54 protein-coding genes (1 of these 54 running past the window's edge) are annotated in these 56,508 nt (G+C 54.1%); 25 read left to right on the top strand and 29 right to left on the bottom strand.

From position 1 onward, the window contains the following. Nucleotides 1-602 carry the 3' portion of a UTP--glucose-1-phosphate uridylyltransferase GalU gene (gene galU, locus PMI41_RS10870; protein ID WP_008124652.1) on the top strand. Its footprint begins 301 nt before the window's first position, so only the last 602 of its 903 coding nucleotides appear in the window; its start codon lies off the left edge, out of view; it ends in the stop codon at nt 600-602. 253 nt (nt 603-855) lie between these two features. On the opposite strand, the gene PMI41_RS10865 is transcribed toward galU, so the two are convergent. Next, nucleotides 856-2,655, bottom strand: coding sequence for an outer membrane beta-barrel protein (locus PMI41_RS10865; protein WP_157179353.1), 1,800 nt, complete (start codon nt 2,653-2,655; stop codon nt 856-858). Nucleotides 2,656-2,812: 157 nt separating this feature from the next. Between PMI41_RS10865 and PMI41_RS10860 the strand changes: the two genes are divergently transcribed. Next, entirely contained in the window at nt 2,813-3,808 is a 996-nt protein-coding gene (locus PMI41_RS10860) for a KpsF/GutQ family sugar-phosphate isomerase (protein ID WP_008124648.1), read from the top strand. Nucleotides 3,809-3,897: 89 nt separating this feature from the next. Here the strand turns inward: PMI41_RS10860 and PMI41_RS10855 are convergent, their stop codons facing one another. The 5 genes from PMI41_RS10855 to hemH form a co-directional block, all read right to left on the bottom strand. Continuing rightward, on the bottom strand, nt 3,898-4,356 hold the full coding sequence (locus PMI41_RS10855) for an NfeD family protein (protein ID WP_008124645.1): 459 nt from the start codon (nt 4,354-4,356) through the stop codon (nt 3,898-3,900). A 14-nt stretch (nt 4,357-4,370) separates the two neighbouring features. Further along, on the bottom strand, nt 4,371-5,366 hold the full coding sequence (locus tag PMI41_RS10850; protein ID WP_008124643.1) for an SPFH domain-containing protein: 996 nt from the start codon (nt 5,364-5,366) through the stop codon (nt 4,371-4,373). A gap of 23 nt (nt 5,367-5,389) precedes the next feature. Beyond that, nucleotides 5,390-5,719, bottom strand: coding sequence for a type II toxin-antitoxin system RelE/ParE family toxin (locus tag PMI41_RS10845; protein WP_008124641.1), 330 nt, complete (start codon nt 5,717-5,719; stop codon nt 5,390-5,392). A gap of 3 nt (nt 5,720-5,722) precedes the next feature. Further along, nucleotides 5,723-5,992: a ribbon-helix-helix domain-containing protein gene (locus PMI41_RS10840; RefSeq protein WP_008124639.1), complete on the bottom strand. Its 270-nt coding sequence runs from the start codon at nt 5,990-5,992 to the stop codon at nt 5,723-5,725. A gap of 70 nt (nt 5,993-6,062) precedes the next feature. Next, on the bottom strand, nt 6,063-7,091 hold the full coding sequence (hemH, locus tag PMI41_RS10835; RefSeq protein ID WP_040854527.1) for a ferrochelatase: 1,029 nt from the start codon (nt 7,089-7,091) through the stop codon (nt 6,063-6,065). Between the two features lie 346 nt (nt 7,092-7,437). On the opposite strand from hemH, the gene PMI41_RS10830 reads away from it, so the two are divergent. Next, complete coding sequence (locus tag PMI41_RS10830) at nt 7,438-8,916, top strand: NCS1 family nucleobase:cation symporter-1 (RefSeq protein ID WP_008124637.1); 1,479 nt, start codon at nt 7,438-7,440, stop codon at nt 8,914-8,916. Between the two features lie 222 nt (nt 8,917-9,138). Here PMI41_RS10830 and PMI41_RS10825 read toward each other — a convergent pair whose 3' ends face one another. Then, nucleotides 9,139-11,028 carry a bifunctional metallophosphatase/5'-nucleotidase gene (locus PMI41_RS10825; protein ID WP_008124636.1) on the bottom strand — a complete coding sequence of 630 codons (1,890 nt, stop codon included), beginning with the start codon at nt 11,026-11,028 and terminating at the stop codon, nt 9,139-9,141. Nucleotides 11,029-11,217: 189 nt separating this feature from the next. On the opposite strand from PMI41_RS10825, the gene PMI41_RS10820 reads away from it, so the two are divergent. Further along, nucleotides 11,218-11,916, top strand: a complete 699-nt coding sequence (locus PMI41_RS10820) for an alpha/beta hydrolase (protein ID WP_008124635.1) — start codon at nt 11,218-11,220, stop codon at nt 11,914-11,916. Between the two features lie 56 nt (nt 11,917-11,972). On the opposite strand, the gene PMI41_RS10815 is transcribed toward PMI41_RS10820, so the two are convergent. Further along, nucleotides 11,973-12,353, bottom strand: a complete 381-nt coding sequence (locus PMI41_RS10815; protein ID WP_008124634.1) for a hypothetical protein — start codon at nt 12,351-12,353, stop codon at nt 11,973-11,975. Between the two features lie 263 nt (nt 12,354-12,616). Between PMI41_RS10815 and PMI41_RS10810 the strand changes: the two genes are divergently transcribed. After that, on the top strand, nt 12,617-13,003 hold the full coding sequence (locus PMI41_RS10810) for a VOC family protein (protein WP_008124633.1): 387 nt from the start codon (nt 12,617-12,619) through the stop codon (nt 13,001-13,003). Nucleotides 13,004-13,012: 9 nt separating this feature from the next. Here PMI41_RS10810 and PMI41_RS10805 read toward each other — a convergent pair whose 3' ends face one another. From PMI41_RS10805 to PMI41_RS10790, 4 genes are all read right to left on the bottom strand, one after another. Next, on the bottom strand, nt 13,013-13,627 hold the full coding sequence (locus PMI41_RS10805) for a LysE family transporter (RefSeq protein ID WP_008124632.1): 615 nt from the start codon (nt 13,625-13,627) through the stop codon (nt 13,013-13,015). 143 nt (nt 13,628-13,770) lie between these two features. After that, on the bottom strand, nt 13,771-15,216 hold the full coding sequence (locus tag PMI41_RS10800; protein ID WP_008124631.1) for a homospermidine synthase: 1,446 nt from the start codon (nt 15,214-15,216) through the stop codon (nt 13,771-13,773). A 153-nt stretch (nt 15,217-15,369) separates the two neighbouring features. Further along, the gene (locus PMI41_RS10795; RefSeq protein ID WP_008124630.1) at nt 15,370-16,269 is read right to left on the bottom strand and encodes a DUF3445 domain-containing protein; all 900 of its coding nucleotides are present in this window, start codon (nt 16,267-16,269) and stop codon (nt 15,370-15,372) included. Beyond that, entirely contained in the window at nt 16,270-18,132 is a 1,863-nt protein-coding gene (locus PMI41_RS10790; protein ID WP_008124628.1) for a M3 family oligoendopeptidase, read from the bottom strand. Nucleotides 18,133-18,579: 447 nt separating this feature from the next. Here PMI41_RS10790 and PMI41_RS10785 point away from each other — a divergent pair, with 447 nt between their 5' ends. Next, entirely contained in the window at nt 18,580-20,454 is a 1,875-nt protein-coding gene (locus tag PMI41_RS10785) for a DUF882 domain-containing protein (protein WP_008124627.1), read from the top strand. 73 nt (nt 20,455-20,527) lie between these two features. Here the strand turns inward: PMI41_RS10785 and PMI41_RS10780 are convergent, their stop codons facing one another. Further along, the gene (locus PMI41_RS10780) at nt 20,528-21,166 is read right to left on the bottom strand and encodes a 2-dehydro-3-deoxy-phosphogluconate aldolase (RefSeq protein WP_008124624.1); all 639 of its coding nucleotides are present in this window, start codon (nt 21,164-21,166) and stop codon (nt 20,528-20,530) included. Between the two features lie 145 nt (nt 21,167-21,311). Here PMI41_RS10780 and PMI41_RS10775 point away from each other — a divergent pair, with 145 nt between their 5' ends. The 6 genes from PMI41_RS10775 to PMI41_RS10755 all read left to right on the top strand — a co-directional run bounded on the left by PMI41_RS10775 (nt 21,312) and on the right by PMI41_RS10755 (nt 25,096). Beyond that, nucleotides 21,312-22,241, top strand: coding sequence for a rhodanese-related sulfurtransferase (locus PMI41_RS10775; protein ID WP_008124622.1), 930 nt, complete (start codon nt 21,312-21,314; stop codon nt 22,239-22,241). Between the two features lie 421 nt (nt 22,242-22,662). Next, entirely contained in the window at nt 22,663-23,379 is a 717-nt protein-coding gene (locus tag PMI41_RS10770; RefSeq protein WP_008124620.1) for a tellurite resistance TerB family protein, read from the top strand. Nucleotides 23,380-23,446: 67 nt separating this feature from the next. Further along, a complete protein-coding gene (locus PMI41_RS24630; protein ID WP_008124619.1) occupies nt 23,447-23,782 on the top strand; it encodes a GFA family protein in 336 nt (111 codons plus the stop codon). 83 nt (nt 23,783-23,865) lie between these two features. Continuing rightward, complete coding sequence (locus PMI41_RS10765; RefSeq protein ID WP_008124617.1) at nt 23,866-24,195, top strand: metalloregulator ArsR/SmtB family transcription factor; 330 nt, start codon at nt 23,866-23,868, stop codon at nt 24,193-24,195. Next, a complete protein-coding gene (locus PMI41_RS10760) occupies nt 24,192-24,656 on the top strand; it encodes an SRPBCC domain-containing protein (protein WP_008124615.1) in 465 nt (154 codons plus the stop codon). Before PMI41_RS10765 ends, PMI41_RS10760 begins: the two co-directional genes overlap by 4 nt. A gap of 23 nt (nt 24,657-24,679) precedes the next feature. Further along, the gene (locus PMI41_RS10755; RefSeq protein WP_008124614.1) at nt 24,680-25,096 is read left to right on the top strand and encodes a GFA family protein; all 417 of its coding nucleotides are present in this window, start codon (nt 24,680-24,682) and stop codon (nt 25,094-25,096) included. Nucleotides 25,097-25,138: 42 nt separating this feature from the next. On the opposite strand, the gene PMI41_RS10750 is transcribed toward PMI41_RS10755, so the two are convergent. Beyond that, nucleotides 25,139-26,308, bottom strand: a complete 1,170-nt coding sequence (locus PMI41_RS10750; protein WP_008124612.1) for a pyridoxal phosphate-dependent aminotransferase — start codon at nt 26,306-26,308, stop codon at nt 25,139-25,141. Between the two features lie 93 nt (nt 26,309-26,401). On the opposite strand from PMI41_RS10750, the gene PMI41_RS10745 reads away from it, so the two are divergent. Continuing rightward, a complete protein-coding gene (locus tag PMI41_RS10745) occupies nt 26,402-27,082 on the top strand; it encodes a GNAT family protein (RefSeq protein ID WP_008124610.1) in 681 nt (226 codons plus the stop codon). Nucleotides 27,083-27,136: 54 nt separating this feature from the next. Here PMI41_RS10745 and PMI41_RS10740 read toward each other — a convergent pair whose 3' ends face one another. After that, entirely contained in the window at nt 27,137-27,892 is a 756-nt protein-coding gene (locus PMI41_RS10740; RefSeq protein ID WP_008124608.1) for an SDR family NAD(P)-dependent oxidoreductase, read from the bottom strand. A 430-nt stretch (nt 27,893-28,322) separates the two neighbouring features. Here PMI41_RS10740 and PMI41_RS10730 point away from each other — a divergent pair, with 430 nt between their 5' ends. Continuing rightward, complete coding sequence (locus tag PMI41_RS10730; RefSeq protein WP_008124606.1) at nt 28,323-28,532, top strand: hypothetical protein; 210 nt, start codon at nt 28,323-28,325, stop codon at nt 28,530-28,532. Here PMI41_RS10730 and PMI41_RS10725 read toward each other — a convergent pair. The 4 genes from PMI41_RS10725 to PMI41_RS10710 all read right to left on the bottom strand — a co-directional run bounded on the left by PMI41_RS10725 (nt 28,526) and on the right by PMI41_RS10710 (nt 32,388). Then, on the bottom strand, nt 28,526-29,554 hold the full coding sequence (locus tag PMI41_RS10725; protein WP_040854247.1) for a nickel/cobalt transporter: 1,029 nt from the start codon (nt 29,552-29,554) through the stop codon (nt 28,526-28,528). The genes PMI41_RS10730 and PMI41_RS10725 overlap by 7 nt on opposite strands. A 7-nt stretch (nt 29,555-29,561) precedes the next feature. Further along, nucleotides 29,562-30,197 carry a DUF1007 family protein gene (locus tag PMI41_RS10720; RefSeq protein ID WP_244423930.1) on the bottom strand — a complete coding sequence of 212 codons (636 nt, stop codon included), beginning with the start codon at nt 30,195-30,197 and terminating at the stop codon, nt 29,562-29,564. A 101-nt stretch (nt 30,198-30,298) separates the two neighbouring features. Continuing rightward, nucleotides 30,299-31,198, bottom strand: a complete 900-nt coding sequence (locus PMI41_RS10715; protein ID WP_008124601.1) for a LysR family transcriptional regulator — start codon at nt 31,196-31,198, stop codon at nt 30,299-30,301. After that, a complete protein-coding gene (locus PMI41_RS10710; RefSeq protein ID WP_008124598.1) occupies nt 31,198-32,388 on the bottom strand; it encodes an amidase in 1,191 nt (396 codons plus the stop codon). The genes PMI41_RS10715 and PMI41_RS10710 overlap by 1 nt, the downstream gene beginning before the upstream one ends. Before the next feature lie 542 nt (nt 32,389-32,930). On the opposite strand from PMI41_RS10710, the gene odc2 reads away from it, so the two are divergent. Next, nucleotides 32,931-34,064 carry an ornithine/lysine decarboxylase gene (gene odc2 / locus PMI41_RS10705; protein WP_008124596.1) on the top strand — a complete coding sequence of 378 codons (1,134 nt, stop codon included), beginning with the start codon at nt 32,931-32,933 and terminating at the stop codon, nt 34,062-34,064. A 193-nt stretch (nt 34,065-34,257) separates the two neighbouring features. Beyond that, nucleotides 34,258-34,869 (top strand): N-acetyltransferase, encoded by a 612-nt coding sequence (locus PMI41_RS10700; RefSeq protein ID WP_008124594.1) that lies wholly within the window; start codon nt 34,258-34,260, stop codon nt 34,867-34,869. A 225-nt stretch (nt 34,870-35,094) separates the two neighbouring features. On the opposite strand, the gene PMI41_RS10695 is transcribed toward PMI41_RS10700, so the two are convergent. Next, nucleotides 35,095-35,703, bottom strand: coding sequence for an alpha/beta hydrolase (locus PMI41_RS10695; RefSeq protein WP_008124593.1), 609 nt, complete (start codon nt 35,701-35,703; stop codon nt 35,095-35,097). A 242-nt stretch (nt 35,704-35,945) separates the two neighbouring features. On the opposite strand from PMI41_RS10695, the gene PMI41_RS10690 reads away from it, so the two are divergent. Further along, nucleotides 35,946-36,509, top strand: coding sequence for an isochorismatase family protein (locus PMI41_RS10690; protein ID WP_008124592.1), 564 nt, complete (start codon nt 35,946-35,948; stop codon nt 36,507-36,509). Next, a complete protein-coding gene (locus PMI41_RS10685) occupies nt 36,506-37,501 on the top strand; it encodes a helix-turn-helix domain-containing protein (protein WP_008124591.1) in 996 nt (331 codons plus the stop codon). Before PMI41_RS10690 ends, PMI41_RS10685 begins: the two co-directional genes overlap by 4 nt. A 208-nt stretch (nt 37,502-37,709) precedes the next feature. Here the strand turns inward: PMI41_RS10685 and gndA are convergent, their stop codons facing one another. Then, nucleotides 37,710-39,125, bottom strand: a complete 1,416-nt coding sequence (gene gndA, locus PMI41_RS10680; RefSeq protein WP_008124588.1) for an NADP-dependent phosphogluconate dehydrogenase — start codon at nt 39,123-39,125, stop codon at nt 37,710-37,712. A gap of 229 nt (nt 39,126-39,354) precedes the next feature. Between gndA and PMI41_RS10675 the strand changes: the two genes are divergently transcribed. After that, complete coding sequence (locus PMI41_RS10675; RefSeq protein ID WP_008124586.1) at nt 39,355-40,416, top strand: endonuclease/exonuclease/phosphatase family protein; 1,062 nt, start codon at nt 39,355-39,357, stop codon at nt 40,414-40,416. A gap of 2 nt (nt 40,417-40,418) precedes the next feature. Here PMI41_RS10675 and PMI41_RS10670 read toward each other — a convergent pair whose 3' ends face one another. After that, on the bottom strand, nt 40,419-41,252 hold the full coding sequence (locus tag PMI41_RS10670; protein ID WP_008124584.1) for a MurR/RpiR family transcriptional regulator: 834 nt from the start codon (nt 41,250-41,252) through the stop codon (nt 40,419-40,421). Between the two features lie 137 nt (nt 41,253-41,389). Between PMI41_RS10670 and PMI41_RS10665 the strand changes: the two genes are divergently transcribed. The 5 genes from PMI41_RS10665 (at nt 41,390) to PMI41_RS10645 (ending at nt 47,867) form a co-directional block, all read left to right on the top strand. Next, complete coding sequence (locus PMI41_RS10665; RefSeq protein WP_008124582.1) at nt 41,390-42,211, top strand: N-formylglutamate amidohydrolase; 822 nt, start codon at nt 41,390-41,392, stop codon at nt 42,209-42,211. 54 nt (nt 42,212-42,265) lie between these two features. Beyond that, the gene (locus tag PMI41_RS10660) at nt 42,266-43,819 is read left to right on the top strand and encodes an amino acid permease (RefSeq protein ID WP_008124578.1); all 1,554 of its coding nucleotides are present in this window, start codon (nt 42,266-42,268) and stop codon (nt 43,817-43,819) included. A 75-nt stretch (nt 43,820-43,894) separates the two neighbouring features. After that, nucleotides 43,895-45,265 carry a glutamine synthetase family protein gene (locus PMI41_RS10655; protein WP_008124577.1) on the top strand — a complete coding sequence of 457 codons (1,371 nt, stop codon included), beginning with the start codon at nt 43,895-43,897 and terminating at the stop codon, nt 45,263-45,265. Between the two features lie 38 nt (nt 45,266-45,303). After that, the gene (locus tag PMI41_RS10650; RefSeq protein WP_008124575.1) at nt 45,304-46,689 is read left to right on the top strand and encodes an aldehyde dehydrogenase family protein; all 1,386 of its coding nucleotides are present in this window, start codon (nt 45,304-45,306) and stop codon (nt 46,687-46,689) included. Between the two features lie 11 nt (nt 46,690-46,700). Beyond that, nucleotides 46,701-47,867 (top strand): iron-containing alcohol dehydrogenase, encoded by a 1,167-nt coding sequence (locus tag PMI41_RS10645; protein ID WP_008124573.1) that lies wholly within the window; start codon nt 46,701-46,703, stop codon nt 47,865-47,867. 79 nt (nt 47,868-47,946) lie between these two features. On the opposite strand, the gene PMI41_RS10640 is transcribed toward PMI41_RS10645, so the two are convergent. From PMI41_RS10640 to PMI41_RS10615, 6 genes are all read right to left on the bottom strand, one after another. Then, a complete protein-coding gene (locus PMI41_RS10640) occupies nt 47,947-49,011 on the bottom strand; it encodes an ABC transporter ATP-binding protein (protein WP_008124572.1) in 1,065 nt (354 codons plus the stop codon). 15 nt (nt 49,012-49,026) lie between these two features. Further along, nucleotides 49,027-49,818 carry an ABC transporter permease gene (locus PMI41_RS10635; RefSeq protein WP_008124569.1) on the bottom strand — a complete coding sequence of 264 codons (792 nt, stop codon included), beginning with the start codon at nt 49,816-49,818 and terminating at the stop codon, nt 49,027-49,029. Next, a complete protein-coding gene (locus PMI41_RS10630; RefSeq protein WP_008124566.1) occupies nt 49,815-50,720 on the bottom strand; it encodes an ABC transporter permease subunit in 906 nt (301 codons plus the stop codon). The genes PMI41_RS10635 and PMI41_RS10630 overlap by 4 nt, the downstream gene beginning before the upstream one ends. Before the next feature lie 159 nt (nt 50,721-50,879). Then, nucleotides 50,880-51,983, bottom strand: coding sequence for an ABC transporter substrate-binding protein (locus PMI41_RS10625; protein WP_008124565.1), 1,104 nt, complete (start codon nt 51,981-51,983; stop codon nt 50,880-50,882). A 390-nt stretch (nt 51,984-52,373) separates the two neighbouring features. Further along, nucleotides 52,374-53,966, bottom strand: coding sequence for a DHA2 family efflux MFS transporter permease subunit (locus tag PMI41_RS10620; RefSeq protein WP_008124563.1), 1,593 nt, complete (start codon nt 53,964-53,966; stop codon nt 52,374-52,376). A gap of 33 nt (nt 53,967-53,999) precedes the next feature. Continuing rightward, the gene (locus PMI41_RS10615; RefSeq protein WP_008124561.1) at nt 54,000-55,178 is read right to left on the bottom strand and encodes an HlyD family secretion protein; all 1,179 of its coding nucleotides are present in this window, start codon (nt 55,176-55,178) and stop codon (nt 54,000-54,002) included. Nucleotides 55,179-55,325: 147 nt separating this feature from the next. On the opposite strand from PMI41_RS10615, the gene PMI41_RS10610 reads away from it, so the two are divergent. Next, a complete protein-coding gene (locus PMI41_RS10610; RefSeq protein ID WP_008124559.1) occupies nt 55,326-56,024 on the top strand; it encodes a TetR/AcrR family transcriptional regulator in 699 nt (232 codons plus the stop codon). Nucleotides 56,025-56,029: 5 nt separating this feature from the next. Here PMI41_RS10610 and PMI41_RS10605 read toward each other — a convergent pair whose 3' ends face one another. Beyond that, a complete protein-coding gene (locus PMI41_RS10605; RefSeq protein WP_008124557.1) occupies nt 56,030-56,434 on the bottom strand; it encodes a Fur family transcriptional regulator in 405 nt (134 codons plus the stop codon). Nucleotides 56,435-56,508: the final 74 nt, after the last annotated feature.

Raw genomic sequence — 56,508 nt, 5'->3', positions numbered from 1 at the left:
GTACCACAAGCTTTACCCGCCAGCAGGTGCCTATGGGGCTTGGCCACGCCGTCTGGTGCGCGCGCGATATCGTCGGCGATGAGCCGTTTGCGCTGCTACTGCCGGACATGATCATGCAGCCGGAGAAAAATGGCTGCCTTGCCGATATGGTGGAACTTTACAATCAGTCCGGCGGCAATGTCGTGGCCGTGCAGGAATGTGATCCTGCCGAGACGCACAAATACGGCATTGTCGGACAGGGCAAACCTGTCGGCAAGGGTTTTGAGCTAACGGAAATGGTAGAGAAGCCTGCCAAAGGCACGGCACCTTCAAATCTTTACATCAATGGCCGCTATATTTTGCAGCCGGAGATATTCGGTATTCTGGAAAATCAGGAACGCGGCGCGGGCAATGAAATCCAGCTCACCGATGCCATGCTGAAACTGACCAAGGAACAGGATTTCTTCGGTTACCACTTCAAGGGCCGCACCTATGACACCGGCTCCAAAGAAGGTTTTGTCGAAGCCAATGTGGCCTTTGCACTGTGGCGCGAAGATATCCGCAATGGTGTGTTCGACAATATCGGCAACATGCTGAAGACGATCAAGCCAAAGGGCCAGTGATCTGTTTTACGGATTTCGGTGCCACCCTATCTCCCCCCTTGTGGGGGAGAACGTGATTTCAGCATCTTAGCTCTTGCTAAGTGCTAGAAATCGCAAGAGAGGGGGTAATGCGCAGTCAGGCAAATGAATCCCCTCACTTGGATTTTCTAAGGTTTTAGCAAAGAGGCTAAAACCAAGAAAATCCTTTCTCTCCCACAAGGGGAGAGATAATCGGCATCGACCTTTTTTGCTCCCTCAACTCAAAAAACTTGGCTCAACGTTGCAATGTCACACCGACATAGATGCTGGTTTCATCAGTATTGCGTGAGTCCACATCGCTGCGGACCAGCTGGTGGCGGGCGCTGACATCCAGCCCGACAAAACGGTTGAACCAGTATGTCGCGCCGATTTCCGCACCAAAGCCCTTGTCCAGCCCGGTATCGTCCTTGTTATCACGCAAAGATGCGATCAGCTTTGCGTTAAGGTCGAGATTGGCCCGGACCTGACGCTTGATGCCAACTGTGCCTTCATAGTAGACGGAGCCGCTTTCCCCCGGCGTGGTGGCGCCCTCAACACGGGTCAGCAGACCGATATCAACATCGGTTCCACGCTGCGGCGACCATTTGATTGCCGCATCGGCGCTTAGACCTTCAACTGCCTGCAGCCGGTCATCGTCAATGCCCTGCCGCAAATAGCCAAGGGCAAACTCACCGGACATTTTTTCCCCGAAATCAATCTCGACGCCACCGCGCAAGGCAGTGCGAAGGCCGGAACGGCGATAGCCGCTGAAATCAGTTTTCTCGTCATAGATCAGTTTGCCGATTTCGACCTCGGCGAAGGGTTTTATTGCCGGAGACATTTCAAAACCGCCTCGCAAGGCAATGCTGGCAAAAGTGTTGTCGCGGTCTTTCTGGCTGATGGTGGTGTTGCCTATTTCGGCGTTACCATAGGTCGTGCGGTTCACCTTTCCTTTGAGATCGCCGAAGAATTTGCCGAACTCATGCCGGACGCCGAGGCTTCCATCAAGCTCCTGCACGCCTGGGCGGTTTGAGGTGCCTTGAATGGTGGTCGGGGCGCTCGGGTCTTCCTGCCGGTAACGATAACCAGCTTCACCGGTCACGGTTGTGCGTGCGCCCAAATCCAACTGAAAACCAGCACGGAGGCCGATATTGGGCGCGGAATATTCCTCGCCGGAAATGGTCTTGTCATAGGTGCCGTCAAAATCCATCCAGGCGGAGTGCCGGGACCAATCCGTCGTGGCGCGGGCACGCAGACGGGTTTCCGACAGGACGGCAGATTTGCCGTCCGAGCTGTTGTCGGCATTGGTCGTTGCGCGCAGACCCTGACTGATCGAGGGGCGCAATGTGACCGTGCCAGCGCGGATACCAAGTGGCGCAAAGGGTTCCGGATCAAGACGCGGCGTGCGCCGCTCAATCGCCGAAACCGGCATGTTATCCTTGTCGGTGCGCCTCTCCGGCGGATTGCCTTCCTGGCTTTGTTCGATTGCGCCGGTCTCGTAAAGCGTGGCGGGATCGCGATCGGCATTGGTGTCCGCATCCGCTGTGGCCGCGTCGGTTACGCCCGGGCGTGGCGCAGGCGTCGGAACCCGCTCCACAGGGACTGGAACGACAGTTTCTTCTACGGACGGAGGTGGATTAAGCCCGCCACTATTATCTGACGGGCCGCTCGGCGGGCTGCCATCATTGGCGGGTACACCAAGCCTGCCCAGATTTGAACTGTCATCGTCCGCAGGCAGTGCACCCGGGCTGACTGGTTCATAAGGGCGTGATGGGATACCGAAATTATTGGTCGGCGATGATGTCTGGTCTTGGGTTGTCTGCGAATCAGTGGGCCGCGTATTGCGGTTGTTTTGCGCCGGTGGTGGGGCGTTTTCCTGAATGGGGCCGCGCAACTGAGAGTTGTCAGGAAGGACTGTTTGCTGCGCGGATGCGGGGCTGCAAAACGCCAATACGGTACTGCCGAGCAACGCTGACATCATGCAGGCGTTGATTGCAGATCGGAAGCTACGGCCATTTCGGCGCGCTTCTACGCGTTGTTTTGGCGGTTGAGTCAATAGATTTGCCACAAGGTTCGAACCTTGAGCGATGGTAAAGAAGCATGGTTAATGACTTGATAAGACCCGTAGCTTTTGCACATAACCGACGCAGATTTGAACAAGCCGGATCAACAAAAATTGGACAGAGGCCAGCGGAAGCGCTAACGGTTTGCCCATGCAGGCGATAAATGACACAAAACTGGACAGGTCCGCAGCGGTTGAATCCGCAAAACGGACAATTGCAACCGAACAAGACGGGCTGGTTGCGCTAAGCGCGGCGCTTGAAGGGCCGATGGCTGATGCGTTCTGCCGGGCGATTGAAAAGATCGCGGCAATCAAAGGCCGCATCATCGTAACCGGCGTCGGTAAGAGCGGCCATGTCGGCGCCAAGATCGCGGCAACATTTGCTTCCACGGGTACGCCGGCATTCTTCGTGCATCCATCAGAAGCCAATCATGGTGACCTCGGCATGATTGCCGTCGACGATGCCATTCTGGCACTGTCCTGGTCTGGCGACACTGCTGAACTTAAAGGCATTGTCAGCTATTCGCGGCGTTTCCGCATTCCACTCATCGCGGTGACGGCGGGCGAAAAATCAGCACTCGCAACGGCTGCGGATGTCGTGATCCTCATGCCACGCGTCACGGAGGCATGTCCGCACGGTCTAGCGCCGACTACATCAACACTGATGCAGCTGGCGATGGGCGATGCCATTGCCGTGGCGCTGCTGGAAGCACGCGGCTTTACTGCCGTTGATTTCAAGACGTACCACCCCGGTGGCTCGCTGGGTGCGGCCCTAACACATGTGCGCGAAATCATGCACCGCGACGATCAGATTCCGCTCGTGCCGCTTGGCACCCTGATCCCGGACGCGATGAAGGTTTTGTCTGATAAGCGCTTCGGTTGTATTGCAGTTGGCAACGCCGATGGAACGCTGGCCGGCATCATCACCGATGGCGATCTTTCGCGTAACCTGCACCGCAGTCTCGTGACAATGACTGTCGAAGAGATCATGACGCGCAATCCGAAAACCGTGCCGCCGACAATGCTCGCCAGCGCGGCGCTGGCACTGCTCAACGATCATAATATCGGCGCGCTCATCGTGACCGAGGATAATTATCCGGTCGGTATTGTGCACTTCCACGATCTCCTGCGCATCGGTGCTGCCTAACAATCTTAATGCATTCACCCTCTCCATCTTCAACAGAGCTGATGACGGAGAGAGTGGAGATTAAAGCTGGTTCCTCCTCGGAAGTACCTCTAAACTGCCTCCACCTGCAGCGTTCCCTGATCGATGCCGGTGATTTTCACGGGTGTTCCGGCTGCAAGGTCAGGCCCCGTCACGCGCCAGAGGCTGTCACCAATTCTGGCACGGCCACGGCCATTCACTGTCGCTTCTTCCAGCGTCACGATCTGGCCGATGAGTTGCTCGCCGCGTCTGTTGAGCAAAGGCTCGTCGGACTCCGCATCGGTAGCGCCGACAAGCTTGCGGCCAATGAAAACCGCGATCAATGACAGGACCAGAAACAGGATGACCTGAACCTGCCAGCTGATAGCGAAAGCCTCACCAAAAAGAATAACCAGACCACCAACGATCAGTGCGGCAATGCCAAACCAGAGGAAAAAAATGCCGGGCGCTGCCACCTCAAGTATCATGAGGATAAGGCCGAGCACCATCCAGTTCCACGCACCGAGTTCTGTAACAAGTCGCTCCAACATACTGAACCCTTCCTTTAGGAGTTCGTCCCACCCGTGCCCGGAACAGTACGTCCGCGTGCAGCCGTTGTAGTGGGACTTGCCGGTGCCGCTGGCGCATTATCGCCGAAGACCTCCTTGGCAATGGCACCGATACCGCCGAGCGAGCCGACGAGAGCTGACGCTTCCATCGGCATCATGATGATCTTTTGGTTAGGGCTCGACGCGAATTTACCAAAGGCTTCGGTATATTTCTGCGCCACAAAGTAATTCAGGGCCTGAACATTGCCGCTGGTGATGGCGGCGGAGACCATTTCAGTTGCCTTGGCTTCTGCTTCGGCCAGACGCTCGCGACCCTCGGCTTCGCGATAGGAGGCTTCGCGCTTGCCTTCCGCTTCCAGAATCTGTGCCTGCTTCAAACCTTCCGCACGCAAGATCTGTGCAGCGCGGGTGCCTTCCGCTTCAAGAACCACGGCGCGCTTGTCACGTTCGGCCTTCATCTGGCGACCCATGGAGTCGAGCAGGTCCTTTGGCGGGTTGATGTCCTTGATTTCGACGCGGGTCATCTTGATGCCCCATGAATGCGCCGCTTCATCGACAACCCGCAACAGGCGGTCATTGATCGTATCGCGGTTGGACAGAAGTTCGTCGAGAACCATGGAACCCATGACGGTACGGATATTGGTCATGGTGAGGTTCAAAATAGCGTTTTGCAACCCGCTGACCTGATAGGCGGCCTGCGGGGCATTGAGAATCTGATAGAAGGCGATGCCATCCACGGCAATGTTGGCATTGTCCTTGGTGATGACTTCCTGTGTCGGAACAGCAAGAACCTGCTCCATCATGTTGAGCTTTGCGCCGATACGGTCAAAGAAGGGAACAATGAGGCTCAGGCCCGGCGACAATGTGCGGGTGTATTTGCCAAAGCGCTCAATGGTATAATTATAACCTTGAGGCACGGTTTTCACGCCCGCAAACAGAATCGCCAGTACCAGAATGACCAGCACTGGTATCGTGAAATCAAAACCGCTCATAATATTTCCCCCGTAATGGTCTGTCAGACCGGATCGTCATTTTCCTTATGCCTGAGAATTGCGGCATAGTCTCTGCCACCGGCAAAAATATTGGTTATCTGCACGGTTTGATTTTCAATCCGATAAAGAATTACCGCGGTCTTTTCAAAGGGTACCAGACGAATGCCTTGTGCAAGATCATCCCGCTTAACGCCTCCGGATGGTGCATTGCCAATTTTTTCACAGCGATTGTAAATGCGTTCGACGAAACGGATTGCAACGACTGCGCTTTGGCTCTGTTTCAGAACGTATGCGAAAATGTTCTCGATATCTGACAAGGCTTCCCGCAAATAATAGACGGGGAGTTGCTGCATGGATTATTTGGTTGTCCCATGTTTTGCGTAGAGCGTATCAAGATGTTGCCGCATCTGCTTACCATTTAACGCTGGTCTGGGATCGTTGATCGATCGCTGGATTCTTGCGCGTATCTCGGCAAGATTGTCGGGCTGCTCGTCTTCATGTTTCAACAGGAGCACCACTGCCTGCCGTAAGGCATCGCTGGTCGAGGTATAAAAACCATCTCTCACGCGGCTTTTAAGAGCGTCCACCATATCTGATGGCAAAGTAATGCTTAACTTTTCAGCCATGTCTCGAGTCCAATCTCATCGGTAATGATGGTAGGATAAAATCGCCGACACTCCAATCGAAACTTTAGTATCAGACCCAGCCCTGCAATTCGCGGCGGACGAGCTGTTCGATGACCTGCATGCCTTCGGCGCTATCGTTGAGGCAAGGGACATGGGTGAAGTTCACACCGCCGTGCTCGTGGAAGATTTCCTCGCCTTCACCGGCAATTTCCTCAAGCGTTTCAAGGCAGTCGGAAACAAACCCGGGATTGAAAACCGCTACGGATTTCACGCCTTCTTTGGCCAGTTTTTCCAGCGTCTTGTCCGTATAAGGCTGCATCCATTCTTCCGGGCCGAAACGCGACTGGAAGCAGGTAATCAGCTTGTCTTCCGCCCAGCCAAGACGCTCGCGGAGCAGGCGGGTGGTTTTCCAGCAGTGGCAGGGATAAGGATCGCCACGTTTGAAATAGCTTTGCGGAATCCCGTGATAGGAAGCAACAAGTAGCTCTGGCTCGAAATCCAGCGTTGCATAATGCTTCTCGATGGAGGTCGCCAAGGCGTCGATATAGACGGCCTCATCCTGATAAGAGGGTACCGTGCGGGTCGCGGGCATATAGCGCATCTTTATCAGCGCTTCGAAAAATTTGTCGTTGACCGTGGCGGTCGTCGTTGCCGAATATTGCGGATAGAGCGGGAACATCACAATCCGTTTGCAGCCTGCCTTGTCCAGTCTCTCCAGCGCCTGTTCGATGGATGGCTGACCATAGCGCATGCCCCAATCGACGACGATTTCCGGATGCCCGGCCAGCGCCGCACCGAGCTTTTCGCCCTGAGCGCGGGTGTAAGTGCGCAATGGCGACTCGTTACGTTCCCGATTCCAGATCTTGTCGTAAAGGGCACCGGATTTTTTTGGCCGTGTATTGAGCACGATACCGTAAAGCACGGGAAGCCATATGGCGCGGGGCCATTCGATGACACGCTTGTCTGATAGGAATTCCCTGAGGTAGCGTCGCATGGAAGTTTTGTCTGTCCCGTCCGGTGTACCGAGATTGACGAGCAGAACGCCGATTTTCGACGTTTCAATGTGCGGATGGTCCTGTGGTTTTTTAACCGCCACCATCGCCTCGCCAGACATTGCCATAATTCATACTCCGCTTCTGCCGCCGGAAATTAGTGACCATCGGCATTATTGCAAGGGTGCTAAAGGCCGCATGTTGAGTACGAAGATCAAGATAAAATGGTTCAATGGGGCATGGTCGAATTGTCCAAGGGACCTCGATATGGGCTGTGTGGGCCCTGTTTCATTTTCGGGCAACAAGCCGCTTTCACGTGCAGTTCGAATGCCGTTTTAGAGCAATTGGACTGCGGAAAAACTCAATTTGCCAGCGAATGACCATGCTATCATTTGGCATGGAATTTGCGTTTAATCAGTTGTCTGCATTCATCATTCAAAGGAAATGATCGTCATGTCCAGCCACCAGCATGCAACGCCGCCCGTACTCGTTGTTACGGGCGCTCATCCCCAGCTTTACAGCGCCGATCTTGCTCCAACGGCTCCGGAGGGCAGGACATGGGGTGCGTTCAGCCTTTTTGCCATGTGGATGTCTGACGTTCACTCGGTCGGTGGTTACACATTCGCTGCTAGCTTGTTCTTTTTGGGTTTGACGGGTTGGGAAGTTCTGATCTCCATGATTGTCGGTATCACGGTGGTCTATTTTCTGATGAACCTGATTGGCAGACCTTCGCTGAAATATGGTGTGCCGTTTCCGGTGGTTGCGCGCATGTCGTTCGGCGTAATGGGCGCAAATCTTGCTGCAGTTCTGCGCGGCATTGTCGGTATCGTCTGGTACGGCGTACAAACCTATTTTGCCTCCAAGGCGGTGCAGGCACTGGCAATCACGCTTGTGCCAAGCACTGTTGAACTGACGCGCAATGACATATTCGGGCTGTCGACGCTTGGCTGGCTGAGTTTCCTTTTCATGTGGGTATTCCAGCTGCTGATCTTCCTGCGCGGCATGGAATCAATCCGCAAATTCATCGATTTCTGCGGACCCGTGGTCTATGTGGTCATGTTTGCGCTGGCCATCTGGATTTTGTCACAGACCGGCTTTTCCAGCCTGTCGCTGCAACTTGCTCCTCCGGCGGAAGGTTCTTCGCTGTCGCATATGGCGAATGCTTCCATGCTGATTGTTGCTTATTTTGCGGCATTACTGCTGAATTTCGGCGATTTCTCGCGCTTCTCCCGCGATGAGAAAGCCATGAAGATCGGCAACTTCCTGGGGCTTCCGGTCAATTTCATCGTTTTCGCAATCATAGTGGTTATTGTGACCGCAGGGACGGTGCAGGTATTCGGCGAGGCCATTCTTGATCCCGTGGCCATTGTCGAGCGCATCAATAATCCATGGGTGGTGGTGCTTGGATCAATTACGTTTATCGTGGCGACCATGGGCATAAACATTGTCGCAAACTTCGTCTCGCCAGCCTATGATATTGCCAATCTGTTTCCTGAAAAGATCAACTTCCGCATGGGCGGGCTGATCACATCCATCCTTTCGGTGCTTGTCTGCCCTTGGCTTTTCGTGTCGAGCCCGCAAGCTATCACCATCTTTGTCAGCATATTCGGCGCTGTTCTCGGGCCGATATTCGGCATTATGATTGCCGATTATTATCTGGTGAAGAAGCAGAATGTGGTGCTGGAAGATCTCTACACGATGTCACCGGAGGGATCGCTCTACTTCGAGCGGGGCTGGAATAGCCGCGCTCTTCTGGCGCTGGCTTTTGCAAGCGTGCTGTCGATTGGACTATCGGTGCTGGGTGCTCTGCAATATTTCCCAAATGGCGGTGACTGGGGCTGGTTGCTGGGTGCTGTAGCGGGTGGTGCTGTTCATTATCTGCTGATGCGCAATGTGCGGGTTTCCGCTGCAGTTCTAAGTGCGAAAGCGTAGAGTACCAATCGGTTCATGCCGATTATCTCTCCCCTTGTGGGAGAGAAAGGGTTTTCCTGGGTTTAGCCTCTTTGCTAAATCCTTGGAAAATCCAAGTGAGGGGGCGTTCATTAAAGCTCATCCCCTCTCTTGTGATTTCTAGCACTTAGCAAGAGCTAAGATGCTGAAATCACTTTCTCCCCCACAAGGGGGGAGATAAGGCAGTGCTTTAGACTGCAAAAACTACTTCGCAGGAACCTTCATTTCAGCACCGATTGGCAGCTTCATGATCCGCATTTCCGGATTGGCCTCGGAAAGCTTCTTCCATGAAAAGCCATCGCCATAGACCTGTTCGGAAATATCCCAGAAATTGTCGCCGGCCTTGATCGTATAAGAACTCGGTGTTGTAGCGGGCGCTGCCGCATCGGCAGGCTTGGCGGCATCGGCAGCAGGTGCGGCCGTTGCAGGTGGAGCAGGAGGCGCGGGCGTGGTTGTTTCTGAAGGAACGGGAACAGCGATCGGGCTTGCCGAAGTGATGCGTCCGTCCATGACAGGCTTATAGGGATTGTTCTTTTGCAGGTAGTCGGCAAGAACTTCTTCCAGACCGGGGCCGTAGTCATAGGCATTGACACCGTTGGTTGCGAAGACCTTATAGCCGTCACCACCCGCGCGCATGTAGTTGTTGGAAACAACACCATAGGTTGCCCCAGTATCAATTGGCTTCCAGCTATCGCCTTGCATGACCTCAACATTGGAAACGCGGCTGCCAACAGGTTTGGAAATATCGAAAGTATATTTCAGTCCTGCGACCTGCGAAAAACGGCCTGCAATCTTTTCGATCTGGCTTGCACCATTTTCCAGTGCAGCGACAACATCGGAACCACGCAACTGGAATGTTGCAAGCGTATTCTGGAACGGCAAAACCGTTAGAACTTCGCCCATTGTTACTTCACCGGCATCAATGGAGGCACGCAACCCGCCGCCATTGATGATCGCGATGGTGACGCCCTGTGCCTTGACGCGGTCGAGCATCGCATCGGCTACGAGATTGCCCATACTGCACTCGCCAATGCGGCACACTTCCCGCGAACCATCGATCTCGCCTGCCGTATCGGCAACCTTGCGGGCTTTCAGCTCTTCGATCGGCTTGGCCAGCTCTGCGACGCGGGCAGCAATGGCTGCGTCGGGCGTGACAGAAGAATCAAGCAGGATCGGCGCACCGGAACTTGCAGTAACATTGCCTTCATCGTCGAAGGTGACCTTCAACTCGCCAAGATATTTTGAATAGGCTTTGGCCTGAACGATCGGCACTTCGCGGCCGGAAGGATTCTTGATCAAGGTCGGGTAAGGACCGCCGGCATCAGGATCGGTGCTGGACAGCAGTGTGTGACTGTGACCACCCACGATCACGTCGATACCATCGACCTTGGCGGCGATTTCTTCATCTTCGAAGTAGCCGGTGTGGTTGAGTGCAATGATTTTGTTGACGCCCTCGGCTTTCAACGTCGCGACAAGCTTTGTCAGCGTCTCAATTTCATCGGCAAATTTGACCGTCGGTCCGGGGGTGGAGATTTCGGCGGTATCAGTCGTCAACGCCGAGATAATGCCGATTTTCTGGCCGCCGATTTCCTTGATCAGGTAAGGTTTGAACTTGCCGGCGATAAGAGGTTCGGCGTCTGCCTGCGTGTTGCTGGAAATGACCGGGATTTTGACCTTGTCGAGGAATTTACCCAGCACTTCCGGGCCGCCGTCGAACTCATGATTGCCGAGCGCCATTGCATCGAAACCGATGGCGTTCACGAACTCCGCGGTGTCGTCGCCCTTGTAGGTTGTGTAAAACAGGGAACCTTGAAATTCATCGCCCGCATCAAGCACGATGACATTGCCGCCATCCTTGGACAGCGCGGCGCGGCGCTCGTCGATCTTGGCTTTTACACGTGCAATGCCGCCAAAACACTCGTTCTTGGTGGTTTCTTCCGGGGTGCAGGTGGAATCAAATTTGTTGATCGCTTCAATGCGCGAGTGCTGGTCATTAATGTGCAGAATATTGAGTGTATAGTCGGCCATCGCTGTGCCTGCACTGATGCTAAGGGCGGAGGCAGCTAGGAAAAGCTTGCCGAAAGTTCTGGACATGACCTGCTCCGTTTTAATTAAATGTGGTACTGGCAATAGGGTTGGCAGAGCACTTTTACATGCCTGTGACAAAGCATGGTTTCATCACTTTGCAAGCGATGCAAGAGGGGAAAATATGCTCATCAACGTTAGAGCGAGGCAGTGTTCGTTTAAAAGATTACGTGTTCATTACACAAAGGGAGATTGGTCATGAGTGAAAAACCCACAATTGTTCTGGTTCATGGGTTCTGGGGCGGCGCTGCCCATTGGAACAAGGTTATTGTTGAGCTTACACGCAAGGGGCATACGAATATCCATGCTGTCGAACTGCCGCTGACATCATTGGCGGATGATGCAGAGCGCACGCGTAAAATGGTGGCGCAGCAAAGCGGGCCCGTACTGCTTGTAGGGCATTCCTATGGCGGTGCGGTCATAACTGAGGCGGGCAATCAGCCAAATGTTGCAGGTCTGGTTTATATCGCCGCCTTTGCGCCGGATGCGGGGGAAAGCCCCGGCGGCATTACGCAGGAGCATCCGCCACTTGCCGCTGCAAATCTTGCTCCCGACAGCGATGGCTATCTATGGGTCAAGCCGGATCTTTTCCATGAGAGCTTCTGTCAGGATTTGAATGAGGATGAAGGTCTGGTCATGGGCGTTACGCAGAAAGCGCCTTTGGCGAGCACATTCGGTGATGCGATCACCGTGCCCGCGTGGAAGAACAAGCCGTCATGGTATCAGATTTCCAGCAATGACAGGATGATTGCGCCGGAAAACCAGAAGCGCATGTCGGCACGCCTGAATGCGCGCAAGGTTATTACCCTTGATGCCAGCCATGCCTCGTTGGCATCGCTGCCAAAGGAGGTTGCGGGGCTGATTGACGAGGCAGCAGGGGAATTGGCGAAGGTTTAGATGCTCAATTGAATTTTGTGAGCGCGGGTTGCACCAGCGCTCACAATACAATTGTCTTAAGCAGAGCGGCGTGTCAGGGAGAATTGTTGTCCTGATGAGGATGTGCAGTTCAATTGGCCGCCGCTGACGAGTGCGCAATTGACCTTGGACTGTGTGCCGCGAGCAAGCGAACGCAGATCAATTTCAACCAGATTGGCTGAAACAAAACGGTAATTGCCTTCGGCAAGCTTTTCCTTTGTGTCGTTGGCGCGGGTCTCGAATACGCCGCCATTAAAATTCGAAAACGCCACGCCGGATGTATCGAACCATTGGCCCTGAACCGCATCGGTCGGGCGCACCGTCTGGATAGGTCCACCGTCTGATGGCGGGCCGCTCATGCAACCTGCAAGGGTTAGGATCAATGCGGCTGAACCGAGGCCAAGTGATAAACGTTTCATCCAAACGATCTCCCGATGAGTTGCTGTCATTGATGCCGCTAAAATCAAGCAAAAACAAGACTTAAGTTTTATGGATAGGCATGACGGCGGTGTATTTCCCGGTGTTGCAACCGCTTCGCCTAACCAGTCCGTTGCATATGAAATGGTGAAGCGCGCTGCATGTTCCTGAATAGCGGACGATTTTATTTCACAATCGGCTATGAAGCCATCGCAGTTGAATAATATGATCTGTCAAGAATCGCCAGCAGCCAAGAGGTCGCGCAATGATCGGATATACGATGGTGGGAACGAGGGACCTCCTGCAGGCAGGGGAGTTTTACGATCCGCTCATGGCCGGGATAGGATTTGAACGCTGCTACAGTGATGATGTGGTGATTTCATGGGGAAGCAAGGCGGATGAGTCTGTTGCCCGCTTTTTCGTAGGACTTCCTTTTGATGGTAAAGCGGCAAGCGTCGGCAATGGCAATATGACTGCCTTTCGTGTCGATGATGCCGAGACTATCGACAGGCTGCATGCATTGTCCGTGCAGAATGGCGGCAGCAGCGAAGGCAAGCCGGGGCTCCGCCCTCAATACGGACCGGGTTTCTACGCCGCCTATATCCGTGACCCGGACGGTAACAAGATCGCCTTTGTTTGTTACGATGCGTAGTCGAGCATCTTAAAGGAACGATAGTGCAGCGGTTATCAGGATTGTTGCGCCCATGACGATATTGAGCGCACGCTCGCTTTTGGGTTGAAGCCTTGCACGGTGCAGAGCGGCGCCCAGCCCAAGCCAAAGAATATCGACGACGATCATTACTATAATGCAGGCCAGAAGCTTGAATGTAAGGTCCGCATAGGAATTCGACCGGACAATAGGATAGGCGGCCATCAGTGAAACGAAAGCGATGTAGGCTTTTGGATTTGTAATGCCGAGCATTAGACCGCTGGTTGCGCCCGTTCCAAGCCGAGATGCGGCTTTACCGTTTTCACCCACAGGCGCGGTGGCAATCGCATAGGCGAGATAGACGAGGTAGGCAGTTGCCAAAACCATCATCGCCGTCATGAGTCCCTCAAGCGGCTGCACCATGAACAAAAGGCCGACCGCGCTTATCCCCGCTGCCAACGCCAATCCTATTTGCAACCCGGTGTAGAACTTCATGCCTTGAGCAAAGCCCTTTTCACGTCCAACCGCAACCAGTGCGGCAATGCCCGGACCGGGAGAACCGAGCAACGCTATCGCTGCCAGAACGAACAAACCTGCATTGAGGATATTGATGCCGTAATAAGACATGAGTGCACCATCATATAAAGACTTTGTTATATATAAATATGCACAAATATTGATGTTGTCAATCTAGTGGTAGACTGGAGTGGTCATCAAATGAAAACGGCACCCGCGAAGGGGTGCCGTTTTCATTTTTATTTGTCCTGGTATCAATGAACCAGAATATTGCGGAACTGCCAGGGATCACTCGTGTCGATGTCTTCCTTGAACAGGCCCGGCCGGTTTTCCAGCGGTGTCCAGTCGGTATAGTGACCTTTGAGCGGTCCGAGGTAAGGCGTCTGCACTTCAAGGCAACGGCGGAAGTCAACTTCGTCAGTTTCGACGATGCCTGCTTCAGGATTCTCCAGCGCCCAGACCATGCCGGCCAAAACAGCAGAAGAAACCTGCAAGCCGGTCGCATTCTGATAGGGAGCTAGCTTGCGGGCTTCCTCGATGGTCAGTTGCGAACCATACCAATAGGCATTCTTGTCGTGGCCATAGAGCAGCACGCCCAATTCATCCGCACCATCCACAATTTCGGATTCATCGAGAACATGGAGCGTTGTCTGTGGCTGGCCTGCCGCGCCAAACATTTCATCGAGCGACAAGGTCGCAACATTCGATGGATGATAGGCGTAATGGCATGTCGGCCGGTAGCTCGCCTTGCCCTTCTTATCAAACACCGTGAAGAAATCGGCTATCGAAATGGATTCATTATGCGTTACCAGCAGGCCGAACTGCGGTCCCTCAGTGGGGCACCATGTGCGGATGCGGGTATCTGCGCCGGGCTGTTCGAGGAAGACGGCAGCCTTGTTGCCCTTCTTCTGCTTGCGAGCATTCTTCGGCATCCACTTTTCATGGGTGCCCCAGCCAAGTTCGGCAGGCTGCAGCCCTTCGGAAATGAAGCCTTCAACCGACCATGTATTCCAGAAGACGCCGAAAGGCTTCGGGTCATTGGCGCGCTGCGTGTCGCGCTCGGCAATGTGGATGCCTTTGACACCGACCTGCTTCATCAGCTTGGCCCAGCCATGACGATCTGCGCGTTCGGGTTCGGTATGTTCGATCTTGAGGTCTTTGGCGAGATCAAGAACTGCGCGCTTGACGAACCATGAGACCATGCCCGGGTTGGCACCGCAGCACGAAACAGCAGTTGGCCCGCCGGGATTTTTCTTCTTCTCGGCAAGCAGCGTCTGGCGCAGCGCATAATTAGTGCGCTCGGCATTGTCGATGCCGCTTGCATAGTAGAAGCCAGCCCATGGCTCGATAACCGTATCGATATAGAGCGCGCCGACCTTCCGGCACAGATGCATGATATCGACAGAAGACGTGTCTACGGAAAGATTGACACAAAAGCCCTGTCCGCCGCCTTCAGTTAGAAGTGGCTTGAGCAGTGTCTTGTAATTTTCCTTGGTGACAGCTTCCTGAATGTAGCGGATACCGCGCTCGTCCAGTAATTTCTTGTTTGCATCGCTCGGGTCGATGACAACCAGGCGGGACTTGTCAAATTTGAAGTGGCGTTCGATGAGGGGCAGGGTACCCCGTCCGATGGACCCGAAACCGATCATCACGATCGGACCAGTAATTTCTCCATGTATAGGCCATGTAGCCTTCGCCATTTTTTTGTTGCTCCTAATTTTGATCTCCATCATTGAGGGCAGCGGGTTGATGTACCGCTTCAAAAGCAACCATAGAGCATAGTGATGGGGAAGAGCAAACAACCCTTGGCTGCTTTCAGATGAATTTTCGATCTAATGTTAATTAAAACAGGCTTAGAGGCTGCCGAGCGTGTCAATCAGGCGTTCACGGATTGTCATAATACCTTTATAATTTAATTGTGCAGGACTAAGCGCTTCGAGCTGGCGGCAAAAAGCTTTTGCAACGGCGCGGCAATCAGGATGTTTCTTGAGTGCATTTACCGGATCGAGATAAATACGGATCGTGAAAAGAATATCTCCTGAAACGGGAAGCTTTCGCAATGTCTGACGCTCAACGCGCATGTAGCATTGGCTCGCCAGATCATCATCGGAATAAAGCGCGCCTTTGTGGTGACTGGCGAGCGGATGATAGAATTCCCCATCCGGCTGCAATGACCAGTTCATGCGGTAAACGGATCGATCCGGACGCAGATTATCGAACATGCGGGTTATCAGACCTGCATTACGTGTGCCTGCATTAAAATCTGGCACCGGTGCATGAATATCATCCATAGAGCGGCCGAACTTTTCCAGCAGCGTCCAGGATGAGGGGAAGGACAGGGACGCGGCGGCAAGATGCCAGCCGCGTTTTCCATCTTTCCGCATCAGGATCAAATCTTCCTGCACCAGCTGTGCCGCACGCAGAAGAGGCGCTGTTTGCCCGAAATTCAGCTCCACCGGCTCGGGCCAACCGGTAATGGCAATGGAGTTGCCGGATCGTGCATAAATATCCGGATAATGCTCGACCAGATGAGCGCAGAGCAGACCAAGCACTTCAGCTTGCGCTTCTCGTGTATCCTTTTCCTCGACGAAAATTCGATCCGCATGCAGGCCAAAGAGGCGCTTTTTCTCGTCGAGATAGGCGAGGAGATTCTCGTCTATCTCGATCCAGTCTTTCAGATCGAGCTGATGCAGCCCAATCGTAAAGGGCTGCGCTGATCCATCATAGGGCGTATAGGCAGGCATTGTGGCCATTTATACCTGATCCATTGCCTCCAGCTCATCGATAATACCCTCAATGACAGACAGGCCCTTCTGCCAGAAAGCAGGGTCGGTTGCGTCGAGGCCAAATGGAGCAAGCAGCTCAGAATGATGCTTCGTGCCACCTGCCTTCAGCATGTCAAAATATTTCTGCTGAAAACCGGACTCCGCATTCTGATAGACAGCGTAGAGCGAGTTCACCAGACAATCACCAAAAGCATAGGCGTAGACATAGAATGGCGAGTGGATGAAATGCGGTATATAGGTCCAGAAGGTTTCGTAGCCTGCGCCGAAACGCACCGCATCACCGAGACTTTCCTTCTGAATGTCCAGCCAGATTTCGCCGATACGGTCTGATGTCAGCTCGCCATTGGCGCGTTCGGTGTGGACGCGGCGCTCAAACTGATAGAATGCAATCTGCCGCACAACAGTGTTGATCATGTCTTCCGCTTTTTGCGCGAGCATTGCCTTGCGTTCCCGCTTGTCTTTAGTCTTTTCCAGTAGCGAGCGGAATGTAAGCATTTCGCCAAAAACCGAGGCGGTTTCTGCAAGGGTGAGGGGCGTAGACGCCATAAGCGCGCCCTGATCTGCGGCCAGTACCTGATGCACGCCATGGCCAAGTTCGTGGGCGAGGGTCATCACATCGCGCGGTTTGCCCATGTAATTGAGTAGCACATAGGGGTGCGCCGAAGGCACTGTAGGATGAGCGAAAGCACCGGGCGACTTGCCGGGACGAGTCGGTGCATCAATCCAGTTGCGATCAAAAAAGCGCTTGGCAATCTCTGCCATCTCGGGCGCAAACCCATCATAGGCAGAAAGCACAGTTTCGCGCGCTTCTGTCCACGGGATGACGGCTTGCGGTGTTTCCGGCAAGGGCGCATTGCGGTCCCAGCTATTGAGATAGTCGAGGCCAAGCCATTTGGCTTTCAACTTGTAATAGCGATGCGACAGGCGCGGATAGGCGGCCTGCACAGCTTCGGCCAAAGCATCAACGACTTCACGTTCAACACGATTGGCCAAATGACGGCTGTCGGCAATATCTTCGAAGCCGCGCCAGCGGTCGGAAATTTCCTTGTCCTTGGCCAAAGTATTGGTGATGAGGGTGAAGGTTCGCAGGTTTTCCTTGAAAGTCTTGGCCAGCGCATCGGAAGCAGCCTTGCGCACTTCCCCATTTGAATCCTGCAGAAGATTGAGTGTCGGTTCTATGGCCAATTCTTCGCCATTCACCTCAAACCGCAAGGAAGTCATGGTTTCGTCGAAAAGTCTGTTCCAGGCACCACGGCCTGTGATGGATTTTTCGTGGAAGAGTTGTTCAAGCTTGTCATCGAGCTGAAATGGCTTGTCCTTGCGCAGATCAACCAGCCATGGCCGATAGTGACCGATAGCTGGATTGTCATTCATTGCCTTCTCGATAAGCGCATCATCAATGCGGTTGAGTTCGAGGCCATAGAAAATGAGATGCGTGCTGGCATCTGTCAGCTTTTGCTGGATGTCACCATAGAGCTTGGCATGTTTCGGATTGGACGTATCACTGGCGTAAACGAGCCCGGCATAGGAGCCGATTTTACCCATCAGATCGTCAAGGCCCTCATATTCCTTGATGGAATCGGCAAAGTGGCCGCCTTTCGGCTTTGCCACCTCGACAGAAAGAGTACCTTTCCAGCGTTCCTCAAATGCAATTGCACGCTCGCCTGCTTTCGCCAGGTCTGCCTTCAACTCACTGCTGTCAGTGGATGGATAAAGATCTGCCAGATTCCATTCCGGCAGAACGCCGAGCGCCGCATTATCATCCTTCGCATTGTTACTGCCGGATTTTGCTGCAAAAGCAGCGGCTTGCCAGATTACATATCTGTTCATTTCAAAACTCATTTTTGCACCACAAATTGGCTGGCGAAGGGGTTTGCGGTCGAATCAGACCGGTCGAAATCGGAACAATAAACTTAGAGCAAAGAAGCAGCTGTGCAACGATTTGACGTTAGCGAAGCAGATCTGCTGACAAAGGCCAATTAAATAGTTAAAAGACATTTTGGCCGCTTGGAGGCGATATTTAGACGTGTCTGGGGTGGATTCCTTCGTCAAAACGCCTTATTCATGTCGTTAACCACCTGTTGACCATGCCAGATAACAGTGGATTTCATTCAGGTTTTTGCCATGCTCTCAACGTATTTGTTGTTCAATAAGTGACCATTAACCATTAAATTGGATAATCCAGCTATTCGGGGACTTGAGGAAACGATCAAGGTTGGGACGACATTGTCAAACATGATTCATGCACAGGGCGGTAAATTGACGGCAGGATTTAGCATGCGTGCCGGTTGGTTGGCGTTCCTCATGGTCTTCGCGTCGATGCTTTTTGTATCCGCTCAGGCTCAAGCCGAGACAAGAACTCTCAAGCTTTATTTCATCCATACGAAAGAACGTGCGGAAATCACGTTCAAGAAGAATGGACGTTATCAGCAGGATGGCCTGAACAAGCTGAACAAGTTTCTGCGCGACTGGCGCCGCAATGAACCAACGAAGATGGACCCGCGTCTCTTCGATCTGGTCTGGTCAACTTATCAGAAAGTCGGCGGCCGGGATTATATCAATGTAGTTTCCGCCTATCGTTCTCCTACAACCAATTCAATGCTGCGTTCGCGTACCCGCGGTGTGGCCAAGACCAGTCAGCACATGCTTGGCAAGGCAATGGACTGGTACCTGCCGGGCGTGAAGCTTGCGACCCTGCGCAATGCAGCGCTCAAGTTTGAAGCTGGCGGTGTTGGCTATTATCCGCGCTCGGGTTCGCCTTTCATCCATACCGACGTTGGCAATGTCCGTCATTGGCCCCGCATGAGCCGCAGCGAGCTGCTGGCCGTGTTCCCCGATGGCAAGACCATGCATATTCCAACCGACGGCAAGCCATTGCCAGGTTATGAGCAGGCCGTAGCGGCTTACGAATCCCGCAAGCGCAGCGGCGGTTCCATTCAGGTTGCAAGTTCCAGTTCTTCGCGCCGCGGTGGCAAGACCTTGTTTGGCGTGCTGTTTGGCGGTGGTGCAGACGAGGAAGAGGATTCCGGCGAAAGCTCAGTGGCGGTTGCTTCGGCTCCCGCCCCAGCTCGCGGGACCACGCGTCAGCAACCTGCTGCAGCTGAATCCGATGAGGATTCCGGACCAGCACCAGCAGCAACCGCCGGTAATTTGCCAGGCGTAGCATTGCCAACAAGCAATGCACCTGCACCGGTGGCTGCGCCACGTCCTGAAGCGCCAGTTGAACTGACACCGGAAGACAATCAGGCACTGGCTTTTGCGGTCCCCGTACCATTGCGCCGTCCGGATTATGCGCCTGCCGCAGCAACGCCTGAGCCTTCAACGCTCAATGCGCTTGCCGCAGACAATTCAACCGTAGTGGCAGCCTTGCCTGCAACGCGTCCACAGGACAGCGCTGCGGCGATCGCACAGATGATTGCTGCCAATCCGGCACCGGAGCCGGAGCAGACCGATGCGGGCCAGCCGCAGATGGTCAATGCACTCGTGCCCGTGCCGTTTGAAAAGCCGCGCACGGCACCCAAGCAGAATGACATGATGGTTGCGTCGATTGTTCCGACACAGCGTCCGGCAAATATTCCAGCTTCGGTTCAGGCTGCAGCTGAGCAGGATGTGATTCCTGTTCCTGATGATGATCTGGAAGCAATCATCAAACAGTCTGATCCTGAGCACAGCACTGTTGTATCGGCATCCGATCCATCTCCTGAATTGCCGACCGTTCCTGCGACAACAGGCGGCCGCGTGAAGAAGACTGCCGGAAATGGCGTTGCGCAGGTCGCTTCTGCCGCTCCGCAGCCCTCATTGCGCAAGACCATGCTTGAAGCCAAGGGCGGCGATCCTGTTGCCATGCTCGACAGCGGTGTGGTGACCACGGCCAAGGCATCCAAGCCACGCCGTCAGGCACATGAAGCGCCGAAGGCAACGCAGGTATCGTCCGATGTGCCGGAACGTGCGCTCTCGAACGAACAGGTTGCTGAAACAGCTCCGGCCGTTACGCCAGCTGTTCTGCGCAACGAGACCATGCGCATGGCTCCGACCACGGTTTATGTTGCCGGGTTCCAGCAGAACATGCCGGTTGCAAACGCCAACAAGTTTACTGGCAAGGCTGTGACCTTCATGCAGATTGCAAAGTTCAATCCAAGCCACGGTTCGTAAAGACGAATAACTTCAATATGAAAACGGCGGCTCTGATGAAGAGCCGCCGTTTTTGTTAAGAGGCCGGATATTTTCAGGCAGCTAGTTTGACCGCTTCGGCGGCCAACTGGGTGATTTCGTCCCACTTGCCTTCTTTCACCAGATTTTCCGGTGCGACCCATGATCCGCCGACGCAGACAACATTTGGCAACGATAAATAGGTCTTGGCATTGGCAACGCTGACACCGCCGGTTGGGCAGAATAGCGTTCCGGCGAGAGGCGATGAAAGCGACTTCAGGAATGCTGCGCCGCCAGCCTGTTCTGCGGGGAAGAATTTCAGCATTGTATAGCCCTCTTCGCGCAAAGCCATGATTTCGGCAGGCGTAATCGCGCCGGGTAGCAGTGGCACCTTGCTGGAGCGGGCAGCGTCAAGCAGTTGCGGCGTCGCGCCGGGGCTAACGATGAAGCGCGATCCGGCATTGGCCGCCTCTTCATATTGGCGTGCATTGAGAATTGTGCCTGCGCCGACAATTGCTTCGGGCACTTCATTGGCAACGGCGCGGATGGCATCAAGCGCGGCAGCGGTACGTAATGTGATCTCGATGGCTGGAAGACCGCCTTTTGCCAGTGCACGCGCCAGTGGCACTGCATCGGCAGCATTCTGTATGAGAAGGACCGGAATAACCGGCTGGCCCTTGAGGACAGGTAGCAATAAATCGGTCTTCTGGGTCATGACATTCTCCGTCTGGCTTGGGGTCTAATCGATTTAGTGCCGCTGACGCGTTTTGTCCAATGATTCAACCCGGAAGGATGCAAGAAATGCGAGACTTCGCAAATATCTTGAAATTGACGTTGTGGCACAGTAGTTGAATGCCATCATGACAGATCATTCATCCAATCTGCCCTTTACGGTGGCTGCGCTTTACCGCTTTGCCCGGCTGGAACATTACCGGTCGCTGCAGGAGCCACTGGCGAAGCTTTGCTGTAGTCAAGGCATCAAGGGCACTCTGCTTCTGGCGGCGGAAGGCATCAATGGCACTGTTGCGGGAACAGCTGCGGCCATAAAGCAGCTTGTTGATTTTCTCGAAGCTGAGCCTGCAATCGCCGGGATGGAACTGAAATATTCCCACGCCAGCGAAATGCCGTTCAAGCGCATGAAAGTGCGTTTGAAAAAGGAAATCGTGACGATGGGGGTCGAGGACATCGACCCGCTGCAAAGCGTTGGAACCTATGTGCCCGCACAGGACTGGAACGCGCTGATTTCCGACCCGGATACGGTGATCATCGATACGCGCAATGATTACGAGACCGCGATAGGGACGTTTACCGGCGCGCTCGACCCGCAAACGAAGACATTCCGCGAGTTTCCGCAGTGGGTAGAAAATCACCGCGAGGAACTTGAAGGCAAGAAAATTGCCATGTTCTGCACCGGCGGCATTCGTTGTGAAAAAGCGACGGCTTTCGTCAAGGGGCTCGGCTTTGATGATGTTTTTCATCTAAAGGGCGGCATCCTTAAATATCTGGAAGATGTGCCAGCCGAGGAAAGCCGCTGGGAAGGCGAGTGCTTTGTCTTTGACGAGCGTGTTTCCGTCGGTCATGGATTGATCGAAGGCGAGGCGGAACTCTGCCACGCTTGTCGCAACCCCATTGCGCCGGAAGACAAGCTGTCACCGCTGTTTGCCGAAGGGATTTCCTGTCCGAACTGTTATCATGAACGTACCGAGGAAGACCGCGCGCGCTTTGCCGAGAGGCAAAAGCAGGTGCGCCTGGCGCGAGAGCGGGGTTTGAAAGAACATATCGGTTCTTAAGCTGCCATCCATTACAGAAGTTGGTTGGTTGCAACAGGTGATGCCGATTATCTCTCCCCTTGTGGGAGAGAAAGGGTTTTCTTGGATTTAGCCTCTTCGCTAAATCCTAGAAAATCCAAGAGAGGGGATTACTTGTAACATCTATCCACCTTCCCCTCTCTGGTGATTTCTAGCACTTAGCAAGGGCTAAGATGCTGAAATCACTTTCTCCCCCACAAGGGGGGAGATAATCGACATCATCCGTTGCAGATATTGACTCCCGGCAGTCGCTATCGTCCTCGTGGTGAGCTCCAGAGCTTGTCGAAGGGCGAACCGCGCAAAGCCCGATTGGAACCCTCAAAATCTCTCTTGTCATTGCAATGCCATGAAGCTGTTCCTAACTAAGGACCAGCGAATTCATGCGACCAACAGGGAGATATGCATGCTCGATCCGAAGAAGATTTTGAACGATTTCCTGGGAAGTAATATTCCCGGCGTAGGAACCTCGGTCCGCGATACAGCCGGAAAGGCGACGCAAATGGCCAAGGACAATCCTCTTGCAGCAGGCGCATTGGCAGCCATTCTGCTGGGCACCGGGACTGGCCGTGAAGTTGCCGGTGGCGCGCTGAAACTTGGTGGTCTGGCTGCGGTTGCAGGGCTGGCCTACAAGGCTTACCAGAATTACCAATCGGGCAAAGCTCCTGCGGAAACAGCGCAAGCTCCGGCAAACGGCGAATTGCTGCCGCCGCCAAGCGATTCCGGTTTCGATCCGCAGACCGCGCCGCAGGGCGAGCATGAGTTTGCCCTCGTACTGGTGCGTGCAATGATTGCCGCTGCCCGTTCCGATGGAATGGTGGATGATGCAGAGCGCGCCCGTATCCTTGAAAAGCTTTCGCTTTCCGGCATGAACAGCGACACCCAGGAATTCCTGAATGCCGAACTGAGCGCGCCTGTTGATGTGGATGCGCTGGTCGCCGCTGCTGTTACCGATGAGCAGAAGGTCGAGCTTTATACAGCTTCCCGCCTCGCCATTGACCCGAAGACTCGCGGCGAACGTGGCTATCTTGACCTCTTGGCAGGACGCCTTAAGCTGCCTGATAGCCTTATCGATCATATCGAGGCCACTGTCAGTCAGGCAAAGACCGGTACGCCCGCCTAAGCCTGTCAATTTGCAGTGAGCGTGCCGGCCTTCAGTGCCGGTCCGCTTGCTGACAAGGAGCAGCAGTATGGTGCGGGAAGTTCACGGAAGTTGCCACTGCGGCGCAGTCAAGATCACGGTAACGCGTCCTCCAGCAGACGTAACCGAATGCCACTGCACGATTTGCCGCCGCTATGCCGGTCTTTGGGCCTATTATCCCGTAAAAGATGTTTCCCTTACCGGGCCGACAGAAGTTTATATCTGGGGCCGCAAGTACCTAGAATATCACCGCTGTAGCAATTGCGGCTGCGTGATGGCTTGGCTGCCGCGAGGTGAATACCCCGAGTGCGGCGTGAACGTGCGAATGCTGGACTTCGACATCAACTCAGTAAAACTCATCGTTGAAGAGGACGCGTCAGTCTAACCTTTCCGTTGGGCGGCGCTTGTTTAATGCTGTCTAAAATCATTAGTATTGACTAATCAATTAGTGGATGCTAATTGTTCTTCATGATTGAAGCAGCACCTATAAACGCCGTTATGCGCGCCCTTGCGGATCCCACACGTCGAGCCATGTTCGAGCGGGTCGTCATGTCCGAGGAGATTACCGTTGTCGAATTGACGCGAGGCAGCAGCGTGACACAAGGTGCCGTTTCCCAACACCTGAAGGCGCTTAAGCAGGCGGGTCTCGTTATTGAACGTCCCGAAGGGCGAAAGGTTTATTACCGCGCCCAACCCGGGGGGCTTGAGCCCCTGTTCGACTGGATGAGCCATTATGGTGTGTTTTGGCAGGAGCGCTTTGCTAATCTCGGTACATTGCTGGAGGAAATTGACCCATGAACAGCGACGGATTGAAGCCCGATACACAAAATATCATTGTCGACAGGGTTTACCCGCACTCACCGGAGATAATCTGGCAAACCCTTACCAACGCTAATTTGATGGGCCGCTGGTTAATGGTTCCAACTGGTTTCGAACCTGTCGTGGGCAACCGGTTCACCTATAAAACCAAACCCGCTGGCGAGTGGGATGGCACCATTCATTGTCAGGTGCTTGAGGTGAAGCCGTATGAACGTTTCGCCTATTCCTGGAAAGGCGGTCATGAGAGCAATGCAGGATATGGATCGCGGCTGGATACCGTTGTCACCTTTCTGGTCTCGAAGACGGAAAACGGCACCCGCCTGCGCCTTATCCACTCCGGCTTTATCCTGCCGAAGAACGACAGTGCCTTCAATAGCATGAGCAAAGGTTGGACGGAGGTCGTGCAGAACATTGCCGATATTGCTGAAGAAAAAGACTGAACCGCTTTATCCGGGAGAGAGAGATGAGCAAACATTTTATCGGTGGATGTGCCTGTGGTGCGATCCGTTATGAAACAGGCAGTGCCCCTATTTTCGAAAACCACTGCCAATGCCGGGATTGCCAGAGACGCAGCGGCACCGGGCACGGTTCCTATCTGACCTTTCCCGAGCGGGCCAATGTAAAAATAACAGGCGAGGCTAGTACATGGCGGGTAGCGGGTGACAGCGGCAATGAAAAAATCCACGCCTTTTGCCCGACTTGTGGCACGCCGGTCTATCTGACATTCGCTGCAATGCCGGAACTGATTGCCATTGCCGCAGGGAGTCTGGATGATCCGGACCAATTCAATCCCCAGGTGGTTACCTACACGATGCGTGGCCATGACTGGGACAAAATGGGTTCATCGTTGCAGAAATTCGAGAAGATGCCGCCCATGTGAGGGAAGGGAGGCCGCGGCAATACTGCGGCCATTCCACCATGATCATTTTGCCAGGAATTTCTCGATCCGCTCAATGGCCCGAATAATGTTCTCTTCCGAATTGGCATAGGAGAGGCGGATGTAGCCCTCTCCGAGAATGCCGAAATCCGGACCGCCAATCAAAGCTACGCCTGCATCATCCAACAAGGCGGCTGCCAGCTTTTTGGCAGGCCAGCCGGTCTTCTTGATGTTGGGGAAAGCATAAAAAGCGCCTTTGGGCGTGGCACAGCTGATCCCCGGCAGACTGTTGAGGCCATCGACGACAATCTTGCGGCGATTGTCGAATGCCTTACACATCTTCTCGACGTCATCTTGCGGGCCATCAATTGCGGCTATACCGGCAAATTGGCTTGGTGCATTCACGCATGACCAGCAATTGACCGCAAGCTTGCGTACCTTGTCATAGAGTTGATCAGGCCAGATGGACCAGCCCATGCGCCAGCCTGTCATCGCCCAAGTCTTCGACCAGCCGTTCAGGACAATCAAGCGGTCGCGGATTTCCGGGAATGAAAGCAGTGAGCAATGCTCTTCGCCATCATAGGTCATGACATCGTAAATCTCGTCAGACATGATGGCGACATGAGGATGGGCTTCCAGACCCTTTACCAGTTTTTCGATTTCCTGCTTTGGTGTCACACCGCCGGTTGGGTTGGCTGGGGAGTTAAGGATCAGCAGCCGCGTATTTGGCGTGATCAGGGAAAGGGTTTCCTCAGCAGAAAAAGCAAAACCGTTTTCCTCACGGATCGGAACCGGAATGGGTGTTGCGCCGGTAAACTCGATCATTGAACGATAGATCGGGAACCCGGGATCAGGGTAGAGGATCTCCGCGCCGGGCTCGCCGAAAATCATGATTGCGGCAAACATCGTCACCTTGCCACCCGGGACAATCATGATGTTTTCAGGCGATACTTCGACACCGGTTGTGGTCAGCGTTCGCCGAGCTACCGCCTCGCGGGCCGCCAGCAAGCCATTGGCAGGCGTATAGCCGTGATGCCCGTCTTTCAGCGCCTTGATGGCTGCTTCGACAATATGGGCCGGCGTTTTGAAGTCCGGCTGGCCGATACCAAGATTGATGATATCCTTACCCTGAGCGCTGAGGGCGGTGGCGCGGGCAAGAACGGCAAAGGCATTTTCTTCGCCAATACGGTCGAAGCCCGAAATAGTACGCAGCATTTTCTTGTCTCACATACAATTTTCAACTTCTGCTTTGTGCGGGGACTATCGTAACAAGTCAAACGTGCATTGCTAAAAATGGGCCTGATTTAGATGACTGATCTGAAAGACTGGACACCACGACCACTTCCCGCCATCGAGCCGCTTGAAGGACGCTATGTTCGTCTTGAGCCCATCAATGCCGCAAAGCATGGCGATGGACTGTATGAAGCCTCGACCGTGGCCGATGCGGACAGCCGTTTCCGCTATCTTTTCGAGGATTCTCCCGCGACCCGCGAGGCCATGACGCCTTGGCTGGAAAAGGTCGAGGCCAGCAAGGACCCTTTGTTTTATACGGTTATCGATAAGGCCAGCGGCAAGATTGCCGGTCGGCAGGCACTGATGCGGATAGACCCTGCGCACGGCAGTATCGAAATAGGGAATATCTATTGGGGTCCATTGATTGCACGCAAGGCAGCAGCCACCGAAGCGCAGTACCTGTTCATGGAATATGCTTTCGACGTGCTTGGCTACCGGCGCTATGAGTGGAAGTGCAACAATAGCAATGAGCCTTCCAAACGCGCTGCGGAACGTTTCGGTTTTACATTTGAGGGCATTTTCCGCCAGCATATGGTGCAGAAGGGCCAAAACCGCGACACTGCATGGTATTCTGTGACGGATGCGGAATGGCCTGCATTGAAGGCCGCCTATCAGGCATGGCTTTCCCCGGAAAATTTTGACGCCAACGGACAACAGATCAAGCGGCTGGAAGAGTTCAGAGAAGCAACTGCTTGATCCGCTTCGAAATGTAGTCCACGGCCTCAATCAGGAAGCCGTGGACGATCAGTTTCAGGATGGGTTTATTGCAGCGAAGACCTCTTCATAGCGGCCCTCCCGTTCTGCGGAGCGTCTCGTCCGGTCACGTTCGACAAGGACTTCCCCCCGAGGATGATTTCCCGTTTCCAGCAGATGCATGACTTCCGCCACATATGCACTGACAGGTATGGCGCGAGGGTCGGAGGCCTGATGAGCGCCGGTAAGTTCCGTCTGCACATAGGGAGGGGACAACTCCAGCACTTCAACCGGGATATTGCGCAACTGATGGCGCAGGGACTGAAGCCACGAATGCAGGAATGCCTTGCTGGCGCAATAGGACGGAAAATCCGCCCGGGGAATGAAAGCAAGATTTGAGCTGGTGGCCATTATCGTTGCATTAGGCCGATTTTTCAGCAGTGGCAGAAAGGCCGCTGTTGTGCGCAATACACCCATGATGTTGGTTTCCATGATAGATCGTGCGGCGGACATATCCCAGCTTTCAGCAGTCAAATCCTCTGGTCGCGAGATACCGGCATTGGCGAAAAGCATGTTGAGTTCGGGGAAAAGTGCGCGAACATTGTTTGCAACTTTGGTCAAAGAGTCCGGATCGTCGAGGTCGAGCGGCATTGCTACCAAACCGGGACGCTCCGCAGTAATCTCATTGAGCAGGGACAAGCGCCTTCCCGTGATGATAACTTGGTTGCCCCGGTCGTGAAACGCTTCGGCGAATGCCCGTCCGATACCGCTGGTTCCGCCCGTAATGAGAATTGTATTGCCAGTCATTTGCATGATTTGTTGCTCCTTTGTGTTCGGCCTCGGGCCGATGGCAGCGCAGATTGCGCAAACGCCGATGGGGCAACGCTGTTTTCCGAATCAATATTTCGCGACTTGCCGACAACACACCCATTGCTGGAAGCATTGTTAAAACCGGCAAGGTTCCCAATGATTGAAAACGGAAAGAACAGTGTCATACCATAGCGCCTCTTACATCGAGACCTCCCTGCTGGGATCCTCTCGAAAAGGACGCGTTGGATGACGGTAACGCCTACGACAGCTAACCCATATGGCAGCTATAGTTTGCGGAATAATCCGGTCCGTCGGCATTGTCAATTAGCAGGTATTTGCCTTGCATCACGGATTGCTGTTCGCCTGAATACTTGCTTTGCAAGCAGATACGGCTACAACGCCAGCAATTGCGTTGAACACAGGCGGAAATCTTATGGATCCAAAAACCCGTAATGCGGCGATAGCAGCCGCCTGTATCATGCTTGGCTTTGGATTTACCGCCTATCTCATGCCCAATATGATGCTGGCGATAGGGGACAAGTCTCCGCTGGCCGCCGGTATATTCGCGGTCATCTTCGTGATCGGCTTTTTCATCGTGTTCTGGTTGCGGGCCCGGAGCCAGCGCCGCAACAAAAATCAGTAAATCAGCGCGCCGTATAAAAGTACTCCGCCGATGAATACAATGAACAGTGCGCCACCGATTTCGATGATATTCTGAACCCGGGCCGACAGCGCAGTACCACCGGAAATGCGCAAGGCGGCGTTCTTGGCTGTGACAGCCAGCGTTGCGAGAATCGTGACGGTAATGAACGTGCCGAAGGCCATGGCGAAAACTGAAAAAACGCCGCCAAGCACCAGTCCGTTCAACAATGAGAATGTAAGGACAGCGAGCGCCCCGGAACATGGCCGCAAGCCAACGGCGATGATAGCCGCCCAAGCTGTCTTCCAATTGAAATCGCCGGAGATCATGGCTGGATCGGGAGCATGGCTATGGCCGCATGTCTCGCAGACTTGCCCGGCCGCGTGCGAATGGCCGTGATCATGCGAATGATGGTGATGGTCGTGACCGTGATGCCCATGATCATGGTGATGATGTTCATGTCCCGCATGGGCATGCGCTACTTTTGCAGCAAACAGGCGCGGGACTTTGCGCCAGAGCAGCGACAGGCCAAAAACGACAATCAGCGCGAAACTTGCCACTTCCATGACGTGCGTCGCATCGTCCATGGAGACCGCGGTGCCGCGCAAAACAAGAAAGGTCAGGCCGATGATGAAAATAGCGGAGATGGCCTGAAGCATTGACGAAGCAAAGGAAAGCAGGACACCGCGCCGGAGTGTGGTTTCATTGGCGAGCATGTAGGATGAAATGACGGCCTTGCCATGGCCGGGACCGGCAGCGTGGATTATGCCGTAGAGAAAAGAGAGGCCTATGAGGATCGAGGCTTGCCAAGGGTCTTCGCGCATGGCTCGCAGGGCGCCGGTCATCGCCAGATAAAAGCTGCGCTGCTGGGTATTGATCCAGAGAATGATGTCGGCAAAGGGACCGACCGGCTTCATCGACACTTCATTCATGCCGATGCCTAGCGATGAAGTTTGCGCCAGTGCATGTCCGCTGAGAAGCGCGAGCGCAATGAGCGCCCAAGGCCAGATCAATTTCCGCATCATTTATCCTTTACCCTTGGGAGGGGCATTCTATTTCGAGCCGAGTGGCAAAAATCTTGGTCATATCGGTGCCGGTGGGATCATTGAAAAAAGCGTCGGTCAGCGTGCCCTGATTTTGCGCAATGGCCTCATCCGGATTCGGTCGCACAACCTTCTGTTTGCAGGCAGGTGGCAACCCCATCACATGCACATCCGAATCATTGACGTAATCAATGGCGGTGTAAAAGGTTGGATCATAGACACCGAAGCTGGTTTTGGTGCCGAGCTTGAGCGGGTGCTTGGGTGAACTCTCGAAAATGATCAGCAACTGATTGTTCTGAAAATCCGCGATCAGGTGTTTGGGTGCTGCCATGACAATCTTCTTGTCATTGAGCTGGACCGACTGAAAATAATCGAACTCGGAAATTGAGGCGTTGATGGTTTCAGCAAGCGCCGCCAATTCTGCCTCGTTGAGCTTCAGATCACCATTCTTGTCGAACTCGACCAGAACAGTGCTCGAAAAAATATCGTCGAACCGCCAGACATGGCCGAGTTTTTCCACGGTTCCATCGGGTTTGATTGTTATGTCGAGCCGTGCTTCAGCGAAAACATGCGGATGGACATAGGCAGGCGTGGCAAGGGTCGTGCCCAAAGCCAGTATTGCCATGAAGACCGCGAATTTCTTTTGCATGAATCGACCTTTGTAGTTGGTGCACAGGACATCCCGAACTTGGCGAAATTGGGACGATATAACATTAACGTGCCTGCTCAGGCCTTGCGATTATCCTTGAACCATTTGGCGAGGTAATCGACAAGCACGCGAACCTTGGCTGGCAGGTAACGCCGGTGCGGGTAAACCGCATAAATACCGGCATCGCGCATGGCAAACTCTTCCAGGACTGAAACCAGCCTGCCGCTTTCAATATCCGGTGCGGCGATGAAATCCGGCAGCATGACAAATCCCAAACCCGAAAGGGCGGCGCGACGCGCGGCGAGGGGGCTGTTTATTTCCATCGGACCTGACACCTGCACGGATATTGCCGGGCCGCTTTGGTTGTGAAACTGCCACGAGTTGCGCGAGCGGTTATTGGTATCAACGATGCAGGGCAAAGTGCCCAGCTGCTCAGGCCGTTTGGGGGCACCGGTCTGCCTGATCAGATCGGGCGAAGCGCAGACTGCAACCCGGAAAGGGGCAATCCGTTTGGCGATCAATGAAGAATCCTGCATGCGGGTAATGCGGATGGCCAGATCGAAGCCCTCTTCGACAAGATCGACAAAGCGGTCATCCAGCCGCACATCCAGCGTAATATCCGGTTGGTCTGCGCAAAAATCGATGAGACATTGGCCAATTTCAGCGTCGGCAAATGTGCGCGGCGCGGAAATCTTGATCCGTCCCTTGATGTCGCTGCTCGAGTCGCGAACTGTTTCCTTGAGGTTTTCGACATCTCGAAGAATTTCACTGGCCCGCTGGTAATAGGTGTGACCCGCTTCAGTCAGCGAAAACTGCCGGGTAGTGCGATTGAGCAGCAGGGCACCCAACTCGTCTTCCAGCTCACGAACATATTTGGAAAGCAGTGCCTTGGAACGTCCGATCTTGCGGGCGGCGGCCGAAAACCCTTCCGCCTCCACGACATCTATATAGGCGCGCATGCGGGTGAGTGTATCCATCAAGGTGTCTTGCCCGATTGGAGAATAGTTCTACCCAGACGTATCAATGCCATATCGCTTCCCTTTGGCCCCAGCAGTGAAATGCCAAAGGGCGCACCATGAACCTGCCCCAGCGGCAGGGTGATCTGGGGGACGCCGGAGAGGCCGGAAAGCATCAGCAAATGCAGCGCCTGTTCGCGATAGGTCTGGATTTCGTCAAAGGGCGTTGCTGCAAGCGGTGCTGCGCCGGGTACTGTCGGCATGACCAGAACGCCATCGTCCTGCAAGAGATCGGCAATCTCACTGGTGAAGAGGGTGCGGCGCTTCGTCTGAACCTGATAGGTTTCTAGATCAATGGCCGCTGCATACTCGAAACGCTCTTTGACACCCGGCCCAAGTCCGCGATCTTTTTCCGATAGCCATGCGCCATGCGTTGCCCAAGCCTCGAAACCCTGAATTTGCCGGAAGCAAAGATAGAGATCGTCCATTGATGCAGTCGATTGGCGTGCAGAGCGGGCATGGCCAAGATTGTTGGAGACGAGTTTGTACATCTGCCTGTATGCGGCGTCCTCAGCCTCGCCAACCAGAAGATGTTCCAGTAGGGGGATGAAAAGCGGGCGCTTCAATTTGAACTCGCTGGCATCCGCACCAAGCAGTATGTTGCCGACCTTTTCATAAAGGTCGATGTCGCGGGCAAACCAGCCAAATGTGTCCAACGATGGAGCGAGCGGCATCGTACCGTCAAGCGGAATACGGCCATGGCTGGTGCGCAGGCCGATCAGTCCGCAGAAGCTGGCTGGCGCACGAATCGAACCACCCGTATCGGTTCCCGTAGCAATGCTGGCAATTCCGCCCGCAACCGCAGAGGCGGAGCCGGAGGAGGAACCGCCGGTTACGCGATCCGGTGATGCCGGATTTACCGGATAAGGATAATGCGCATTCTGGCCTATGAGTGAGAAGGCAAGTTCATCAGTCTGTGTCTTGCCGATGAATTTTGCACCAGCATCAAGCAAGTGTTGGACGGCAGAGGCAGTCTCGTTCGCTACAGGTGATTCGCCTTGTTTTTGCCGATTTCCGCACCCTGTGGGCAATCCGGCGACATCGAATATGTCCTTGACCGCCAAAGTCTCGCCCTTCAACGGGCCATCGCCGGATAAAAGGTTAACGGAAGGTAAATCCAAAAGGGCGTTTAGAGGATTAATTGTGCTCATCGTTCAAGGATTCTACGTGATTTTTCTATGTTTGTTCAATGAATAAAAAACTTTGTCACAATCGATATTTGTCATTGATTGGACACATATTTCACCTTATATCGCCCTTGCCCAAAGTCGCACGTGCCCATGGGTGTCCGCCGATCTTCATTATGGTGAGGAAACGGTATGGTACCTGGAACTAACCCCTCCAGTCAGCTTAGCAGCCAACTGCCAAAGCTGAGGACATCTGAAGCAACGACGGTGCGGGCCTAGTCGGTCTCTTTCGGCTGTCCAAAAGCTGAGAATTACTGAAGAGGCACACCTTCATTGCCGGTAGTGCGGATGGGAACATCCAAACCAAGGCAGACAAAGCGGATCAACGCCCCGATTGGCGCAGGTCCACCGCCGCATGAACTTGTCCGTGTTTTCAGCATCTCCAAAGGCTGGCTTCGCGGGGGATGGATTCATGCACTTTGTCCTCAGCAATTTCGACGGGCGCGTCCCGGGAAATTGCCATTTGCTGAGCGGCCATACCAGCCGCTATGGAATTGGAGCATAACATGGCTACGCAGCGCATTATCGACTTCATCAATACCCGACGCCCGAACGGCCCCTGCATGGTGCTCGATCTCGATGTCGTGCGCGAAAATTTCCACAATTTCGAAATGGCATTGCCAGAGTCGAAGATTTTTTATGCGGTAAAGGCAAACCCGGCGCCGGAAATCCTGCGCCTGCTCGCTTCGCTCGGCTCCAATTTTGACACGGCATCGGTTGCCGAAGTCGAAATGGCGCTTGATGCCGGCGCGACTGCCGATCGCATCTCCTTTGGCAACACCATCAAGAAAGAGCGCGATATCGCACGCGCCTTCGAGCTTGGCATTCGCCTGTTTGCTGTCGATTGCGTCGAGGAAGTTGAAAAGGTAGCGCGCGCTGCTCCCGGCTCCCGCGTGTTCTGCCGTGTCCTTACCGATGGCGCTGGCGCCGAATGGCCGCTTTCACGCAAGTTCGGTTGTGTGCCTGCCATGGCGGTTGATGTGCTGCGCGCTGCCCAGCAACTCGGCCTCGACAGCTATGGTGTTTCTTTCCACGTAGGTTCACAGCAGACAGACCTTGCTGCATGGGATCGCGCACTGGGCGACGCAAAGCAGGTTTTTGAAGCGCTTGCCAAAGAAGGCATCACGCTGAAGATGGTCAATATGGGCGGTGGTTTCCCGACCCGTTATCTCAAGGATGTGCCAACCGCACAGGCCTATGGTCAGGCTATTTTCCAGGCGTTGAGCAAGCATTTCGGCAATCGCCTGCCAGAGACAATTATCGAGCCAGGCCGCGGCATGGTTGGCAATGCCGGTGTCATCAAGGCCGAGGTCGTTCTCGTGTCCAAGAAGGCGGACAACGACAATGTGCGCTGGGTCTATCTCGACATTGGTAAGTTCGGTGGTCTCGCTGAAACAATGGACGAAGCTATCCGTTATCAGATCACCACACCGCGTGATGGCGATGCGTCAGAGCCTTGCGTTCTTGCCGGTCCTACCTGCGACAGCGCCGATGTGATGTACGAAAAGAACCCCTATCCACTGCCCGTATCGCTGACCATCGGCGACGAGGTGCTGATTGAGGGGACCGGTGCCTACACCACGACCTACTCTGCCGTTGCTTTCAATGGGTTTGAACCACTCCGATCATACGTAATTTAAGAGACCTCTGATAAGTTCACCCTGATGGGCATCTGATGTGATTTTCTCCGCTTCCGGTGCTCATGGACACAAAAGTCCACTGCGCTCCGGTTCTCGAAAACCGCACCAGCTACCTCATCAGGCTGAATTCTCAAAAGGTCTCTCATCCACGCATGGCGTGTCGACACACCCTTATGATTGATTGGTCAAGACAATGAGCGCAGTAGAATATATCGAACAAAATCTGCATCCAGACGGACTGCAGGCTTTCACTATCCGCAACGAAACCGCGCAGGACGAGCAGGCTCGCGAAGCGCTGCTTGATCGTTCGATGGGCGAGGGCCGCCGCCGCAAATCTTCGGAAAAGCTTCGTCGCGGCCGCTTGCCATCCGAAGGGCTTGCCTTTGTTGCTCGCGGTCCTGATGGTACCGTGCTGGGTACTGTCCGCCTTTGGGATATTCAGGCCGGGCATGATTCATCGGGCATGCCCGTGCGCGCCTTGTTGCTCGGACCGCTGGCGGTTGAACCAACGCTCAAGGGCCGTGGCATTGGCGCTGCATTGATGCAGCATGCGACTGCAGAAGCCGCACGTCTGGGCCACGGAGCCATAATCCTTGTTGGCGATCCTGAATATTACGAGCGGTTTGGGTTCGATGGTTCAAAGACCAGAAACCTTGCCATGCCGGGTCCTGTCGAACGGCATCGTTTTCTGGCGCTGGAATTGAAGGCCGGACATCTCGACGGTGCACACGGCGTGCTTACAGCCAAGGGCAAACGCGCCTCAGCTATCCGGATATTGCCGGTTTCACTGCGGTTTTCGCGGTAGGGGCTCTATCTCCCCTTTGTGGGGATAATCCAGGTTCCGTCATTTGCAATAAACTTGTGCGTGGTTCGACGGGGCTCACCATGAGGAAAGTTGGTGCGCTGCAATGACGGTCACCAGCGTGGAAAACCGAGCTCCCTGCAGTCAATTAACGTTCCTCATGGTGAGCCGTCCTGAGCTAGTCGAAGGGCGAACCACGCACGAGTGTCATGCTACGATCTTCCTTCTTTAGGGTCGAACAAACCGCTGAATCGCGGCGATTTCATTCTGTTGAATTTCGTGGCCGCCCGGGTGCCAGACAAGTTCGGTCTGGACACCCTGCGATATCAGGTAGTCAGCGAAATCCTGTGTCAATGATGGCGGGCAGATCGGATCGTGCTGCCCGGCAGTGATCAGCACGTGTTTACCGGCAAGCCCGGGCTGGGGTGCTGGCTGCCAGGGAATGAGCGGGTGCATCAGCACAGCCTCATTGAACAATCCCGGATGCTTCAACATGACTGACGCCAATATGTTTGCGCCATTGGAATAGCCAAGGCCAATGACCTTGGATGGCCGTGCCTCAATCTTGCGGGCACGAATGAAATCGGCCATGGCATCGGTGCGGGTGGCAAGGTCTTCCATGTCATAGACGCCTTCGCCGGTACGGCGGAAGAAGCGGGATGCGCCATGTTCGGACACGTCACCCCGGGGCGAGACAATACCCGTCTCTGGCAGCAATTGCCGTCCGAAATCAAAAAACTGGTTTTCATCACCGCCTGTGCCGTGAAAGACGAACAGCAAGGCTTGTCCCGGCTGTGCGGCAAGATGAGTGCGATTCTGATAGCTGTCGGCTGGCATGGATGGCCTTTCCGCCCGGGCATGTTTCGTCCGGACCTCACTGGTAATGTTACTGCCCGACATATGGGGGCTGATCCAATGAAAAGAAGCCCCGACCGTTTGATGAACTGTCTACCATATGGAGACGATACCGTTCCATTTAGCTATTGGCTTTTTTTGTCCGCTTTTCGTCTGTTCCATGCGTATCAGCCTGTCAAAACTGGAGCTAATCTTATAGGATCAACAGACAGGAGAAGCTAAAAATGTCCGCAGATACCGCCCTTATTGTCATTGACGTGCAGGAATCATTTCGCCAGCGTAGTTACTGGAACGAAGCGGAGGCTCAGCCCTTCATTGCCAATGTCCAGCGGCTGATCGATGGTGCAAAGGCCAAAGGCTTGCCCGTCGTTCAAATCTTCCATGTTGATGGCGATGGTCCGTTTGCTCTGGATTCCGGCTTTGTCAAACCACTCGCGCCAGTTTCGCTGAGCGCTGATGTGGTTTTTCACAAAGCGCGTCACAGTGCGCTGGTGGGTAGCGGGCTTGAGGTCTGGCTGAACCAGAACAATATCCGCAAAGTGCTGATAGCGGGCATTCGTACTGAACAGTGCTGCGAGACGACGACCCGTCATGCATCGGATTTGGGTTATGATGTGGATTATGTCTCCGAAGCGACACTGACCTTTGCCATGACAAATGCCGAAGGACGCACTTTCAGCGCAGAAGAAATCAAAGCCCGCACAGAGCTGGTTCTGGCCGGTCGCTTTGCGAAGATCGTGACAGTTGACGAAGCTTTGAGTGGAGTTGAACGCGCGATGGCCGCATGAGCATAGCCGAACCAAAAAATATCGATGTTTTGGTGGTGGTGCCCGCAAGGGCGCTGCTGCTCGATATTGCGGGGCCGGTGGAGGTGCTGCGCAAGGCGAATTTCGAGCAGGATTCTGTGCGGTTCAAAGTGCGTTACGTCGGGCCGCTGGCAAATGTTACTACGTCTATCGGCCTGACGATCAGCGGCATTGAGCCATTGCCAAACCGGGTTTCGGCGGGCGCCATGATTGTGCTTGCTGGCGATACGACAACGTTGCTGGACACGCCTGCTACTGTCGATGCAGAGAGGCAAGGGCAGGGTGATAGCGAGATTGTCGAATGGTTGCGAAGCCATTTTGCAGATACGCAAAAATTGGTCTCCATATGCTCTGGTGCTTTACTGGCTGGTCGTGCCGGCCTGCTTGATGGCCACGCCTGCACGACTCATTTCAGTTCCGTCGATGAATTGCGTGAACTTGTACCAACAGCGCGGGTTTTCGATAACCGGCTCTATGTTGAGGATGGAAATCGCTATTCAAGCGCCGGTATTACGGCGGGCATCGACCTGATGTTGCATCTTGTTGGGCAGATTGCCGGACCCGCCTGCGCCGTGGCAGTTGCCAGATATCTCGTGGTTTATCTGCGTCGCAGCGGGACTGATCCACAATGGTCGCCATGGCTCGACGGGCGCAATCATATTCACCCGGCAATCCACCGGGTTCAGGACAGGCTGGCGGCTGACCCGGCACACGCCTGGACGCTTGGGTCATTGGCCGACATCGCGGCCACAAGTCCGCGGCACCTGTCACGTCTCTTCAATGAGCACACGGGAATGAGTATTCCCGATTATCTCAACCGCCTGCGCATCGCGCTCGCCCGTGAGATATTGAGCAATTCGAGGTTGGATATGGAAGGCGTGGCCGATCGTACGGGCTTCGCCTCTGCAAGGCAGCTACGGCGGGCTTGGGGGCGCATTTACCCTGCGCCACCCAGCAGTGCGAGATTGCCGTAATTATCTCTAGCTTGCAGTAATGTTATGCGTGGTTCGCCCTTCGACAGGTTCAGGAGGGCTCACCATGAGGAAGATTGGTTGATTGCAGGGAGTCAAGTTCTGCACTTTTCCGATTGTTATTGCAGCCCACCATCTTCCTCATGGTGAGCCCTCCTGAACCTGTCGAAGGGCGAACCACGCAACGCAATTGCCACAAGTCGCGCGTTACTTAAGCATCTGACCAAGGTCCATGGAAATCACCCTCTTCGCCAAGGCGTTTGAAGCCATGAGCGCCAAAGAAATCTCGCTGCGCCTGAATGACGTTTGCGGTGCCGCGTGCCTGACGGAAACCATCAAAATAGTTTAGGGCGGCAGAGAGCGCTGGCACTGGAAGACCGGCAAGCGAGGCTTGCGCAACGACCTTGCGCAGCGATTTGGAGCCGGATTTCATCCGATCAACGAAGGCCGGTACGAGCAGGAGATTGGTGCCTTCGCTGCCTTCGAACGCTGCTGCAATCTGGTCGAGAAACTGCGAACGGATGATACAGCCAGCGCGCCAGATGCGGGCAGTGGTGGCGAGCGGAATGTCCCAGCCACGCTCTTTCGAAGCGCCGACCATGACATCGAAACCTTGCGCGTAGGCAGCAATCTTGCCCGCAAGCAGACCCTGTTCCAGCGCATCAACAAAGTCCTGACTGCTATCGGAAAGCTTGGCGGTACCAAGATTGCCATAAGCTTTCTCCGCTTCCGCACGCTGCTTTACCATTGAAGAAATGGACCGAGCAGCAACGGCTGCCTCAATACCGGTTGCCGGAATGCCCAGCATCTGGGCTTCGATCGCAGCCCAACGGCCAGTGCCTTTCTGTCCGGCGCTGTCTAGAATAACGTCTACAGCGGGCTTGCCTGTCTTCTTGTCGGTAGCGAGCAAAACCTTCGCGGTGATTTCGACGAGGTATGAATTGAGCGGGCCGGTATTCCACTTCTCGAATATTTTGCCGATGGCTTCTGATGTCAGGCCAAGACCGTCACGCAGCACCCCATAGACTTCAGCAATCATCTGCATGTCAGCATATTCAATGCCGTTATGGATGGTCTTGACGAAGTGACCAGCGCCATCAGGGCCAAGCAGGGCAGAGCAGGATTCGCCTTCATACTTGGCGGAAATTGCAGTCAGCACAGGCTCGATGCGGGCGTAGGATTCAGGTGTGCCGCCGACCATGATGGAAGGGCCGTGGCGTGCACCTTCTTCGCCGCCGGAAACGCCCATGCCGACAAAGGTCGGATCATTGGCGCCGAGTTCAGCGAGACGGCGAACCGTATCGTGGAAATTTGCATTGCCTGCGTCGATGATGATGTCTTCCTTGGCGAGGAAAGGCTTCAGAGCGGCGATCTGTTCGTCCACTGCTTCGCCAGCCTTGACCATGAGAATGATCGGACGCGGGGCACGAATGTTTTTTGCAAGATCTTCCAGCGTTTCACACGCGATGATCTTGTCCTGCAGGTTGCCTGCTTCGGCATAGAATTCATTTGTCTTGGCAACGGTTCTGTTGAAGACCGCAACGCGATAACCATTCTCGGCGATATTGAGCGCCAGATTGGCACCCATGACGCCGAGGCCGATCAATCCGATGTCAGCTTGCTGCATGATTTTGTCCTTACACATTCAATAGGGGCATAAAGCGAAATATTCCTGCGGGCGGAGGGCCTTGCCGGTCTTCCGGTCCCGGGACAGCATTAGTATATCAATGTGCGTTGGCGGCAATGGCAAATGAAGAAATTTCGACGGTCCAATCGCGAACTTTGAATGTCATCCGCGCGTAATGCATCTTTTGATATGATATTATTTTTAAGCCATTTGGTTGCGAGGAATTATCATGAAACTCAAACATTTGAGCATAGGTACATTCAATCTCTACAATCTGAACGAACCGGGCGTGCCGATTTACACCGATAAGGATGGCTGGACGCAGGAAGAATACGAACGGAAGATCGAATGGACGAGCCGGTCCATTCGGCTGTTAAGGCCGGATATTTTTGGATTTCAAGAGCTATGGCACCCAACGTCAATTACGCGTGCACTTGAAGCATCCGGCCTGGCGGCTGAGTATGATCTGGTGGTACCGGGGACAGCCAATGGCACTCGCATTGTATGCGCCGCTCTGGTCCGCAAAGGATTATTGACCGGACAACCGGAATGGATCGAAAACTTTCCGGAAAAGTTTGTTCTGAAAAGCTCGGGTGATGATCCGCAGACTCCGGCAATCAGCGTTTCCATCCCCAGCTTTTCCCGCCCTGTTCTGCATTTTCAAGTGCGGCCACGTGAGGATCATGAGCCGGTTCATGTCTATGTCTGCCATTTCAAATCCAAGGGGCCGACACAGGTGTTCAAGGAGGCATGGTTCAAAGCGGATCAAACCACCTACAAGAAGCATGCCACAAATATCGGCGCAGCAATCTCCACTATCCGCCGGACGGCGGAAGCCGCAGCACTGCGTTTCCTTTTGACGGAACAGATGAAGGGCAGCCGGACGCCTGTCATTGTTCTTGGCGATATCAATGATGGTCAGCACAGCAATACTGCAAACATTCTGACGGAGCAGCCGCGCTATCTGGTTGGAGATTCACTTGGCGGTGGCGATGTCAGTCTCTATACCGCCCAGACCCTTCAGGAATATCGCAGTACGCGCGATGTTTATTATACCCATATTCATCGGGACATTATGGAGTCGCTTGACCATATTCTGGTGAGCGAAGAGTTTTACGACAACTCAAAGCGGCGGGTCTGGATGTTCGACGGGATGACGGTGAATAATGATCATCTTAATTTCGATGATCACAAGGAATCCGGCACGAATGATCACGGCATAATCTGCGCGACTTTCAAGTATAAACCAATCAAGGTTGAGGCACAGGAGATCGCTGACGGTCCGTCGTAGCGCTAATTATCCCGCAATTGCTCGAGATCGCGGATACGATCAGCGCCGCTCTGTTCAAGCTTGCGGGTAACTTCTGCAACCAGCGTTTCCGCAATCAGGAACAGGGCCGACGAGGAATCCCAAGGTGAGGGTACGGCGGTTCTTCCTGCAATGACATGGCGGGCGAAACGTGCAATCGGTGAAAGCCACTGATCGGTGACAAGCACGATTTCGACGCCGCGCGCCTGCGCTTTTTCGGCAAAACGCAACAGGCTTTCCTGATAGCGGCGAATATCAAAAACAATCAGCACATCCTTCTTGCCCATGTCGATCAGCTGATCGCGCCAGTGGCTTTCCTGACCTGCAAGATGGGTGACACCGGAGCGCACAATCTTGAGATGGGCGGCCATATAGGTGGCTATAGGATCGGTGAAGCGTCCGCCGAGCAGGTAGAGCCGTGAGCGATTTCGGCTGATGGCATTTGTCACATCATCAAGTTGCTGGGCTGAAAGGTGCTGAAACGTCTCGCGGATGTTTTCGATTGCCGCTTCCATAAGCGGAAATGCTGCGCCGCCTTTGGGGCTCTGAATGCTGGCTGCACGATTCCAGGGTGATTGTACCTGTGCCGCCAGTTCTTCCTGCAATGCGTTTTGAAACTCAGGATAACTTTGAAAACCGAGGCGCGCGACAAACCGCAGGATTGTCGGCGAGGAAACGCCAGCCTGACCGGAAAACTCCGCCACCGTGCGCAGGCCTATCAATGGATAATTGGCGATCAATGTCTGGGCTGCCCTGCGTTCCGAGGCCGGCATCGCGTCAATCTTTTCTGCGATCAGCTCAGAAATGCTGGTGCTCATGAATGTTTCCCCCCGGCCGAATTGTGATTCATTAATTTCGGATTTGACAATTTTGATCGTTATGTATCAAATCATACGAGAGTGGAAATAAAAATACAAAATGTAACGTAAAGTACAGTTTGCCAAAAAGGGCAAAAATGGGTCAGACCATAGCGAGCGGTGCGCCGCAGGCATTATCAAAAGACTGGACTCCAGTTCGGGTAACAAATCCGAATGGTGCGGGTCCATGCATTATTCTTTGCGATCACGCGTCCAATTATGTGCCTGTAGATTTCGGTACGCTGGGCTTGCGAGATAATGACCTGCAAAAGCATATCGCCTGGGACCCCGGTGCGCTGGGTGTTAGCGCGGTCATGAGCAGGCTGCTTGACGCGCCACTTGTCGAATCTTGCGTGTCGCGCCTGATCATCGACTGCAACAGACCGCTCGATGCGCCGGATCTGGTGCCTTCTTTAAGTGAAGTCACAGTCATTCCGGCCAATGAGAATCTGGGTGACGCGGCACGGCGCGAACGCGTTGAGCTTTCGCATAAGCCCTATCATGCAGCCATTGAAAAATTGGTGCGGGAACGCAGGGCCGCTGGACTGCCAGAGCCAGTCTTTGTCGCAGTTCATACCTACACGCCAGTTTATCGCGGTGTTGAGCGTCCGTGGCATATCGGGATTATCCATGATGCCGATGATCGCGTTGCTGCACCGCTGATTGCCGGCCTGCAGGCTGCGGGCCGCTATGAAGTTGGAATCAATGAACCTTATTCACCGGCAGATCGTGTTTATTACACGCTGGAGCGGCATGCTTCTGCCCATGGACTACCGGCTGTGATGATCGAGATCCGCAATGATCTCGTGGCGACAGCTCAAGAGGAGAAGGGTTGGGGCGAACTGCTCTCGGGCCTTCTGAACGATATAACAAAAGGCCCTTCGATGGGCATTGCGGGGACGGCAAACAAGGGAATCTAGATACTGACGCTGCTATCGACGTTGTAACTCTTTCAAGAATAACAGGGGAACGTGATGACACACCAGGACTACTCGGACACAGATAAATCGGAGGACGTGAAAGTTCTCCACGGCATGGGCTATGCCCAGGAGCTGGAACGGCGAATGAGCCGATTTTCCAACTTTGCAATCTCATTCTCAATCATCTGCATTCTATCTGGCGGTATCAATTCGCTGGCGCAGGCAACCTCTGGGGCTGGCGGTGCCGCAATCGGCATTGGCTGGCCGCTGGGCTGTCTTGTCTCGGCAGTGTTCGCCATCGCCATGGCGCAGATCAGTTCGGCCTATCCGACAGCAGGCGGACTTTATCACTGGGGGTCGATCCTTGGTAATCGCGGTACTGGCTGGCTGACCGCATGGTTCAACCTGCTGGGGTTGATTACAGTGCTCGGCGCAATCAATGTCGGCACTTATTACTTCTTCATCGGTGCGTTCGGTGAATATCTCGGTATTGCCGATTCAACGGCTGTCCGTGTGGTGTTTCTGGTGATTTTGACAGGCGCTCAGGCGCTCATCAACCATATGGGTATCGGTCTGACAGCCAAATTGACGGACTTCTCCGGCTATCTCATCTTTGTGACAGCCATTGCGCTATCCGTGGTGTGTCTGGCTGTGGCTGATGGATATGATTTTGCCCGCCTTTTCACATTCTCCAACTATTCCGGAGAAGCTGGCGGAAATGTCTGGCCGACGACTTCCGGAACCTGGGTCTTTTTGCTTGGCCTGTTGCTGCCGGTCTATACGATTACCGGCTATGACGCCTCAGCGCATACATCGGAAGAAACCGTCCGCGCAGCCCATTCCGTTCCACGCGGCATGATATCGTCAGTTCTGTGGTCAGCTGTATTCGGCTACATCATGCTCTGCTCGTTTGTGTTGATGATTCCAAACATGGATGCAGCAGCGGCACAAGGCTGGAATGTTTTCTTCTGGGCCATGAATGAGCAGGTTAATCCGCTTGTAAAGGACATTCTCTACTTCCTGATTTTCATCTGCCAGTTCCTTTGCGGACTTGCCACGGTGACATCAGTGTCGCGCATGATCTTCGCTTTTGCGCGTGACAAGGGACTTCCGGCATCCAAGGCACTTTCCAAAGTAAGCCCGAAATACCGCACTCCGGTCTCCGCGATCTGGACAGGCTCAACGCTTGCCGTTCTGTTTGTCTGGGGTTCTTCGCTTGTGACAATCGGTGAAACACCGGTTTATACGATCGTTGTTTCCTGCACGGTTATCTTCCTCTTCTTCTCTTTCGCCATACCGATTGCACTTGGCCTTTTTGCCTGGGGCACACCGAAATGGAACAAGATGGGGCCGTGGGATATGGGCGAAGGTAAGTTCAAGCTGTTTGCAGTGCTCTCGATCCTCGCTATGGCTTTGATCTTCGTCCTCGGTATTCAGCCGCCAAACGAATGGGCGCTCTATATCACTGTCGGATTTCTTGTGATCACGGCACTGGTCTGGTTCCTGTTTGAAAAGCGCCGCTTCCGTGGTCCTCCAATCGGCGACGAAGTAGCCCGCCGTGCCGCAGAAATTGCTGCAGCTGAATTGGCAGTCGGCGAGAAAGCCTGATCTCAACAACGGGGCGGCCGGTTCCTGCCGGTCGCCCCTACTCTTGACCCAGTTTGACGCTTTTGAGGATATGTTATGCCCGGACATTGGAGTTTCGACGAACTGAAAAGCCGCGTAAGCAGCGGTGAAATCGATACGATTCTGGCCTGTTTCGTCGATATGCAAGGCCGGTTGATCGGCAAGCGGTTTCACGGAAGTTTTTTCGTTGAATCCGCGCATGACGAGACGCATGGCTGCAACTACCTGCTGGCCAACGATATCGATATGGAGCCGGTGCCGGGTTATAAGGCAGCGAGCTGGAAACAGGGTTATGGTGATTTCGTCATCAAGCCTGACCTGACAACCATCCGCCATATCCCATGGCTTGAGAAATGCGCGCTGGTGTTATGTGACATTCTTGACCACCACCATCATGAAGACCTTTCGCATTCGCCGCGCGCCATTCTCAAGCGCCAGCTCGCCCGTTTGAAAGATCGCGGTTATCTCGCCTACTTTGCCTCGGAGCTGGAGTTCTATCTCTTCGACGAAACCTATGAGACCGCCCGCGCCAAGCACTGGAAGGGCATGACGACCGCTTCGCCCTATATTCAGGATTATGTGATCCAGATGACCACGAAGGAAGACGCAGTGATGCGCGCCATCCGCAATGGTCTTTTCGATGCGGGTATTCCAGTCGAAAACTCCAAGGGTGAATGGGGCCCAGGTCAGGAAGAAATCAATGTGCGCTATGCCGAAGCGCTGGAAATGGCCGACCGCCATGTGGTCATGAAGAATGGCTGCAAGGAAATCGCCACTCAGATGGGCAAGGCGATTACGTTCATGGCGAAGTATGATTATTCGCTGGCCGGAAGCTCAAGCCATGTTCACAATTCGCTATGGAGTGCCGACGGCAAGACGCCGCTTTTCTATGACAAGAATGCGGAATACACCATGTCGCCATTGATGCGGCAGTGGGTGGCAGGACAGCTGAAATATGCGGACGACTTCACATATTTCCTCGCTCCGTACATCAACTCCTACAAGCGCTTTCAGGCTGGAACGTTCGCGCCGACAAAGAATGTCTGGAGCCTCGATAACCGCACAGCTGGTTTCCGTCTTTGCGGTGAGGGTTCCAAGGCAATCCGTATCGAATGCCGTATTGGCGGTGCCGACCTCAATCCATATCTCGCATTTGCCGGGCTCATTGCCTCGGGCCTCGCCGGTATCGATGAAAAGCTGGAACTGGGCAAGCCTTTTCAGGGCGACGCCTATGGTGGTGCAAAACTACGCGAGATTCCAAAGACATTGCGCGAGGCAACCGACACTCTTGCGCGCTCGAAAATGCTCAAGGAAGCGCTTGGCGAAGATGTGGTTGAGCACTATGTCCACACCGCAAAGTGGGAACAGTTTGAATATGATCGCCGGGTAACCGATTGGGAGTTGCATCGCGGCTTCGAACGGTATTGAAGAGCTGAAAATAACAGAAGCAGACTAGAGGTTTTGATATGGCCGACACGGTCAAACTGATTACGCCCATCGATGGCACGGTCTATGCCGAGCGTCCCATTGCCAGCGACAAGGCGATTGACGTCGCAGTTGAGTCTGCAAAGCAGGCGCAAGCTGAGTGGGCGCAGACGAGCATTGCTGAGCGTGGGCGCCTTTGCCTCGCAGCGCTTGATGCATTGCTGGCGATGAATGATGAAATTGTGCCGGAGATTGCCTGGCAGATGGGACGACCCGTTCGCTATGGCGGCGAAAAGGGCGGCGTCGAAGAGCGCACGCGCTATATGGTCAAGATTGCCGAGCAGGCGCTTGCACCTGTCATCGAAAATGACAGGCCGGGTTTCCGTCGTTATATCAAACATGTGCCACTTGGTGTTGTCATGGTGATTGCGCCTTGGAACTATCCCTATCTCACAGCGGTCAATACGATCATTCCTGCTCTGATGGCTGGCAATAGTGTTATCCTGAAGCATGCCGCACAGACTTTGCTTGTCGGTGAGCGTTTTGCACAGGCTTTCGAAAAGGCCGGTCTGCCAAAGGGCGTGTTTCAGAACATCGTTCTGGGTCACACGCAGACGGAAAAACTGCTGGCTTCAGGCCGTATCGACCATGTGAACTTCACCGGTTCGGTCGGTGGCGGTCGCGCTATCGAAAAGGCGGCGGCCGGCACATTCATGACCTTGGGTCTGGAGCTTGGTGGCAAAGATCCGGCCTATGTGCTGCCTGATGTCAACCTCGATCACGCGGTTGCCAATCTCGTAGACGGCGCATTCTTCAACTCCGGACAGTGCTGCTGTGGTATCGAGCGCATTTATGTGCATGAGAAGGTCTATGACCGCTTCGTTGATGGGTTCATCGATCTGACCAAGCAATATGTCGTAGGCAATCCGCTGGATCAGGCAACGACGATGGGACCGATGGCACAGACACGTTTTGCCGAGCTTGTGCGTGAGCAGAAGGCAGAGGCGCTACGCAAGGGCGCCAAGGCTCATGTCAATATGAGCGTTGCAAACGACAAGGCTGGTTCGCCCTATCTTGCCCCGGAAGTGCTGACCAATGTTGACCACCAGATGAGCGTCATGCGCGAAGAAAGTTTCGGGCCAATCGTTGGCATCATGAAGGTACGCAATGACGAGGAAGCTGTGGCCCTGATGAATGACAGCCCTTATGGCCTGACGGCATCATTGTGGACGACCGATACGGATCACGCGGCTTTGATCGGCGACAGGATCGAGACCGGTACAGTGTTCATGAATCGCTGCGATTATATAGATCCGGCTCTTGTCTGGACGGGTGTCAAGGATACCGGCAAGGGCGCTGCCATGTCGGGTATCGGATACGGGAATCTTACCCGGCCGAAGTCCTATCATTTGCGTGAAGAAATCTAAGAGAGAATATTATGAGCCAGCTCATTTCCAAATGGAATTACCCAACGACTGTGCGGTTTGGTGCAGGACGCATCAAGGAACTGCCGGAAGTTCTCGAGGCTACCGGAATCAAAAACCCGCTATTCGTTACTGATCCGGGCCTCGCCAAGCTGCCAGTCGTGGCAAGCACGTTGAAAATTCTTGACGATGCCAAAGTTCCCTATGGTGTGTTTTCAGACGTGAAGCCAAACCCTGTGGATTCCAATCTCACAGCCGGTATCGCGGTATTCAAGCAGGGCAAACATGATGGCGTAATCGCGTTTGGCGGTGGTTCGGCACTTGATCTCGGCAAGCTGATCGCGTTCCAAGCCGGACAGACGCGTCCGATCTGGGATTTTGAGGATATTGGCGATTGGTGGACACGGGCAAACAGCGATGTGATTGCACCCATCATCGCCGTGCCGACCACAGCTGGAACCGGCTCTGAAGTTGGCCGCGCAGGCGTTATCACCAATGAAGCGACTCATACCAAGAAAGTGATCTTTCACCCCAAGCTTCTACCGGCAATTGTCATTGCTGATCCGGAATTGTCGGTTGGCATGCCAGCATTCATTACTGCCGGAACCGGCATGGACGCTCTGGCTCATTGCCTCGAGGCATATTGCGCGCCGGGCTATCACCCGATGGCAGACGGTATTGCCGTGGAGGGCATCCGGCTTGTGTTCGAAAGCCTGCCGAAAGCCTATGCCAATGGCAGCGACCTGACAGCACGGGCGCATATGATGAGTGCTGCTGCGATGGGCGCGACGGCGTTCCAGAAGGGGCTGGGCGCGATCCATTCGCTGTCGCATCCCATCGGCGCGCTTTATGACACACATCATGGCATGACCAACGCAGTATTCATGCCCTACGTGCTGGCTTTCAACCGCGATGCCATCGAAGAACGTATTGAACGGCTTGCAAATTATATCGGCATCAAGGGCGGCTTCGATGGTTTTGCCAAGGCGATCATTGATCTGCGCACGGAGCTGAAGGTGCCGCATGCATTACCGGGTTTGATCAAGGATCTGAACATGGATGATGCACGCAAAGAATTGATCGCTGATATGGCGATTGTCGATCCAACGGCAGGCGGAAACCCTGTCGAACTGACCAAACAAGCAGCACTCAAGCTGCTGGACGAGGCAATCAAGGGATAGCCGAAAGGCGAGCCTTGATGGTCAAATTAAAAGGGCGCTGGAAACGGCGCCCTTTTTGCATTCTGAATACGGTTTCCTACTACTGACCCAGCAGCAGCATGTCCTTTGCGGCGAGGCTGACCTTCACATTTTCGCCGGGTGAGGGTGGGGGCGCGCTTGGATTGTTGAACGTATCAAAAGAGACTGTGTTCTCTCCCAGCGAGGCGCGGATGCGGATAACCGACCCCAGGAAATGAACGCTGTTAATCTTGCCGTCCAGTGTTGTTTCGCGGGAGTCGGTTGCTTCACCGAGGCTGACAGCTTCAGGTCGCACCGCCAATGAAATCTTGTCTCCCGCCTTGTGATTAGTGATCTTCTGGCCAATCGTCACGTCCTTGCCATCAATGGCGATGACACCAGCTGCCGCATCGCGAACGGTGGCGTCAAGCGTGTTCAAGGTGCCGACGAAGGAAGCGACAAAACGCGATGACGGATGATTGTAAATCTCAAAGGGTGCACCAACCTGTTCAGCCTTGCCCTCGTACATCACGACGATACGGTCGGAAATGGATAGCGCTTCTTCCTGATCATGCGTCACGAAAATAGTGGTGATGCCAAGCTTGCGCTGGATGGCACGAATTTCTTCACGTAGCGAAACGCGGATCTTCGCATCAAGCGCAGACAGCGGCTCATCCAGCAAGAGGACCTGCGGTTTGGTGGCAAGCGCGCGAGCCAGAGCAACGCGTTGTTGTTGTCCGCCCGAAAGCTGATAGGGATAGCGGTCAGCCAGATGGTCGAGCTTTATCAGCGACAGCATTTCATGGACAGTGGCATTGATCTCGCCCTGCGGTTTCTTGGCAACCTTCAGTCCGAACGCGACATTCTGCGCCACAGTCATATTCGGAAACAAGGCATAGGCCTGGAACACCATGCCTATGTTGCGCTGGTTCGGCTTGAGGTTCACCACATCCTTGCCGCCAATGCTGATCTTCCCGGAAGTAGGCGTCTCAAAACCCGCTACCATGCGCAGCACTGTTGTTTTACCGCAACCGCTTGGCCCGAGGAAGGAAACGAACTCGCCCTTCTCGATATTGAGATTGAAATCGTGCACGACGGTTGTCGCTCCGAAGCTCTTTTTCAAATGGCTGATTGTGAGAAATGACATTGTTTCTATCCGGTCTTAGCGCTTGGTGGCGGCGAGGGATTTATTGAGACGGGTGACAATCTGAATGAGACCCATGCAAATCCAGGTGATTGCAAAGGAAATAACCGCCAAGGCTGCCGGCTCATAAGCACGGTTTGCGCCTATAAGCTGCAGGAATGGTCCGAACGCGGGACGATTTAGCAGGGCAGCCATGGTAAACTCGCCGATGACGATGGCAAAGGTCAGGAACGCACCGGAAAGCACGGCAACGAGTACATTCGGCAGAATGACACTCCACATGATCTTGACGCGGCTTGCGCCAAGGCTCTCCGCTGCTTCGGTCATGGTGCGGATATCGATGGCGCCAAGACCAGTATCAACCGCACGATACATATAAGGTAGCGCCAACATCGTATAGCCGAAGACCAGCAATATGTTGGTGCCCATGGCAGAGCCGGTCAAAGGCAGAAATGATGAAGTGTTGTAGAGGCGGATGTAGCCGAACACGACAACAATCGCAGGAATGACCAGCGGCAGAAGTGTGATGAATTCAAGAAATGGACGCCAGCCCGGAAGCCGTAGGCGGACCCAGTAGGCAGTCGGGACGACAAGCACGATACCAACGACAATCGTTACCAGAGCCATGACAATGGAATAACCGAATGTTGCCTGAAAGCGCGGGTCGCTGAGGATGACCCAATAGGCATCAAGAGAATAGACGCCGCGGCGCATGCGCAGCGAAAATTCCAGAGTGCCGATAAGTGGCACAACGAAATAGATTATGCCAAACGCAAGGGCGATCCACGACCAGAAACGATTGGTTTTCATTTGAGCCACCGTTCGCTGCGTGCGCGCATCCAGATGTAAATGCCGTTGGAAACGCCGGTTATTACGATCATGCCGAAAGCAAGCGCATATCCAAGATGCGGATCCTGCAAAACGTCACCACGTATCTGGGCGAACAGCACAATAGGGACGATGCTGAGCGATGATCCTGTGAGTGCGTAGGCGGTTGCGATTGCGCCGAACGAATTTGCGAAAAGCAGAAGCATTGTACCCAGCAATGCAGGCCAGAGAATGGGAAATGCCACCATCCGCCAATATTGCGGGCCGGTTGCGCCGAGAATAAGCGCGGCTTCTTTCCATTCTTTTTTCAAACCATCGAGAGCGGGTGTGATGATGAGGATCATCAGTGGAATCTGGAAGTAGAGATAGGTGATTGTCAGGCCCCAGAAGCTGAGCAGATTGAAGCCGTGGCCATAAAGATTGAAGCCAAAGACATTATAAAGAAATGTCGTAACAAGACCGGTACGGCCAAGTGTTGCGAGAAAGGCGAAAGCCAATGGTACGCCGGCAAAGTTGGAGGCAACGCCGGAAAACGTCATCAGCGGCGAGCGTATCCAGCCCGGCAGCCCGCCGAGTGTGACAGCAGCAGCAACACAGAAACCTATGGCTGCGCCAAGTACCGCGGAGGCGAAAGAGATTTTGATGGAAATCCAATACGCATCCATGATGGACGGCTGGAACAGGTTCACAATATTCGCGAGTGTCAGGTTGCCCTGATTATCCTGAAAGGCTCCGGCAATCAGATAGATTGTCGGCCAGATCAGAAACAGTACGGCAAAGATGATGAATGGCATAACGCCGAGCCAGTCGAGCGACAGGCGTTTGCGTTCATTCGCCGTTGGCGGAACCGGTGGTGAAACGTCTTGTTCTGTAACTGCACTCATGGGTGTCTGGAACCGCGCTAGATAAAGTAATATTCAGCCTTTGCCTGAGAGTTGCAAAGGCAATGCAGCCAGGGTCATCATAGCATTCAACGCCTCCCAAAGAGGCTTCAGCATTGATGGAAAATCCCCGCGGCGGACCGCGGGGATTTCTATCCTGTATTACTTGACGTTGGCGCCTACGATCTTGTCCCATCCCTTGGTAATGACTTCCTTGGCGGCAGCCTGTTCATCGAGAGTTGGGAAGATCGCCTTTTCATAGGCGGCAGCAGGAGGCAGCTTGTCGAGCAGTTCCTTGGGGATCTTGTTGTTCTTGGCAAGATCGTTGAAACGGATCGGATGGCAATAGCCTTTGAGCCATGTCAGCTGACCTTCATCAGAATAGAGATATTCCATCCAGAGCTTTGCAGCATTTGGATGCGGCGCGTAAGCGCTGATCGCCTGAACATAAACACCGGCAACAACGCCGGAAGCTGGAACAACAACTTCTACAGGCGGATTGCCCTTGAGTGTGTCACGGCCGGAAAGCGCGTTATAATCCCAGTTGATGATGATCGGTGTGGCACCCTGAGCCAAGGTGCCGGACTTGCCGATAACAGGAACGAAGTTACCTGCCTTGTTGAGGTCAGCAAAGTATTTGAGGCCAGCTTCACCAGCTGCCGCGCCATATGTGCCGCCGGTCGAAACGCCAGCAGCGCCAACAGCCAGGATCGCCTGATTGGAAGCGCGTGGATCGCCAGCAAGAGCAACAGCGTTGGCATATTCTGGCTTGAGCAGGTCAGCCCAATCCTTTGGTACTTCCTTGACGATATCAGTGTTCACCTGGAAGGAGAGAACGCCGTAATAGTCGCCGTACCAGTGACCTTCAGCGTCCTTTACATTGTCAGGTATCGAGTCCCATGTGGATACTTTGTAAGGCTGTGTCAGGCCGTCTTTCTTGGCAGATGGGCCAAATGCAAAGCCGACATCGATGACGTCAGGAGCCTGCGGGCCCTTATTGTCCTTGTTGGCCTTGATAGCTTCGATTTCGTCGCCCGAGCCCGCATCCGGGTTCAGTTCGTTGACTTCGATGCCATACTTGGCCTTGAAGCCGGCAACCATATCGCCATAGGCGCACCAGTCATGCGGCAATGCGATTGTGGTGAGTGTGCCTTCCTTCTTAGCTGCAGCAACCAGCTCTGCCGGTGCTTCAGCAAAGGAAATTGCCGTGCTGGCGAAAAGCACAGCAGTCGACAGCGCCACCAAGCGTTTTGTGTAACCTACCATTTTTAGACCCCTGTTTGAGCGATACGTCATTGGCTCTTTGTCCGACGTTCCAGCACCCGATATAGGTCTCTCATGTCAGTTGGATGACAGACCTGTGACGTGCCGGTGAACAGACTTTCCCTGAGCAGTATCGACAAGTGAACCACTTTTTCGGCGGCTTAGCAATTCGGCGCAACTCTAAATTTCAGGGGTATTCCTGAACGGTTCAAAATTACTTCAATAACGACAAAAACATTGTTCGACGCGGCAAATTGAACTTGAGGCAGTGTCGGTTTTAGAAAAATGCGACACGCTTGTTAACAAAAATGCTCTTGAACAAGTTTATTTAAGTTAGGGGGCTAAGTTAATTTTTTCTATCAATGGCAAAGAACAGTGAGGAGGACGGGCAAATTAATGCCCGCCGCCACCGCCTGGTGCGGGTGCTCCCGGCTTGCGCATGAGAAGCGCAAATACTGCAAGAAGTGCGAAAAGCATTGTCAGGATGTAGAAGACATCCATGAACGACAGCAGCGATGCCTGCTGGTGGACCATTCCCGAAATTCTGCTCAAAGCAGTCGTAGGCCCATCAAGTCCATGCGAAGCAAAGTTCTTCGACATGGAATTCATGAGGTCTTCTGCTTCCGGATTGCCCCAACGGACATTCTCGGAAAGCTGGGCATAATGCAGGGCACCGCGATCCGTAAGTATTTGGTTAATGACAGCCAGACCAACCGCACCACCAAGATTACGCATCAGGTTGAACAGACCGGAAGCATTTTTCAGACGAGCAAGAGGCAGGGTGCCGAGCGCAAGGTTGTTGATAGGTACCATGCACAGCATGAGCGAACAGCCGCGCAGAATCTGAGGTATCAGAAGTTCATAGAAATCCCAGTCGGCAGTCAGGTGCGTCATGGTCCATGTGCCTGCGCCGAAGCCCAGAAAGCCGATCATGATCATGAAGCGCGGGTCCATGCGGCCGGAAAGAAAGCCGGCGATGGGTGCTGTGAAGAACATGGCAAGGCCACTCACAAACAAAGCTTCACCGATCATCAGGGCATCATAGCCACGAATCTGACCAAGATAGACGGGGTAGATATAGGTCAGGCCGTAAAGTCCGATACCGAGCACGAAGGAGAATGCCGATCCGAACGCGAAGTTCAGGTTTTTAAATGCGAAAAGGTCAACGATCGGCTGCTCCGCCGTAAACGCCCGATAGAAGAAAATGATGGCGCCGACGACCATGACAATGCTGCAATAATAAACAGCATGATCCTGCAACCAGTCATTGCGCGGGCCTTCTTCAAGAACATATTCCAGCGAGCCGAGGAATGCAGCCATACCTGCCAGTCCCCACCAGTCGAACTTGCTCAGCAACGAGCGGTCACCCTTGTCGAAGTCGATGAGGTTCCATGCTGCAATTGCCACGATAATGCCGGGGATGACGTTGACGAGGAACAACCAGTGCCATGAAAACGCATGGCTCAGATAGCCGCCGACTGTTGGTCCGATTGTCGGGGCGAGCGTAGCCACCAAGCCGATCATGGGCGAGACAATGGAACGCTTGGATGGTGGGAAGATCGTGAATGCTGCTGCAAACACGCTGGGGATCATGCCGCCGCCAATAAAGCCCTGAATGGCGCGGTAGACGATCATCTGATCGATATTCGTTGCCGTCGCACAAAGCACGCTGGCTGCGGTGAAGCCTGCAGCCGATACGGAGAACAGAATACGCGTTGAGACCAGCCTTCCTAGAAACCCGGATAGCGGGATCATGATGACTTCAGCGATCAGGTAAGAGGTTTGTACCCAGGAGATTTCGTCAGAACTGGCACTAAGGCCCGCCTGAATTTCGGCGAGTGATGCCGAGACGATCTGAATGTCCAGAATCGCCATGAACATGCCGAAGACCATCGCCAGAAAGGCGATGGCTTTTTTCGGATCGATTTTATCTTCCGGAATGGCTGGAGCGCCCGGACCGCCGGCTGCTGTCGTTGCATTTGCCATGATCTTGGCCCTTTCCGATCCTGAAACCGGATTTTACTTGGTTGGAGCCGTGCGTGTATCGATGTCGACGACCACGCTCAGGCCAGCCTGCAGTTTGCCGCTCGCCAAAGCATCTTCCGGCAGGGCGATGCGTACGGGGACACGCTGGACGACCTTGGTGAAGTTGCCTGTGGCATTTTCGGGTGGAAGCAGGGAGAACACTGCACCCGAAGCCGGTGCAATCGATGCCACTGTGCCCTCGAATGTATCACCATCAAGCGCATCAACGCGGACGTGAACTTTTTCGCCCACCGCGATGTCACGCAGCTGTGTTTCCTTGTAGTTCGCATCGATATAGAGCGCGTTTACAGGAACGAGTGCGGCCAGACGCTGACCCGGGCTAACGAGATCACCTTTCTTGGCGGCAAGATTGCCAATCACGCCATCAACAGGTGCGCGGATGACTGTGAAGCTGAGGTCACGTGCGGCCTTGTCCTTGGACAATGTGAGCGAGGCGACAGTGCTTTCAGCTTCTTTATATTGTGCTTCGAGAACGCCGACATTGGCGACGGCACTGGCAATCTTGGCATCGGCAGATGCGAGGCTGGCCTTGGCTTGATCCAGCGCAGCGGTTGCGTCATCCAGAGTAGATTGTGAGGCAAACCGTGTTGCATGCAACTGATTGGCCCGTACGGAACCAGCCTGCGCATTGGTCAATACAGCCTGAGCGCTCAACTTGCCTGCCTGTGCTTCGGTCAGTGATGCTCTGGCAGCTTCAGTTTGTGCTTTGATACGGTCAAGGGACAGTTTCTGCGTGGCGATCTGTGCTTCGGCCTGCTCTTCAGCAAGCGTATAATCGCCATTGTCGAGAGTGACGAGGGCATCGCCTGCTTTGACGCGCTGATTGGCAACAACATTGATCGTATCAATATAGCCGGTCACTTTCGGGGCGATGGCAGTGATGTCGCCCTGAATGTAGGCATCATCCGTTGAAATCATGAAACGGCCTGTCGTCCAGTATTCATAGCCAAAATAGGCACCGCCGGCCAGCGCTGCGACCAGAAGGGTCGTCAGCACCAGCCGTTTGCGGGAGCGCTTGGGAGGCTCGGGCGTCTTTACTTCAGCGGCAACATCGTGTTGCGGCGCTTCCGTAGTCGCTGGCATTTCGGTTTTTGAAGCTGGAGCAGGGAACTGACGGATTTCAGCTTCGTTAGTTGCTTTGGACGCAGGCATTTTGGGGCTTCTTTCTACGGATGTTCAGCCATAAAACTGATTGAACCAGTCGGTTCGATCATTGACATAGCGCAAATGAGAGCGCATATCAAGTGCATCGAACCGCTTGGTTCGAAAAAGAATCATAAATGAGGAAACAGAACCAGAATGTCATCTACGAAGGCCTATTCGACGCCATTGGCTGCTGCAACCGCGCTTGAAGCAGCGTTGTCAGGCGATGAACGGCAAGGCCGGTTGGCTGCAGGACAGGATCCGGCAAAGCGTCAGCAGATATTGGAGGGTGCCGATCGGGTATTCTCCACAATGGGCTTTGATGCTGCCAGCATGAATGACATCACGCGCGAGGCAGGTGTGTCGAAGGGGACAATCTATGTCTATTTCGACAGCAAGGAAGAGCTCTTCATGGAGCTTTGCATTGTCTACCGCGAGAAACTCTTTAACGGCATTTATTCGGCACTTGAGGGCGATCATGATTTGCGCGAAGCGCTAATAGCCTTTGGCAAGGCGCTTTCTCTCAAGGTGACTTCCGATGTGGTTATCCGCGCGCAGCGTGTCGTTATTGGTGTGGCAGAGCGCATGCCTTCCATGAGCCGTAATTTTTACGAGCAGGGCCCGAAGAAGGGGCAGGCAATGTTGAGAGCATTTCTGGAAAAGCACGTCGCTGCCGGCAATCTGGAAATTGAAGATACGGAGCTCGCCACTTATCAGCTATCCGACCTTATGGTGACGGGCCTTTTCAAGCGCCGCCTGTTCGGATGCATGGATGAGCCGCCGACAGCGGAGCAGGTCAACAGGACAGTGACGGCAGGCGTCGATGTGTTCCTCAGGGCCTACGGCAAGCGCTGAATTGGTCAGGCCGTGCCGCAGTTGGCACAAACACCGCGAATCTCAATCGTTGTTTTGGATGGTTTGAAGCCATTGCCATTGGTCCATTCACGGACGCGTGCCGTGATAACATCGTCAGAAAACTCTGAAACCTGTCCGCATTTCTCGCAAATTGCGAAAGCTATCATTCCGTGGCTGTGACCATGGTCGTGCGGGTGGGAGCAGGCCACGAATGCGTTAATGCTTTCGAGGCGGTGGATCATTCCATAATCAAGAAGCTTGTCGAGCGCGCGATATACCTGCAGTGGTGCCCGGAAGCCATTGTTACGCAGCTGGTCAAGAATAGTATAGGCACTCAGCGGGCCTTCGGCGCGCGTCAGCGCATCGAAAACCAGTGATTGGTTCTTGGTGAGTTCCTGCGTAGCCGTCATATTCAATTGTTCCTTATCGCTCGATATTAAATAGGAAATTTTTTCTACAACCGCCAGTGTATCTATTATTTTCC

The sequence above is a fragment of the Phyllobacterium sp. YR531 genome (assembly GCF_000282595.1).
In the GTDB taxonomy this organism is placed as follows: domain Bacteria; phylum Pseudomonadota; class Alphaproteobacteria; order Rhizobiales; family Rhizobiaceae; genus Phyllobacterium.
This window is presented reverse-complemented; position numbering and strand designations above follow the sequence as displayed.

Coding starts and splice junctions, on each gene's coding strand:
- PMI41_RS10860 (WP_008124648.1), top strand. CDS start 2,813: ATGCAGGCGATAAATGACACAAAACTGGACAGGTCCGCAGCGGTTGAA.
- PMI41_RS10855 (WP_008124645.1), bottom strand. CDS start 4,356: ATGTTGGAGCGACTTGTTACAGAACTCGGTGCGTGGAACTGGATGGTG.
- PMI41_RS10850 (WP_008124643.1), bottom strand. CDS start 5,366: ATGAGCGGTTTTGATTTCACGATACCAGTGCTGGTCATTCTGGTACTG.
- PMI41_RS10845 (WP_008124641.1), bottom strand. CDS start 5,719: ATGCAGCAACTCCCCGTCTATTATTTGCGGGAAGCCTTGTCAGATATC.
- PMI41_RS10840 (WP_008124639.1), bottom strand. CDS start 5,992: ATGGCTGAAAAGTTAAGCATTACTTTGCCATCAGATATGGTGGACGCT.
- hemH (WP_040854527.1), bottom strand. CDS start 7,091: ATGGTGGCGGTTAAAAAACCACAGGACCATCCGCACATTGAAACGTCG.
- PMI41_RS10830 (WP_008124637.1), top strand. CDS start 7,438: ATGTCCAGCCACCAGCATGCAACGCCGCCCGTACTCGTTGTTACGGGC.
- PMI41_RS10825 (WP_008124636.1), bottom strand. CDS start 11,028: ATGTCCAGAACTTTCGGCAAGCTTTTCCTAGCTGCCTCCGCCCTTAGC.
- PMI41_RS10820 (WP_008124635.1), top strand. CDS start 11,218: ATGAGTGAAAAACCCACAATTGTTCTGGTTCATGGGTTCTGGGGCGGC.
- PMI41_RS10815 (WP_008124634.1), bottom strand. CDS start 12,353: ATGAAACGTTTATCACTTGGCCTCGGTTCAGCCGCATTGATCCTAACC.
- PMI41_RS10810 (WP_008124633.1), top strand. CDS start 12,617: ATGATCGGATATACGATGGTGGGAACGAGGGACCTCCTGCAGGCAGGG.
- PMI41_RS10805 (WP_008124632.1), bottom strand. CDS start 13,627: ATGTCTTATTACGGCATCAATATCCTCAATGCAGGTTTGTTCGTTCTG.
- PMI41_RS10800 (WP_008124631.1), bottom strand. CDS start 15,216: ATGGCGAAGGCTACATGGCCTATACATGGAGAAATTACTGGTCCGATC.
- PMI41_RS10795 (WP_008124630.1), bottom strand. CDS start 16,269: ATGGCCACAATGCCTGCCTATACGCCCTATGATGGATCAGCGCAGCCC.
- PMI41_RS10790 (WP_008124628.1), bottom strand. CDS start 18,132: ATGAACAGATATGTAATCTGGCAAGCCGCTGCTTTTGCAGCAAAATCC.
- PMI41_RS10785 (WP_008124627.1), top strand. CDS start 18,580: ATGCGTGCCGGTTGGTTGGCGTTCCTCATGGTCTTCGCGTCGATGCTT.
- PMI41_RS10780 (WP_008124624.1), bottom strand. CDS start 21,166: ATGACCCAGAAGACCGATTTATTGCTACCTGTCCTCAAGGGCCAGCCG.
- PMI41_RS10775 (WP_008124622.1), top strand. CDS start 21,312: ATGACAGATCATTCATCCAATCTGCCCTTTACGGTGGCTGCGCTTTAC.
- PMI41_RS10770 (WP_008124620.1), top strand. CDS start 22,663: ATGCTCGATCCGAAGAAGATTTTGAACGATTTCCTGGGAAGTAATATT.
- PMI41_RS24630 (WP_008124619.1), top strand. CDS start 23,447: ATGGTGCGGGAAGTTCACGGAAGTTGCCACTGCGGCGCAGTCAAGATC.
- PMI41_RS10765 (WP_008124617.1), top strand. CDS start 23,866: ATGATTGAAGCAGCACCTATAAACGCCGTTATGCGCGCCCTTGCGGAT.
- PMI41_RS10760 (WP_008124615.1), top strand. CDS start 24,192: ATGAACAGCGACGGATTGAAGCCCGATACACAAAATATCATTGTCGAC.
- PMI41_RS10755 (WP_008124614.1), top strand. CDS start 24,680: ATGAGCAAACATTTTATCGGTGGATGTGCCTGTGGTGCGATCCGTTAT.
- PMI41_RS10750 (WP_008124612.1), bottom strand. CDS start 26,308: ATGCTGCGTACTATTTCGGGCTTCGACCGTATTGGCGAAGAAAATGCC.
- PMI41_RS10745 (WP_008124610.1), top strand. CDS start 26,402: ATGACTGATCTGAAAGACTGGACACCACGACCACTTCCCGCCATCGAG.
- PMI41_RS10740 (WP_008124608.1), bottom strand. CDS start 27,892: ATGCAAATGACTGGCAATACAATTCTCATTACGGGCGGAACCAGCGGT.
- PMI41_RS10730 (WP_008124606.1), top strand. CDS start 28,323: ATGGATCCAAAAACCCGTAATGCGGCGATAGCAGCCGCCTGTATCATG.
- PMI41_RS10725 (WP_040854247.1), bottom strand. CDS start 29,554: ATGATGCGGAAATTGATCTGGCCTTGGGCGCTCATTGCGCTCGCGCTT.
- PMI41_RS10720 (WP_244423930.1), bottom strand. CDS start 30,197: ATGGCAATACTGGCTTTGGGCACGACCCTTGCCACGCCTGCCTATGTC.
- PMI41_RS10715 (WP_008124601.1), bottom strand. CDS start 31,198: ATGGATACACTCACCCGCATGCGCGCCTATATAGATGTCGTGGAGGCG.
- PMI41_RS10710 (WP_008124598.1), bottom strand. CDS start 32,388: ATGAGCACAATTAATCCTCTAAACGCCCTTTTGGATTTACCTTCCGTT.
- odc2 (WP_008124596.1), top strand. CDS start 32,931: ATGGCTACGCAGCGCATTATCGACTTCATCAATACCCGACGCCCGAAC.
- PMI41_RS10700 (WP_008124594.1), top strand. CDS start 34,258: ATGAGCGCAGTAGAATATATCGAACAAAATCTGCATCCAGACGGACTG.
- PMI41_RS10695 (WP_008124593.1), bottom strand. CDS start 35,703: ATGCCAGCCGACAGCTATCAGAATCGCACTCATCTTGCCGCACAGCCG.
- PMI41_RS10690 (WP_008124592.1), top strand. CDS start 35,946: ATGTCCGCAGATACCGCCCTTATTGTCATTGACGTGCAGGAATCATTT.
- PMI41_RS10685 (WP_008124591.1), top strand. CDS start 36,506: ATGAGCATAGCCGAACCAAAAAATATCGATGTTTTGGTGGTGGTGCCC.
- gndA (WP_008124588.1), bottom strand. CDS start 39,125: ATGCAGCAAGCTGACATCGGATTGATCGGCCTCGGCGTCATGGGTGCC.
- PMI41_RS10675 (WP_008124586.1), top strand. CDS start 39,355: ATGAAACTCAAACATTTGAGCATAGGTACATTCAATCTCTACAATCTG.
- PMI41_RS10670 (WP_008124584.1), bottom strand. CDS start 41,252: ATGAGCACCAGCATTTCTGAGCTGATCGCAGAAAAGATTGACGCGATG.
- PMI41_RS10665 (WP_008124582.1), top strand. CDS start 41,390: ATGGGTCAGACCATAGCGAGCGGTGCGCCGCAGGCATTATCAAAAGAC.
- PMI41_RS10660 (WP_008124578.1), top strand. CDS start 42,266: ATGACACACCAGGACTACTCGGACACAGATAAATCGGAGGACGTGAAA.
- PMI41_RS10655 (WP_008124577.1), top strand. CDS start 43,895: ATGCCCGGACATTGGAGTTTCGACGAACTGAAAAGCCGCGTAAGCAGC.
- PMI41_RS10650 (WP_008124575.1), top strand. CDS start 45,304: ATGGCCGACACGGTCAAACTGATTACGCCCATCGATGGCACGGTCTAT.
- PMI41_RS10645 (WP_008124573.1), top strand. CDS start 46,701: ATGAGCCAGCTCATTTCCAAATGGAATTACCCAACGACTGTGCGGTTT.
- PMI41_RS10640 (WP_008124572.1), bottom strand. CDS start 49,011: ATGTCATTTCTCACAATCAGCCATTTGAAAAAGAGCTTCGGAGCGACA.
- PMI41_RS10635 (WP_008124569.1), bottom strand. CDS start 49,818: ATGAAAACCAATCGTTTCTGGTCGTGGATCGCCCTTGCGTTTGGCATA.
- PMI41_RS10630 (WP_008124566.1), bottom strand. CDS start 50,720: ATGAGTGCAGTTACAGAACAAGACGTTTCACCACCGGTTCCGCCAACG.
- PMI41_RS10625 (WP_008124565.1), bottom strand. CDS start 51,983: ATGGTAGGTTACACAAAACGCTTGGTGGCGCTGTCGACTGCTGTGCTT.
- PMI41_RS10620 (WP_008124563.1), bottom strand. CDS start 53,966: ATGGCAAATGCAACGACAGCAGCCGGCGGTCCGGGCGCTCCAGCCATT.
- PMI41_RS10615 (WP_008124561.1), bottom strand. CDS start 55,178: ATGCCTGCGTCCAAAGCAACTAACGAAGCTGAAATCCGTCAGTTCCCT.
- PMI41_RS10610 (WP_008124559.1), top strand. CDS start 55,326: ATGTCATCTACGAAGGCCTATTCGACGCCATTGGCTGCTGCAACCGCG.
- PMI41_RS10605 (WP_008124557.1), bottom strand. CDS start 56,434: ATGACGGCTACGCAGGAACTCACCAAGAACCAATCACTGGTTTTCGAT.